Source organism: Endobacterium panacihumi (genome assembly GCF_050847465.1).
Taxonomy (GTDB): domain Bacteria; phylum Pseudomonadota; class Alphaproteobacteria; order Rhizobiales; family Rhizobiaceae; genus Neorhizobium; species Neorhizobium panacihumi.
On sequence record NZ_JBOZRA010000001.1, the window covers coordinates 1,570,501 to 1,626,718 of the forward strand.

The following is a 56,218-nucleotide window of genomic DNA, read 5'->3' on the forward strand; positions in this document are numbered from 1 at the left end:
CCCACCCTGAGAAACCGAAACGCTGCCGTCGTCATCGATCAGCAGATTGAGCGTGATATGCTTGGCCATGCGGGTCTCCCGGATTTTGGATTGCGTCGAACCTGCTGTGTCTGACAAGGCGGTGGCTGTCGCCGGGGCGGATGATTGCCGCGCAGCAACAGCAAGCGGCCGTGCGCCGGAATGGCCGGCAATCGCCGTTGATGCGCCATCGCTCAAAAGATCAGGCAGGGGCTGCCCCGCCGCAAAAAGCACCGGCAGCCTTGCATCGATCGCCCCGACACCTGTCGACAAGATCGGCGCCACCATCGGATGTCTGGAGATTGCTACATCGGCTCTCAGCGTTTCGACGATACGCGAAACCCGGATGCCTTCATTGGCAATCCATTTGATGCGGTCTTCACCGTCTCGCGTCGGATCGTAATCGCGGCCATCGATTGTTTGCCATCGACCGTCTTTCATCTCCGGCACACCGGAATGATGCAGGGCGACAACCAGCCAATCGTTGTTAAGAACGGCGGATCCGGAAGAACCACCCAGCGTATCGGTCGAGTACCAGAGCACATCCTTGTCGCGCTTGAGCAGCTGGTTTTCGCGCACGCAGACCTGCTTGCGCTCCCCGTTCGGATGCTGGATGATCGTCAGCCATTCCCCCTCCATCGCCTTGCCGCCCTCTCCGAGCAGAGGCAGCCAGCCCAACGATGCGAGCGCCGAGCGTCCAGTCCGATCGCGCTCGGAAACCGCAACCAGCGTAAAATCGAGCGCTTTCGATGTATAAAACAGCTGCTCCGGTTTCAGCGCAAAACTCCAGGGCGTCAGATCGATCCCCATGGCTGATCGTTCAAAAAATGCCTCCGCCTGCGCATGCCGGGCCGCATCAGGCCCGCCCAGAACGTGGTTGTTGGTAATCAGGACGCCGTTGCCGACGAGAAAGCCGCTGCCATAACCGACGGTCGCACCATTGGCATTGCGAAGCACGATCCGCATGATCGTCCGTGCGGCCACCGCGCCTCTTGCCAGATAATTCGCATCCTGCAGTTCGTTACCGGCAATGATGCGCTCGAACGCGGTTTGGGCCGCACTGTCCGAACCATAAAGTTCTCCGAGAAATTTTCGCCGCTGGCGTTTTTCGGCAGGGCTGGCGATTTCGGCCGGCGGTGTTTCCCGCAAATGCGCGGCAAGTGTCTGGAGGTTGCCGCCCAGATCATCGGCGCGTTCCTCCGCCTTGGCGACGGCCTGATCGATATGAAGAGACATGGCTGCCATCCGCTCCCCCCTTTGCGCCTATTTCAGGATCGGTTCCCACCATTCCGACACACAGCGATAGTGATCCTCGTTCACGTCACCGCGAATGAAATCTTTAGAAAGCAGGATTGAAGTCTGACCTGGAAATTTTACGTCGTGATGACGACGCGTCGTCTTGCCCCGCGCATACAAAACCACAAACACAACCATAAGTCGATATCGATTTTGCTTCAGACGACTATATGCGCAGCCGGTGCGTGTAGATACCACACGGCCGCAATGCCGTGCGATACACAGGATGTCGAAAAGGCAGCGCTCACAACCGCGCATGCAACGCTCGAAAACCGTCACCGGTTGTCGAGCGTTGTTGCATCACCCCACCTGCACCAGATGGCCTTCCGAGACTTCGCGATATTCGCGCACCGGCGGCTGGTAATCCATGCCACGCACCGGGCTTTTCAGCTCGTCGTTGGAAATGCCGCGACGAATGCCGCGACGGGCCGGATCCGGCACCGGCACCGCCGACATCAGCTTTTTCGTATAGGGATGCTGCGGATTTTCGAACACGGAGGCACGCGGCCCGATCTCGACGATTTCGCCGAGATACATCACCGCCACCCGGTGGCTGACGCGTTCGACCACGGCCATGTCGTGGGAAATGAACAGGAAGGCGATGTCGAGATTCTGTTGCAGGTCGAGCATCAGATTGCAGACCTGCGCCTTGATCGACACGTCGAGCGCCGACACGCTTTCATCCGCCACGATCACTTTCGGATCGAGCGAAAGCGCGCGAGCAATGGCGATACGCTGGCGCTGGCCACCGGAAAATTCGTGCGGATACCGATCCGCCATGTCGGCTGACAGGCCGACCTTTTCCAGTAGATCCGCCGTCTTTTCCTTCGCCTCTTTCGCCGTCCCCAGCCTGTGCTTGATGAAGGGTTCGGAAATGGCAGAACCGACGCTCATGCGCGGGTTGAGCGACGAGAACGGGTCCTGAAAGATCATCTGCACGCTCTTGCGCAACTGGCGCAGTCCGACCTGATCGAGACGCATCACGTCATAACCGTCGAGCGATACCTCGCCCGATGTCGGCTCGATCAAACGCATGATCGAACGACCGGTCGTTGACTTGCCGCAACCGCTCTCCCCCACCAGCGACAGGGTTTCGCCCTTGAACAGATCGAACGAAACATTCTCTACCGCATGCACCGCGCCGGTCTGGCGCGAAAACAGGCCGGAACGCACCGGGAAGCGGGTGATCAGGTTTTTCACCGCCAGAAGCGGCGTCTTGCCCTTGCCGACCGTATCGGAAAGCTCGATCGGCTCGGCCGCCTCGCCAGTCTTCACGTCGACGATCGGGAAACGTGTCGGGCGCTTGCGTCCTTCCATCGAACCCAGTTTCGGCACGGCCGACAGAAGCGCCCGCGTGTAGGGATGCTGGCCGCGGAGAAAAATGTCTTCGGTGGCACCGGCCTCAACCTGATCGCCCCGGAACATCACGATCGTACGGTCGGCGATTTCGGCGACAACGCCCATGTCGTGGGTGATGAAGAGAACGGACATGCCCTCTTCTTCCTGCAGGATCTTGATGAGGTCGAGGATCTGGCCCTGAATGGTGACGTCGAGCGCGGTTGTCGGTTCGTCGGCGATCAGCAGCTTTGGCTTAGAAGCGAGCGCCATGGCGATCATCACACGCTGACGCATGCCGCCGGAAAACTGGTGCGGATATTCATCGAAACGCGACGAGGCATTGGGAATGCGCACCTTTTCCAGCAGGCGCACGGTCTCGGCACGCGCCTCGGTCTGGTTCATGCCCTTGTGGCGAATGAGAACCTCCGAGATCTGCCGACCGATCGTAAAAATCGGGTTGAGCGAGGTCATCGGTTCCTGAAAGATCATCGCGACATCATTGCCGCGCACGCCGCGCATATCCTTTTCCGAAAGCGCCAGAATGTTCTGACCGTTCAGGAAAACCTCGCCCTCGATCCTGCTCGAACCCTGTGCCAGCAGGCGCATGATCGACAGCGAGGTGACGGATTTGCCCGAACCGCTCTCGCCGACGATGGCGACCGTTTCACCGGCATGCACGTCGAAGGAAATGTCGCGCACGACGGTCTTCCAGCCATCGGCCGTCTTGAACGAGGTGGTAAGATTGCGGACGGACAGGACGGGAGCGTTGGTCATAGGGGCTTCCATGGAGTTGCGAAGGAGGCGGATGGCAGGCCCTTGGCCTCGCGCTCCGCTTCCAGCGCCGCAATCTTGCGGTCGATTTCGGTCCGGTCGGTCAGACCGTGAGGGTTTTGGCGTGTCGGCATGGTCTCTGCGACATGCAGGAAACGTTCACTGGCAACGGCGAGCAGCCGGCGCAGTTCGGCCAAAGGATCGGTGTGATCGTCGGCGCGGATGTCGAACCAGGGGTAATCCTGATCGCGATAGAGAACGAGCGCCGCCGACTGTTTGCCACGCTTGTCGCCGCCCGCCTTTTCACCGGCATCCATGGCATCGAGCAGGCGCTCGGCGAGAGGCTTAGCAGCGCCTTCGCGGTAGACCCGCATGGTCTCTTCGATCACCTGCGGCCCGGCCAGCATGTTGCCGGCAACGGACACACCGTCCTCGACAAGATGCCCGGCCCAGTCGATGCATTTTTTACCGGTGAAAGCGGCGCTGCGTCCCGCAGCGTCAATGAGATGCATCTGCCGCTGCTGGTGGCCGTCATCACGCTGCGTCAGGGCGCTAATGATGGCGTCGGGAGCAAGCCCCTCCGCCATCATTTTCAAGCCATCGGTGCCGTAAAGCGGGCTGACGAAAGCCTGTGTGGCGATCGCGCCAATACGGCCACGGATATGCGGGACGGCGGAGCCGACCGAAAAGAACCGGCTCGCCACGGCGATGCCAAAGTGCCCGCTGTCCGGGTCGCGTACCACGATCGACCACGTCATGGTTCAGCGCCCCACCGCATAGGCCTGCATCAGGCGCGGGGTCGCCGCCGCCTTCAACAGACCGTCCGCCTCGCGCTTGGCGGCCGTCAGGCGGCCGACGCTCCAGGCATCCGACACGGTCACATCGTGTCCGCGCTTGCGCAGGTCACCCAATGCGGCCTCGCCGACATTGGCTTCCACCATGATATTGCCCGGCTGGCTGGTGCGCGGATAGAACGACCCCGGGAAATGCGTGGTGTGGAACAGCGGCATGTCGATGGTCGCCTGCAGGTTCTTGCCATGATGCACATAGCGCAGGAAGAACGGCAGCTGCCACTGGTCCTGCTGATCGCCACCGGGCGTGCCGAAGGCAAGCGTCGGGCGGCCCTGATGCAGCGCCAGCGACGGCGTCAGCGTGGTGCGCGGACGACGGCCCGGCGCCAGCGAGGTCGGCAGGCCTTCCTTCAACCAGAACATCTGCGCACGCGAGTTCAGTGCGAAACCGAGACCCGGCACGATCGGCGAGGATTGCAGCCAGCCGCCGGACGGCGTGGTCGAGACCATGTTGCCCCAGCGGTCGATGACGTCGATATGCACGGTATCGCCGCGCTTTTCCGACAGATGCGCCATGGTCGGCTCATAGACCGCACCCTTGCCGCTGAAACTCGACAGCATGGACATGGTGAGGTCGTACTGGTTCTCGAAACCCGGCAGTTTTCCCGGGCGCAGTTCATAGGATGCTTCCGAGCCGATCAGCTTGCGGCGCTCGTCGTTATAAGCATCCGACAGCAGCGTCTGCATCGGCACCTGCGCGAATTCGGGATCGCCGTAATAGACTTCGCGGTCGGCATAAGCGAGCTTCATCGCCTCGACGACGGTATGCACGAATTCCGGACCGGTCGGGTCCATCGATGCCAGATCGATCTTGGACAGCAGCGCCAGCGACTGCAGGAGAACCGGCCCCTGCCCCCAGCTCGGGGTCTTGGCGACGGTCCAGTCGTGGTAATCGTAGGTCTGCGGCGCTTCGATCGTGGCGCTCCAGCCGGCCATGTCGGCGGCGGTCAGCACGCCCTTGTGTTTGATGCCGCTGGCATCCATCACTTCGGCGGTCTTCAGAAAATCCTCGATCGCTTCGGCGACAAAACCGCGATAGAAGGCGTCGCGCGCCGCATCCACCTGTGCCTCGCGGCCGCTGACGGCTTCGGATTCGCGGATGATGCGCTTCCAGGTTTCGGCCAGAACCGGGTTCTTGAAGTTTTCCAGCGGCTCCGGCGCAGCACCGCCCGGTAGCCAGGTTTCATAGGACGTCGGCCATTCCTTCTGGAAGAATTCGGCCAGCCCCTTGATGGTGGCGGAAACGCGCGGCAGCACCGGATGACCGTGCTCGCAATAATAGATGGCCGGTTCCAGAACTTCGCGCACCGACATCGTGCCGTAGTCACGCAGCATCAACATCCAGCCGTCGAAGGCGCCCGGAATGACGGTCGAAAGCAGGCCGTCGCCGGGGATCAGCTTCAGGCCTTCCGATGTGTAATGCTCGATCGTGGCACCAGCCGGAGCCGGACCCTGCGCGCAGATGACTTCGACCTTGTCCTTCTTGGTCGAATAGATGATCGCCGGCATGTCGCCGCCGGGACCGCAGAGATGCGGCTCGACCACCTGCAGTACGAAGCCTGTGGCAACGGCGGCGTCGAAAGCGTTGCCGCCCTTTTCGAGGATGGCCATGCCGACAGCGGAGGCGATCCAGTGGGTGGAGGTGACGACACCGAACGTGCCGAGGATTTCGGGCCTTGTCGTAAAGTCACTCATATCTGCATTCCTTGCAAAAATTTAGCTTTCGCGCGGGTCGAGCGCATCGCGCAGACCGTCGCCGAGAAGATTGAAACCGATGACGACGAGGAAGATCGCCGCACCCGGCCACATCGCCATCCATGGCGCCTGGCTCAGAAAGTTCTTGGCGACATTGAGCATCGAACCCCAGGAGGGTGCCGGTGCCTGCTGGCCAAGACCGAGGAAGGACAGAGACGCTTCGGCGATGATCGCTGTCGCGACCGTCAGCGTCGCCTGCACGATGATCGGCGCAAAGACGTTGGGCAGGATGTAGCGCGTCATGATGTCGACATGGCCGAGACCGACCGAACGGGCGCCTTCGACATAATCTTCCGTCTTCACCGCCAGAACCTGACCACGCGTCAACCGCACGAAGATCGGCATGGCGGAAAGGCCGATGGCGATCATCGCATTGGTCAGGCTCGGGCCGAGGAAGGCGGCAAGCGCGATTGCGGTGATCAGGAACGGCATGGCCAGCAATGCTTCGGTCACGCGCTGGATGACCTGATCGACCCAGCCGCCGAAATAACCCGACAGCAGGCCAAAAGGCACGCCGATGGCAACGGCGATGGCGACCGACACCACACCCGCCATCAGCGAGGCGCGCGCGCCCCAGATCATGCGGGAGAGGATGTCACGGCCGAGATCGTCGGTGCCAAGCCAGTGTGCTGCCGACGGTGCCTTGCGGATCGCCCCCCAGCTGGTGGCAACCGGATCGGGGATCGGCAGGATCGGTGCCAGAATGGCGAGGATGGCGAAAAAGGCGATGATCACCAGTCCAACCAGCGAACCACGATTGGCCTTCATCTTGCGCCATGCGCGGCTTTTCTCGCGGGGTTTCAGGATCGGGGCGGTCTGTTCGATAACGGTCATAGCGTGGCCCTCAGACGCGGGTTGAGCAGCGCGTAAAGCACATCGGCAAGCAGGTTCATCAGGATGAAGCCGATGGCCGTGCACATGACGATGCCCTGCACCACGGCGTAATCACGGGTGAAGACGGCATCGACGGTCATCTTGCCGAAACCGGGAATGGTGAAAATCTGTTCGGTCAGCACGGCACCGGCCAGAAGTTCGCCGAACAGCAGCGCCGAAAGCGTGATGATCGGCAGAAGCGCGTTGCGGAACGTGTGGCTGAGAATGACCTCGCGCGGCGACAGACCTTTTGCGCGGGCGGTGCGGATATAGTCCGAACTCAGCACGCCGAGCATGGCGGAACGCGTGTGGCGCATCAGCTGAGCGGCCAGCGCCGTCGACAGCACGAAGGCCGGCATGATCATGGTTTTGATCGAGCGCACCGGATCGACAAAGATCGATTCGTAACCGGAGGCCGGCAACCAGCCGAGCTGAACAGAGATCAGTAGGATCAGCATGATGCCGAGCCAGAAGTTTGGAACCGACAGGCCCGACAGCGCCACGATATTGGCAATGTAGTCGAGCGCGCGGTTCTTGTAGACGGCGGCGAGAATGCCGGTCGGAATACCGATCAGCAGGGCAAAGATCATCGCCATCGCGGCAAACTGGATCGTCACCGGCAATTTCTGGCCGATCAGTTCCAGCACCGGCTGGTTGGTTCTGAGCGAAATGCCGAAATCGCCTGTCAGCATGGCTCCGAGCCAGCGGAGATACTGCATGATCACGGGGTCGTTGAGGTGATATTTTTCGCGCAGGAAATCCAGCGTCGCCGGATCGCGCTCTTCACCCGCCATGGCGAGAATGGGGTCGCCGGGCAGAAGTTTCTGCAGCGAAAACACAAAGATCGAAATGATCAACAGTGTCGGGATCGCGACCAGCAGCCGCTTGCCGATATAGACAGGCATGTCATCGCCCTCTTGTAACGTGAGAGACCGCGCGGACGTTGGTGCCCGCGCGGCGATCGTATGTCGGGATTACTTCTTGGAGACGCCTAGCAGGCGCATCATGCCATCCGGCGAAGGCGCAAAGCCTTCGACCTTCTTGGAGATCGCGTATGCATAGGGGTTGTGGCCGAGATAGATGATCGGCATGTCGTCGGCGAGAATGACGCTGGCGGCATCATATTTCTGCTTGCGCACGGCGTCGTCCTGCGAGGTGCGGGCTTCGTCGAGCAGCTTGTCGACTTCCGGGTTGCAATATTTCACGTCGTTGATGCCGCCCTTGCAGGTGACGAACTGGTGAATATTGCCATCCGGGTCGATACGGCCGGACCAGTCGGAGCGCGAAAGCTGATAGTTGCCGGCGGTCTGTTCCGACAGCAGCGTCGCGAACTCGGTCGCCTTCAGCGAGACGTTGAAGCCTGCTTCCGCCACCATCGACTGGATGACCTGCATCGCCTGTGTCTGCGTGGTGTTGTTGGCGTGCTGCAGCTCGATGTCGAGGGTTTCGTAACCCGCTTCCTTCATCAGCTGCTTGGCCTTTTCGACGTCACGCGCCTGCACCGGCAGGTCCTTGTTGAACCAGGGGCTGGTGGACGGGAAAGGCTGATTGCCGGCCAGCGACGTGCCTTCGTAGACGATCTGGCCAAGCGCTTCGCGGTCGATGGCCAGCGAGAATGCCTGACGCAGGCGCTTGTCCTTGCCGAGCGGGTTGTCGGCGCGCGCACCGTTGTTGATGTTGACATACATGGCCATGTAGCCGGGACCGATGACGTCGGCATAGGTCAGGTTCGCGTCATCCTTGACGGACTGTGCGTCGGAGGCGGCGATACGCTCGGCGATGTCGAGATCACCCGAACGCAGGTTGGCGAGCTTTACCGTCGTGTCCGGGATCGGCAGGAAGGTGATCTTGTCGACCTTGATCTTGTCCTTGTCCCAGTAGTCCGCGAATTTTTCGAGAACGATACGGTCCTGCTGGATGCGCTCGACGAACTTGAACGGACCGGCGCAGACCGGCTTGGAACCAAAGTTGGCACCGAGTTCCTTGGCGGCCTTCGGCGCGACGATCATGCCGGCGCGGTCGGTCAGCTGGGCAAGCAGCGTCACGTCAGGCGATTTCAGGGTGAATTTTACTTCGAGCGGACCGGAGGCCTCGACCTTGGCAACGGAGGAAAGCTCGCTCTTGCGGCGCGATTCCGGCAGCGTCATGTTGCGTTCGATAGTGGCGACAACGGCAGCGGCATCAAGGGTTTCGCCATCGTGGAACTTCACGCCGTCGCGGATCTTCATCGTCAGAACCTTGCCCTCTTCGGACCAGGCCCATTCGGTCGCCAGCTGCGGCACGATCTTCATGTTCTGATCGATATCGACCAGCTTGTCGCACATCGAGGTATAAACGATGCGGCCGACGAAGGTACGCGACTGCGCCGGATCGAGAACGTCGGCATCGTCGTTGAGACCGATGCGCAGTTCGGACGCCATGGCCGGTGCGGCCAGAAAAGCGCTGGCCAGCAGCGCCGAAGTCAGGGTGGCAAATTTCTTCATATTCGTTCCTCTGGTCTGATTTGACACTGTTTTTGGCATTGTTCTTGTTGGCCGCCCGAAAAGGCGCGGCAGGTATTTTTGAAAAACTCAGGATGCAGCGCTGAGCTGATCTCCTTCGTCATCGAGAGCTTCAAGTGCCGCGATCTCCGCATCCGTCATGCCCGCCGCATCCATCGAGGTCGCGCGGATCAGACGCTCCTGGTGCATCAGCAGATGCTGGCGCATCGCCTCGCTCGCCTTGCGCGGATCACGCGCCGCGATCGCATCGACAATGGCGTGGTGCTGCAGATAGGAGGCGCGCGCATTCTTGCCGACACGGCGGGCGCGTTCACGGATCGACTGCCAGGCTTCATCCTGGCGGATGCGGTTGACGACATCGAAGATCGACAGAAACAGCTGGTTGCCGGCACTCTGGGCGATCTGCCGGTGCAGCGCGCCATCCCACAGCTCCTTGGCATCCGCATCCGTGCTCTGACCGATTTTTTCCGCCAGCGCCCGCATACGCTCGACCTCGTCCGGCTTGGCGCGCATCGCCGCCAGCTGTGCCAGTTGCGGCTCGATGCGCAGCCGCACTTCCATGATCTCCAGCATGTCCGTTCCGGCCACCAGAGCCTCGACATGATTGCTCCAGCCATCCGGCTTTTCGCCGACAAAGGTCCCCGCCCCCTGACGACGCCAGATCAGGCCCTCGGATTCCAGCACTTCCAGCGCTCGGCGAACCGAACGCCGACCGACGCCCAGCGTTTCCGACAGCGCACGCTCGGTCGGCAGCTTGCCATCCGCCAGCTCACCACCGGCGATCAGCGCCCGCAGGCGCCCAAGGGCATAGGCCGAATTGTCGTGGGATGCTTCGCTCACTGCCGGACCAATGTCTGAACCAATCTTGAATTGGTCCCAGACAAATGCATTTCGCACAGCGCGTCAAGCTAGTTTTTGATCATTTTTTCGCATTGCACAAATGGTGTGCAGGTGCGTAAAAAATCTCGCAAACCGCAATTAATCCGTTAGAAAATTACGGTAGTAATTGCGACAATTGGTCGCCATATTGCGCATTCGACCGAGCACACAAAGCCGGAGCTTTTTATGAATCATTATGATCTGATCGTCGTCGGCAGTGGCCCCGCAGGCCGCCGCGCAGCCATTCAGGCTGCCAAGCTGGACAAAAAAGTCCTTGTCATCGAACAGGGCAAACGCGTTGGCGGCGTTTCCGTCCACACCGGCACCATCCCATCGAAAACATTGCGCGAAACCGCCCTCAATCTGTCCGGCTGGCGTGAGCGCGGCTTTTACGGCCTCTCCTACCGCGTCAAGCAGGAGATCAGCGCCGAGGACCTGCGCCGCCGCCTGCTGATCACGCTCGACCATGAAGTCGAAGTGTTGGAGCACCAGTTTTCCCGCAACCGTGTCCAGCTCATGCGCGGCAAGGCAACCTTCGTCTCCAAGGACACGCTGGCGATCGAGAAGGAAGACGGCGAAATCCTGCACGTACAAGGCAACAGCATTCTGCTCGCCGTCGGCACCAAACCGTTCCGCCCGGATTACATCCCCTTCGACAACAAGACCGTACTCGACAGCGACGAACTGCTGGACATCGCACAGCTGCCACGCTCCATGGTCGTGATCGGTGCCGGCGTCATCGGCATCGAATATGCCACGATCTTTTCCGCGCTGGATACAGCCGTCACCGTCATCGATCCGAAATCGACCATGCTCGATTTCATCGACAAGGAAATCGTTGAGGACTTCACCTACCAGCTGCGTGACCGCAACATGAAGCTGCTGCTCGGCCAGAAGGCGGAAAAGGTCGAACGACTGCCCGATGGCAAGGTCAGCGTCACCGTCGACACCGGTCGCCGGATCATCGCCGACATGGTTCTGTTTGCCGCCGGCCGCATGGGCGCAACCGACAGCCTCAACCTCAAGGCCGCCGGCCTTGAAGCCGACAGCCGTGGCCGCCTCAAGGTCAACCCGGAAACCTTTGAAACCTCCGTGCCCGGCATCTTTGCCGCCGGTGATGTCGTCGGCTTCCCGAGCCTCGCCTCCACCTCCATGGAACAGGGCCGCATCGCCGCCCGCGTCGCCGTCGGCGCCATGACCAAGGAACCGCAGAAATATTTCCCCTACGGTATCTATGCCGTGCCGGAAATTTCCACCTGCGGCCTGACCGAAGAGGAAATGAAGGAACGCGGCATTCCTTACGAATGCGGCATTGCCCGTTTCCGCGAAACCTCGCGCGGCCACATCATGGGCCTCGACAACGGCATGCTGAAGCTGATCTTTTCGCTGAAGACCCGCCGCCTGCTCGGCGTCCACATCATCGGTGAAACGGCCACCGAACTGGTTCACATCGGCCAGGCAGTGCTCAACCTCAAAGGCACGGTCGAGTACTTTGTCGAGAACACGTTCAACTATCCGACGCTCGCCGAAGCCTACAAGATCGCCGGCCTCGACGCCTGGAACCGCATGGGTCCGGCGGTTCCGAAGGACGACACGGTTGCCGGCCAGTCAGCTGAAAAGGTGACAGCGGCCGAAACCACCGAGCCGGCAAAGAAAAAAGCCGCCGCCAAGTGAGGCGTCCGCTCGGCAAGGAACGGCCGCGTTTTGGCCAGCGCCATCCGGTGCTGGCCTATTTCGCCACGATCACCGCCATCGCCGTCTTCGCCCTGTTTCCGCTGATCTCGGCAATCACCAGCATCTGGATTGCCGATGCGGCCGGCTGCCGGGTCGATGAAGCCGGCAGCTATCCCTGCATGCTGTTCGGCACCGATATCGGCGAGCTCCTGGCCTTCCTGTTCATCCTGGGCTGGCTGGGCATGGCGACCGTGCCGCTCGGCTTTCTGGGTTTTCTCGCCTGGACCGGCTTCGTCATCGTCCGCATCATCCGCAAGCGGCGACGGCAGGCCCAGCAGCAAGTGCAGCAGTAAACGCCAAACGAAAAAGCCGCCTTCGAAACGAAGCGGCTTTTTTTTTGCATAGAGCAGATACAAAAATGGCCCCTTGCGGGGCCATTTTCGCAAATTTGTCGTCGCGATTAACGCGAGTAGAATTCGACGACGAGCGACGGTTCCATGATGACCGGGTACGGTACATCTGAAAGCGACGGTACGCGGGCGAAGGTGGCAACCATCTTGTTGTGGTCGACTTCGACGTAGTCCGGAACGTCGCGCTCAGCGAGCGAAACGGCTTCGAGAACCGTTACGAGCTGCTTCGACTTCTGGCGAACTTCGATAACGTCGCCGGCCTTGCAACGGTAGGAACCGATGTTGACGCGAACGCCGTTGACCGTGACGTGGCCGTGGTTGACGAACTGACGGGCAGCAAAGACCGTCGGAACGAACTTGGCGCGGTATACGATCGCGTCCAGACGCGATTCCAGCAGACCGATCAGGTTTTCACCGGTGTCGCCCTTGCGGCGGTTGGCTTCTTCGTAGATCGCGCGGAACTGCTTCTCGCGGATGTCGCCGTAGTAGCCCTTCAGCTTCTGCTTGGCGCGCAGCTGCACACCGAAGTCCGAGAGCTTGCCCTTGCGGCGCTGGCCGTGCTGGCCCGGGCCGTATTCGCGGCGGTTAACCGGGGACTTCGGACGGCCCCAGATGTTTTCGCCCATACGGCGGTCAATTTTGTACTTGGACGATTCGCGCTTGCTCATCGCATTTCCTTTCGGATGGTTGCACCGGTTTGTTGCCAGACCGGATGAAGGAAACACGCCCTCCTCTGAACCTCGTTTTGGAAGTTCTGACAGGCTTCTCACGAAAGCGATCGGAGAGTGCCACGGGACATGTCAATAAAACACCGGGCATTTCGGCCCGGCGTTGGCGCGGTGATTACGGACATGTCATCAAAATGTCAACAGGCCGGCATTGAAAACCCGTGTGTCGCCGACCATTCTTAACGCGGGATCCGGGCCCCTCTGGCGTATACCGGACAATACGTGATGTCGGATCCCCTTTAAAGCCAACCTCGTCCGGATAAGGTTGACTGATGGATCTCCTCTACATGGATTTTCTCGGCACGCCCACATGGATGTGGGCGATCTTCATTTCGCTCGTTCTGAGCCTTCTCGCTCTCGATCTCGGTGTTCTCCATAAGGAGAGCAAGGAAATCGGCGTGAAGGAAAGCATGCTGATGTCGGCGTTCTACATCGCCATCGGCATCGCCTTCGGCGGCTGGATCTGGTTCCAGCAGGGCCAGCAGCCCGCCGTCGAATACCTCACCGGTTTCGTCGTCGAAAAAAGCCTCGCGATGGACAACATCTTCATCATCGCGATGATCTTCTCTTACTTCGCCATTCCCCGCCTCTACCAGCACCGGGTTCTGCTCTGGGGCATCTTGGGCGTCATCGTGCTGCGCGGCATCATGATCGCCGGCGGCTCGATGATCGTCGAGAACTTCAGCTGGGTTCTTTATCTCTTTGCCGCATTCCTGGTTTTCACCGGTATCAAGATGCTGGTGTCGTCGGATCATGACGAAAGCGATATCGGCAACAATGCCATGCTGAAATTCCTGCGCCGCCGCCTGCCGGTGACGAAGGAACTGCATGGCGAGCGCTTCTTCGTCAAACAGGAAGACGACAAGACCGGCAGGCTGAAGACGTTTGTGACGCCGCTCTTCCTGGCGCTGATCATGGTGGAACTGGCCGACCTCGTTTTCGCGGTCGATTCCATCCCGGCGATCTTTGCCATCACCACCGATCCGTTCCTGGTCTACACCTCAAACATCTTTGCGATCCTCGGCCTGCGTGCGCTCTATTTCGCGCTGGCCGCCCTGATGCACCGTTTCGCTTATCTGAAATATTCGCTGGCGGCTGTGCTGATCTTCGTCGGCTCCAAGATTTTCGTGGCCGACCTGCTCGGCATTTCAAAAATCCCGCCGTCGATCTCGCTCGGCGTCACCGTATCAATCCTTGCGGCCGGCATTATCGGCTCGCTCTGGGCAACCAGAAACGAAAAGCAGGAAGCATAAGGGCAGCCGCATTCGCCCCTGCATGAACCAGCACGCCCCGGCTTCTCCTGCCGGGGCGTTTTTTTGATAAGAAAAGCCCCGCGCCAAAACACTTACCCTTTGTTAAGTGCATAAGAAGGTGCTGATTGAACGCCTCAGGCGGCCTCCCATTTTGATATGAGGAGGAAATCAACATGCCCAAACATAAAACAACCGAAAGCTGGACGGCACCGCTCCATATCGAAGATCCCGACACCGGTGAGGAAGCCACGGTCGGCAATGCCGAACAGGCAAAGGATATGCTCGACCATGCATGGCCCGCCTATCACGGCAGCCAGTTCGAACGGGCGGAACATGCCTGCGAGGAAGCCCTGAACGGCCACGCCCCACCGGAGGAAGCACGCCGCGCCTTCATTGCCGCAGCCGTCGAGGCGCATCTGCACCTGCATTCGTAACAGGAAACGGCCTTATTCAGCCGCGATCTTGGCGTCGTCGCCATCCGGCGCTTCGGCGCTGCCGGGCGCCGTCTCGGCCTGCAGGTCCGGGAAGGCGACGATACGCTTGCCGGTAAAATCGGCATGCACGACGATCAGCCCCTGCTCCTCGAAATAACCGAGAAGACGACGGGCACGACGCGCCGAATGGGTGCCATAAGCGCGGGCAATACGCGCGTCGGACGGGCAAGCTTCGCCACCGAGCGCCGCCTTTGCCATCATCAGGAATACGCCCTGAAGATCGTCGGACACCCCGTTAGACAAGGACAATACGGTCGCCCACGCATCGCTTGCCGCCATCGTCGCATCGACGCCCGAGCGCGCAATCGCCGTGCGGCGACGGAAATCGCTGAGCGAGATCGGCGCCCCCGGCAGACGGCGCATGCGCGCACGCACCAGAAAGTCCTGATAAAGCACGGCATCGGTGCGATAGGCCGATTGCGGATCGTCGAGAATTTCCGACATCACCGCCATCAGGCGCTCTTCCCGCTCCTCTTCCGACAGTTCCGGCACGGGCACACGCGGCTCGGACGGCGCCGGCTGCATGATTGCCGGTGTCGAGCGCGAAAGTTCGGCCAGAATATCTGTGGTCGGACGCGGTGTCGGCGTCGGACGGCGCACGGCCGTCAGCGGGCGCGCAAATTCTTCCGGGTCCGGCGTAAAGATCAGGTCTTCGACATCCTGCGGCGCATCCGGCAGCGGCATCAGTTTCGGGCTGGACGAACGCGCCGATGTTTCCACCGCGCCGATGACGATCGGCAGCGGACGACGCGACAAAGCCGGGCCGAGGGCCACAAAGTTGCCGCGCTTCAGGTCACGGAACATTTCCGCCTGACGACGATCCATGCCGAGCAGATCGGCAGCGCGCGCCATGTCGATATCGAGAAAGGTACGGCCCATCAAAAAGTTCGAGGCTTCGGCCGCGACGTTCTTGGCCAATTTCGCCAGACGCTGCGTGGCAATCACGCCGGCCAGACCACGCTTACGGCCACGGCACATCAGGTTGGTCATCGCGCCGAGCGACATTTTTCGCGCATCTTCGGAGACATCGCCGCCGACCGAGGGCGCAAACATCTGTGCCTCATCGACCACGACAAGCACCGGATACCAGAAATCGCGATCCGCATCGAACAGGCCGTTCAGGAAGGCGGCGGCGGCGCGCATCTGCTCTTCGAGATCAAGCCCTTCGAGCGTCAGAACGCAGGAGACGCGGTTCCTGCGGATGCGGTTGGCAATGCCGGCAAGCTCGGCTTCCGTGCGCTCGCCATCCACGACGACATGGCCGAACTTGTCGGAAAGCGTAACGAAATCGCCTTCGGGATCGATGACGACCTGCTGCACCCAGGGTGCTGACTGTTCCAGCAGACGGCGCAGAAGATGCGACTTTCCGGAACCGGAATTGCCCTGCACGAGAAGACGTGTCGCCAGCAGCTCTTCGATATCGAGCTTGGCGGCGTCCCCTCCTGCCAGATTCCCCATATCGATGCCGACCTGCAATGCACTGCCCTCGTCTGAAATGCTAATCAGTTGATATCATTGAAGCCGCACCCATTCGGCGCTCTTTGGCGCGCATGCGACTCCCGCCCTATAACAGAGATCGGGATTCGTTTCGCGGTGCAAGAGACGAAATGCACAGTCTTTGCTTTTGATGGATATCAGGCCGCCGCCCGCTTGAAGCCAAGCGACAGAAGCCCCGCCCCGATCATCAGCGAACCACCGGTGCGATTGACGATTGTCTGGACCCTTGGCTTGCGGATCGTATCGCGTGCCATGGATGCCAAAAGACCATAAAGCGCGGCATTGATCGTTGCCAGGATGAGGAACGTCACTTCGAAGACGGTCATCTGGAAGAACAGCGGCTTTGTCAGGTCAAGAAACTGCGGCAGGAAGGCAACGAAAAACACGATGCTTTTCGGATTGAGCGCGGTGACGGCATAGGTATGGAGAAACACGCGCAGCGGCCGGACGGCTGGAGCATCGGCCTCACTCTCCTCGGCCACCTGTCCTGCCACTGGCGCCCGCCATAACTTGATGCCGAGATAGATCAGATAGGCGGCACCAACCCATTTTAAGACTGTAAACAGCAAGGCGGAGGTGGCGAGAAGCGCGCCAAGCCCCAGCATGGAAGCCGTCATCGCGGTAAAATCGCCAAGTGCCACGCCCGCCACCGTCGCACTTGCCACCTTGCGACCATGGCTGAGCGAATAGGAAATGACCAGCAGGATCGTCGGGCCGGGAATGGCCAGAAGAACGGCGGATGCGGCCACAAAGGCCAGCCAATGTTCGAGCGACATGGAAATCTCCTCCCCTGATCAGCTGAGCAAGCCATGGAATTTTCGGGCTGGCAAGCCACCTCGAAGATCAAGCGGCTTCGTCGTCCAATCGCCGTATCGTCGGCTGTTCCCGGTCCATTGCCTGCGCCAGATCGTAGTTGGCCTGCATGGCCAGCCACGCACGCGCCGTACTGGCCCCAGCCCTTTCCAGACGCACCGCCAGATCGGGACTGACTGCAGCCCGGCCATTCAGCACCCGCGACAGCGCAACACGCGACATTCCGAGCCGCTCAGCCGCCTCCGTCACCGAAAGTCGAAGCGGGCCAAGGACATCTTCACGCAGGAGTTCGCCGGGATGTGGGGGCAATTTCATCATGTGGCGCTCCTTCAATGGTAGTCCTGATAGTCAACGAGTTCGACATCCGTGCCGATAAAACGAAATGTCACACGCCAATTGCCATTCACCCAGACCGACCAATAGCCCTGAAGATTTCCTTTAAGCGAATGCAGTCCGAAACCGGGCAAATTCAATTCGGCAGGAATTGTTGCGACATCCAGCAAGCCGAGGATACGCGCGAGCTTTCTGGCATGGGCAACCTGAATGCCTCTGGTCGTGCCAGATTTATAAAAGGCCTCCAAACCCTCATGCCGAAAGCTCACGATCATGCGCAACCGTATCGCATAAAGATACACACGGCAATATTATCGGCGCCACTGGTAGAGCATATCCGGTTCGCGCTCGTCATTGTCGGCACCATCTGTTTCCCGCCGCGCGAGAAAGCCATGTGCCTCATAGAAACGCCGCGCCCCGACATTGCGCTGAAACGTCCAAAGGCTCAGCACGCAATGCGCGGATTTTGCTTGATCCAGCAGGCGCGCACCGATCCCCTGTCCTTGTGCGTGCGGAAGGACGTAAAGCTGCTCGATCCAGTTCTCACGAAAGGCGATGACGCCGATAAGGTCGTCCTGCCGCGCGACGCCCCAGATGACGCAGTTCGCAAACAGATAGCCCGACCAGAAAGCCAGGTCTTCTTCGGGACTGTGACGGCCTGCAAGCCAGGGAAGCCGCGCGTCGAATGCGTTGCGAAACACACTCGACGCGTCAGCCATATCCTTCGACGCCAGTTGACGACAGGTCAGCTCGCCGCTCACGGGCCGGCCCTCCATTGCAGAAACCGGGCCTGAAGGGCGCGATCGACCTCAGGCACGATCTCGGGGGCACCGATATCCCGACGCATGTGGTTGTTCAGATCATCGATTTTGTTTGCACCCCACGGCGCCTTCCGCCGCAGCGATGCACCAATCAACCCCTTCACGATGGCCCAGGGACCGTGGCGTTGCCACAAAGCTTCCAGCTGGACGTCGAGAACATCATCAACCCTTAATTGTAATTCACGCATAGCTTTTCCGTCCCGGCGCTGCCAAGCGACCAGGTCCTTTCGAAGTCGGCGACGCGCGCGGAAATGCGGACGGCGAAAGGCGCCGAACGGATGAGCCGGTTACGTCAGATTATTGAGAAATAGATGCCGGAAGGCGGATTTCGGGCGTTATCAGCCCTTGAATGCCACGCGAAGCATATGACGCGGGCCATTGCCGCGCATGGTTCGGGTGGATCCGCCATGAAGGCGATCGTGTGCAAAATGAGCAGTCATGTAGCGCCTCCTTCTTATTGAGTTGCGGATGCCGGGACCATGGCACGAGCTTTTTGCTCGCGCAAGTCCCTTCAATCGAAAATTGCATTCAACGAAAAATATGTTGCTCCATCGCAACACCAGCCCATCCGACAGCGTCATCAATTGGTACGAAGGCCAAAACCCTGCATCAGACGCCGCGTGGCAAAATCCGGATTGCCGGAGGTGAAAACGGCAAAGTCAAAATCTTCCGGATGCTCTGCCCCATCCACCAGCGGCACTTTTCGACGCGCCTGCCGGGCAATCGCCTCGGCCGGATCGAGCCAGTCCACCGGCCATGGCGCCAGTCGCCGAAACAGATTGGCCATGAAGGGATAATGCGTGCAGGCGAGAACGACGATATCGGTCTTCTTGCCGTCCATCTCCACGAAACACGGCGCGATTTCGGCGCGGATTTCTTCGTCGGACAGCATATCGCCGCGAATATAGGCTTCGGCCATACGGGCAAGGTTTTGCGAGCCGACCAGCCGCACATGGCATTGCGTGGCAAAGGACTGGATGAGATCGCGCGTATAGGCGCGCTTGACCGTTCCCGGCGTCGCCAGCACCGACACGAGACCTGAGCGCGTCCGCTCCGCCGCCGGTTTGATCGCCGGCACGGTGCCGACAAACGTCATGTCGGGGAATTTTTCACGCAGCGCCGCGCCCGCCAGCGTAAACGCCGTGTTGCAGGCGATGATGCAAACCTCGGGGCGATAATCGGCCAACAGCCTTTCGAACAGCGAGAGAATGCGCGCGGTCAGCGCCTCCTCCTCCCAGCCGCCATAGGGAAAACCGGCATCGTCGGCGACATAGATGAAGCCGCGTTCCGGCATCAGCACACGCGCCTCGCGCAGCACGGTCAGCCCGCCAATGCCCGAATCGAACACCAGCACCGGCCGCGAAACATTATTCGCCGTCATTCCCCTCGATCTCCGTCCCGTCGACCTTTTCCGCCTTCTGCTGCCGCGGCACGACCTTTTTCGGCCACTGCCGCGGAAACCGGTCCAGCGAGTTGATCACGCCACGAAACACGCTGATCTCCTGCTCGGTAAAGGCACGGCGTGTCAGCACCGCACGCAGATTGTCGATCATTCTCGGCTTTTTCGCGGGCGGATGAAAATAATTGCGGGCGTCCAGCGCCTCTTCCAGATGTTCGAACATGCCAAAAACCTGTTCCTTCGTGGACGGGTTTTGATCAAGCGCATCAAACAGCGTTTCTGCATGATCCTCCATGCCGCACTTCATCCACTCATAGGACATCAGCAGCACGGCCTGGGCGATATTGAGCGAGGCAAAGGCGGGATTGACCGGAAAGGTGACGATCTCGTCGGCCAGCGCCACTTCCTCATTGGTCAGGCCCCAGCGTTCGCGACCGAACAGGATTCCGGTCTTTTCACCACCCTTGAATTTCTGCTGCAGCGTCTGGCAGGCGACCACCGGCGAACGCACCGGCTTGAAACCATAGCGTTCGCGCGCCGTCGTGGCGTAAACGAAATTGAGATCGACGATCGCCTCTTCCAGCGTCTCGTAAACCTTGGTGCCGTCGATGACGTGATCGGCCTTGGAGGCAGCGGAACGCGCCTTTTCGTTCGGCCAGCCATCGCGTGGATTGACGAGACGCAGTTCGGCCAGCCCGAAATTGGCCATGGCGCGCGCCACCATGCCGATGTTTTCGCCAAGCTGCGGTTCGACGAGAATGATGGCGGGGCCTTCGGCGATCAGGACGCGTTCGCTATTGGTGCCAGACATGGATGCTTCCGGTTCTTCTTATAAAATGGTCAGCCGGCAATAGCGCGCATGCGCATGCGCTTCAAGCATTGCGTCTTAATGGACGGACAGGCGGATGACTTACCCTGTCACTGGCCCTTGGCCAGTTCCTGCATTTCCGCATAGACGCTGTCGCTCTCGTCATCCTCGTAACGATGGATATCGTCGATGACCGGATGACCGTCCTCGGTGATCACGTCGAAATGCACTTTCTCGACGGAATTCTTGATCTCGTCGTCATCCATGCAGGTCCAGAACTTGAAGCTGACGCCGACGTCGGTGGCGCCGTCCTTGCCCGGCGCCTCTTCCACCTTCAGATCCTGCAGCGGACAACCATCCTGCGAATTGGTGATGACGTCATACCCGAAGGGATCGCCCGGCTGGCCGTTTTCCGTGTCATAGGCCGGATGTTTTGCCGCCTCGTGATAGGCCGCCTGAAACCGCTTGCTGAACAGTTTCGAAAGCGGCTCGGCATCGAAGATGAACTTCCAGTCGCTCTCCGCGCTTTTCCAGTTTTCGGAGGTGATTCGCATCACTTCCTTCACCGGATCGGTTGCCTCCGCGGCGTGGGAAACAGAGGCTGCGACAGAGAAAAGCAGCGCGAACGAAAGGGTGCGCATCAAAATCAGTCCTTGAGGTGAAAGCGTCGTGCCGACCTTAATCGCCAACCATATTTTGGCAATGACAATCATTGAAGAGATCATCGCCCAAACTCTTTGCGTCACGTCAATGCGATGATATAGCGCATGCGCAAAGACCGTTTTTCCATCCGGGTGTGGCTGTTTTTCAACGGCCGTTCCCTCCAATCTCTCGAATGAGGCAGATACATGAAAAAGATCAAGGTCGCCAATCCCGTTGCAGATCTCGACGGCGATGAAATGACGCGCATCATCTGGCAGTTTATCAAGGATAAGCTGATCCACCCGTATCTGGACCTTGAAATCGACTATTACGACCTCTCGGTCGAAAACCGCGACGCCACCAACGACCAGGTGACCGTCGATGCCGCCAACGCCATCAAGAAGCACGGCGTCGGCATCAAGTGCGCCACCATCACGCCGGACGAAGCCCGCGTCGAAGAATTCAAGCTGAAGAAGATGTGGAAGAGCCCGAACGGCACGATCCGCAACATCCTCGGCGGCGTCATCTTCCGCGAGCCGATCATCATGCAGAACGTACCGCGTCTGGTTCCGGGCTGGACCCAGCCGATCATCGTCGGCCGTCATGCCTTCGGCGACCAGTACCGCGCCACCGACTTCAAGTTCCCGGGCAAGGGCAAGCTGTCGATCAAGTTCGTCGGCGACGATGGCCAGACGATCGAACACGACGTCTACGACGCGCCGTCCGCGGGCGTTGCCATGGCCATGTATAACCTCGACGAGTCGATCATCGATTTCGCGCGCGCCTCGTTCAACTACGCCCTGCAGCGCGGCGTTCCCTGCTACCTGTCGACCAAGAACACCATCCTCAAGGCCTATGACGGCCGCTTCAAGGATCTGTTCCAGGACGTGTTCGACAAGGAATTCAAGGCTCAGTACGAAGAGAAGAAGATCTGGTACGAACACCGTCTGATCGACGACATGGTTGCCTCGGCCCTGAAATGGTCCGGCGGTTACGTCTGGGCCTGCAAGAACTATGATGGCGACGTTCAGTCCGATATCGTTGCCCAGGGCTTTGGTTCGCTTGGCCTGATGACCTCGGTCCTGATGACGCCGGATGGCAAGACCGTCGAAGCGGAAGCGGCCCACGGCACCGTGACCCGTCACTATCGCCAGCACCAGAAGGGTCAGGAAACCTCGACCAACTCGATCGCCTCGATCTTCGCCTGGACCCGTGGTCTCGCCCACCGCGCCAAGCTGGACGACAATGCCGAACTGGCCAAGTTCGCAGCGACCCTCGAAAAGGTCTGCATCGACACGGTCGAAGCCGGCTTCATGACCAAGGACCTGGCGCTGCTCATCGGCCCGGATCAGCCGTGGCTCTCCACCACCGCCTTCCTCGACAAGATCGACGAAAATCTTCAGAAGGCCATGGCGTAAGTCCTGGATTTCGGTCTAGATTTGAACGGCGGGGTTTTTACCCCGCCGTTTTCTTTTGCGCCGGAGGGAGCCCATGTCCAGCAAACCGATCGAGATCCGTCCTCTGGTGCAGTCTGACCGCGCGGGCTGGGAACCGCTGTTCGAAGCTTATCTGCGCTTCTACGAGTCGGAGCTCCCCAAGGAGCAATACGACATCACCTGGGAGCGCTTTCATGACGAGGCCGAGCCGATGCACGTTCTCGGCGCGTTTGATGACGGCAAGCTGGTCGGCATCGTACATGCCATCTTCCACCGCTCCACATGGCTGCCAGATACGACCTGCTACCTTCAGGATCTTTATGTCGATGGCAGTCAGCGTGGCCGCGGCGTCGGCGAGGCGCTGATCGAAAAGGTGGCGCTGCTCGCGCGCGACAAGAATGCCGGTCGTCTCTACTGGCTGACGCAGGAAGACAACGCCACCGCGCGTCGGCTCTATGACCGCGTGGCGGTGGCCCCCGGCTTCATCCAGTATCGCAAGCCGCTGTGATATCGTGCGCCGCGCCTGTGGGCGACACATGCGCGCCATACTCCCGTAAGACATTCTCTTGAAAAGCGTGTTCGGAGGAAAAGCGAATGGCCGATAAAATCCTGTTCTATACCCATCCGATGTCGCGCGGCCGTATCGTGCGCTGGATGCTGGAAGAAGTCGGCGCGCCCTATCAGGCCGAAATCATGCAGTTCGGCACCACGATGAAGGATCCCGAATACAAGGCCGTCAATCCGATGGGCAAGGTACCGGCCATCGTCCATGGCAAGGCCGTGGTGACCGAATGCGCGGCCATCTGCGCCTATCTCGCCGACGCCTTTCCGGAAGCCAATCTGGCGCCACCGATGAAGGAACGCGGCGATTATTACCGCTGGATGTTTTTTGCCGCCGGCCCGCTGGAAGCGGCCGTCACCAACAGGACACTCGGCGTGGAAGTTGCCAAAGACCGCGAGCGCATGGTCGGTTACGGCAATTATGCCGAGGTGATGTCGACGCTCGAACGTGCCGTCGGCGGCCATGACTTTATCGGCGGATATCGTTTTTCGGCGGCGGATGTTTACGTCGGTTCGCAGATCGCCTGGGGCCTGCAATTCGGCACGATCGAAAAACGGCAGGCCTTTGTCGATTATGTCGCCCGCCTGTCGGAACGCCCGGCCTACAAGCGCGCAACCGAAATCGACGACGCGCTGGTGCGTGAGATCAAGGCGGCAGGCTGATTTCTCCCCGGACTGAACCGGCACGGAACGAGCGTTATCGCCGAAGTCTGTGCCCCCTTTTTCGCTGCGTGAGGCCGCTGGCTCTGCCGTGATTGCGGGCTCCTTGTCATTCCGCTCCCCTCCGTCATCTGGGCCTCTTCTTCTGTCATCTGGCACCCCACCTTCGTCATTCCGGCCTTGTGCCGGAATCCAGCAGCGCCGCGTCCGCGGCGCGATAGACTCGCAACGGTCACATCGAAGAAAAAGTTCTCTCACCGCGCCGACGCGCGGTGGCTAGATTCCTGTGTCGAGCACAGGAATGACGCAGAGGAGAGAGGAGGCCACCTCCGCCATTACACAACAAAAACGGCACTCAATGTCGCAAACAGAATATTTTCTCCTCGAGCTGACACCCTCCGGTCCAACAAAATCAAGATCTTGTATCTAATTTCATCCCCGCATTTCGGGGTCGTGCGATACTTCACGCGTTCTGTTTCGGCTACACCGGTCCGCATTGCCGGCGAGATAGAGCCGGTGATCGCATGGGACACCCTGATGCAGGTGATCCATGCGGGGCTGCACAGAAAATGGTCTTCCTCTCGTCTGAAAGATGGCGGGGCGTGCGTGTGTCGCACACAAACCGGCTCGATCTAATAACCAAGAACAGCGAGCCGCCGCAGAAGGACCGGAGTTGCGCGGAAAAACCACCGAACGGGGCACGTCGTGCGCCATTATAAAATTAAATTAGGAGGCACAGGACGTGCCCCGGCCGCATAACCCGCAAACGACAGCGGGTGTTTTTTGAAAACCGAAGATCGCCAAGGAACGAGTCTGCCTTATGACAGACAAAGCCCGTTCGCCCTACTGGATCGACGGCTTTTTCAAAAAGCTGTTGCGATCGGCCGAGTTGATACGCAGCCAGGCTTCACGGCCATCACGCAGCACCCGCATCGGTATCTGTGCGCCGGCCGGGCCGCTGCTCCAGACCTTGCGGTAGAAATCGGCCAGCCCATCGACCTCGCCGTCGCGGATTTCGGAAATCACGTCGCCGCGTTTCAAACCGGCCTGCGCCGCCGGACTGCCTTCAGCGACACTCATGACCACCACCTCGCCATCGCTTTCGGCGGAAAATGCGCCGAGCCATGGTCGCGGCTCGCGTTCAACCACCCCTCTGTTCAGGAGGTCGTGGAGGATCGGTCGCAGGATATCGATCGGCACGACCATGTTGATGTCGGTGATTTCGTTGCGTTGGCTCATCTGCAGCCGCAACGACCCGATCCCCAGCAAGGTGCCTTCCGCGTCAAACAGGCCCGCCCCACCCCACGAAGGATGTGCGGGAGAGATGAAGATAGCCTCGTCCAGCAGATATTCCCAATAACCGGCAAATTCCTGTTTTGCGACGATCGCTGCCTGCACATAATCGCCGGTTCCGTCGACGATCACCACCGGCTCGCCAACCTGTGCCTTGGCGGAATCGCCCAGCGGCGCCACCGGCAGATCAAGCGGCCCCAGCGCCTGCACGAGGCCAAACCCGCTCTCCTGATCATAGGCCATCGGATGCGCCGGCACGACGCGGCCATCCTGCAGCGTCAGCCACACGTCTTCCGCCTCGGTGATCAGGTAACCGATGGTCAGAACCAGACCGTTTTCCCGGATGACGATGCCACTTCCTTCACGTCGTGTTCCGAGCGACCCGGCCGTGAAGGCATCTTCGGGAATGGTGGCGCGAACGGCCACGACGGACCGCATTATTCTCTCGATATCCATGGTCGAACCCCGAGCATTGGGCAGACGCATGGTCAGCGCCCGCCGGATCATTGTCGTCAAAGGTAAGAAGTCATGATGCGCGACGCAAGAGGATGTGCAAAGGCGCACAACCACGACGTCTGCGATTGTTAAGCATTCCCTCACGGATTTATTGCCGAAATTCACGGGGATGTTACTAATATTCCGTCCAACTTTGGGCTTGGGAGACTTTCCGTGAATAAAAAACTCGCTTTCGCCGCAGCCATTGCTGCTGGCATTGTAGCGTCTGTCGGCTCGGCAAGAGCAGATGATCTTATCTTCACCCTGAAGAACGCCACGAATTCAACACTTGAGCGTTTCTACACTTCGCCGAGCGGTGTCGACGACTGGGAGGATGACGTCTTCGGTCAGGACGTGCTGGAGCCGGGGCAGAGCGTAAAAATCACCATCGCCGATGGTCGCCGCGTCTGCAAATACGACATGCGTTTCGAGTTTACCGAGGATTCCAACCTCGATACGACCGAAGATACGCAGGACCTTTGCCAGATGGGATCCTATACGATCCACGAGTGACAGGCTCGCCTGTGTTGCGCCCATGAGGCCATCCGGTTTCATGGGCCTATACCAATATCTGGGCATTTCCGACCGCAGCCGCGGCCGCTATATCTTTGCCATCACAGGCAAAGATGAGTCCCCGATATGACCGATACCGTGCTTAACCGCTTTCTCCGCTATGTCGTCATCGACACCCAGTCCGACGCCTCCTCCCCCACCCAGCCCTCCACCGCCAAGCAACTGACTCTCGGCAAGCTGCTGGTGGAAGAGCTGCAGGCGATCGGCATCAGCGACGCGCATCTCGACGAGCACGGTTACGTCTACGCGACCATTGCTTCCACATCGGCCAAGAACAATGTGCCGGTCATCTGCTTCTGCTCGCATATGGATACGGCTCCCGATTTTTCCGGCACCGGCGTCAAGCCGCAGGTGATCGAAAACTATCAGGGCGGCGACATCGTTCTACCGGGCGACACCAGCCGCATCATCAGGTTCGCGGACAATCCCGAACTGAAGAACAATATCGGCAACACAATCATCACCTCCGACGGCACGACGCTGCTCGGCGCCGATGACAAGGCGGGTCTGGCGGAAATCGTCACCGCCGCCGAAATCCTGATGAAGAACCCGGATATCAAACACGGCGCCATCCGCCTCCTGTTCACGCCGGACGAGGAAATTGCGCGAGGCGTCGAAAAGGTCGATCTTCAGAAGCTGGGCGCGGACTTCGGCTATACGGTCGACGGCGAAACACCCGGCCATATCGAAGACGAGACCTTTTCCGCCGATGGCGTCGATATCGAGATCAAGGGCGTGGCCATCCATCCCGGCTTTGCCTTCGGCAAGATGGAAAACGCCATCCGTATCGCCGGCGACATCATCGCCAAACTGCCGCGCGACATGGCGCCCGAGAGCACCAGGGGCAAGCAGGGTTTTATTCACCCGACCGGCGTGTCCGGCGCGATGGAAAGCGCCTCTATCCACTTCATCATCCGCGATTTCGTCGATGCCGGCCTGATCGAAAAGGAAAAGCTGCTGGAAGGTATCGTCAAGGAAGTCATGAAAACCTATCCGGGCTCCACCTACACATTCAAGGTCACCGAGCAGTACCGCAACATGAAGAACGTGCTTTCCGAACACCCGCAGATCATGGATTACGCGCTGGAAGCGGTCGAACGCGCCGGCATGAAAGCCGTGCGCGGCAGCATTCGCGGTGGCACCGACGGTTCGCGCCTCACCGCCATGGGCCTGCCCTGCCCCAACATCTTTGCCGGCGGCCATGCCTTCCACTCACCGCTGGAATGGGTCAGCCATCAGGATATGGACAAGGCCGTTGCGACGCTGGTGGAACTGGCAAAAATCTGGGAAGAGCGCGCCTGAGAACGCTGGAACAGAAACGCAAAAGGCGGCCCCGAAAGCCGCCTTTTTGATTCTCCTCAAAGCTCGATCAGACGTGCAGGCCCGGCGCCTCGTAACCGGTGCGCTCCACATATTCGGTATAGCCGCCACCATACTGGTGAATGCCCTCCGGCGTCAGCTCCAGAACACGGTTGGACAGTTCCGACAGGAAATGACGGTCGTGGCTGACGAACAGCATCGTCCCTTCATATTCCGACAGCGCCTTGATCAGCATTTCCTTGGTGTCGAGATCAAGGTGGTTGGTCGGTTCGTCGAGAACCAGAAAATTCGGCGGATCGAACAGCATCGCCGCCATCACCAGACGCGCCTTTTCACCACCGGAAAGAACCCGGCACTTCTTCTCGATATCATCACCGGAAAAACCGAAGCAGCCTGCCAGCGCCCGCAGCGAGCCCTGCCCTGCGCGCGGAAACTCGCTTTCCAGCCATTCGAACACGGTCTGCTCGCCATCCAGAACATCCATGGCGTGCTGCGCAAAATACCCCATCTTGACGCTGGCGCCGAGCGCCACCGTGCCCTGATCGGCATCCGTTGTACCGGCAATCAGCTTCAGCAGCGTCGATTTTCCGGCACCATTGATGCCCATGATGCACCAGCGCTCCTTGCGCCGGATCATGAAATCGAGACCCTCATAGATCGTGCGGCTGCCATAAGCCTTGTGCACACCCTTGAGGTTGACCACGTCCTCGCCCGAACGCGGTGCCGGCTGGAACTCGAAAGCCACCGTCTGACGGCGTTTCGGTGGTTCGACGCGCTCGATCTTGTCTAGCTTTTTCACACGGCTCTGCACCTGCGATGCGTGGCTGGCGCGCGCCTTGAACCGTTCGATAAACTTGATTTCCTTGGCCAGCATCGCCTGCTGCCGCTCGAACTGCGACTGCTGGTGTTTTTCGTTGAGGGCACGTTGCTCCTCGTAGAAACCGTAATCGCCGGAATAGGAATTGAGCGAACCCGCATCGATCTCGATGATCTTGCCGACGATACGGTTCATGAACTCGCGGTCATGCGAGGTCATCAGCAATGCGCCGTCATAGCCTTTGAGAAAGGCCTCGAGCCAGATCAGGCTTTCGATGTCCAAATGGTTACTCGGTTCGTCGAGCAGCATCACGTCGGGGCGCATGAGCAGGATGCGAGCCAGAGCCACGCGCATCTTCCATCCACCGGAAAGCTTGCCGACATCGCCGTCCATCATTTCCTGGCTAAAACTCAGGCCATCGAGAACTTCGCGGGCACGGCCTTCGAGGCCATAACCGTCCAGTTCCTCATACCGCGCCTGCACATCGCCATAACGCTCGATGATCTGATCCATCTCGTCCATGCGATCGGGATCGACCATGGCGGCTTCCAGCTCACGCAGCTCTGCCGCAACGATGCTGACGGGACCGGCCCCCTCCATGACTTCCGCCACGGCGCTGCGGCCGGACATTTCGCCGACATCCTGATTGAAATACCCGATGGTTACGCCTTTATCGACGGAGACCTGCCCCTCATCCGGCTCTTCGCTGCCGGTGATCATGCGAAACAGCGTCGTCTTGCCGGCGCCATTCGGGCCAACCAGACCGATCTTTTCGCCTCTGTTGAGGGCTGCGGTCGCCTCGATGAAGAGAATGCGGTGGCTGTTCGACTTGCTGATGTTTTCGATGCGGATCATGGCTGCCGGTTCGGAAAAGGGAAATCGGCTGCCTTATGTCATGCGGGGCGGAGAAAGTCGCGGGGTTTTATGCCGCCGACAACGTCATTCGGCCGCATGGCGATCGGGCCGCGTCTTTCGTTCGCTGTAGCGGGAATAAAGCGCAGCGCCCCAGCCGATTGCAGCGATAATCAAGGGAAGTACATACCAGAAAAAGAACGAGGCTGACGTCATGACCTTAGCCCTCCCAGAGCAAACCTGCCCGCCATATGAAGCAGTATGGCAGCCGATAGCCACACTATTGTAGCACCGATTGCTGACCAGGACATCTGCCAACCAGCAGACGAGGCAAACTGACTTAGAACACCGACGACCAGACATGCAGTGGACGCTCGGTCAGCGGCGGCAGCCAGATATTTTATTCGTTCGTTGTGAATGAGATCCATCACCACGCCTCAGCAAAAAACGACAATCAGCCAGATTAATTGCAAGCATATGTAGGCGATGCAACCCACCACCAAAACACGAAAAAGGCCGGGCTGTTTCCAACCCGGCCTTCGTGATGTCTATCCGGAAAAGGATTATTCGGCGCTGTCTTCAGCGGCCTTCTTCTTCGGAGCAGCCTTCTTCTTCGGAGCGGCTTCTTCGCCTTCGGCGGCGTCGTCAGCCTTGGCAGCGGCCTTCTTCTTGGAAGCAGCCTTCTTTGCCGGCTTTTCAGCGCCTTCTTCCTCGTCGTCGGCCATCAGCTCTTCCTTGCTGACGGTCTTGTCGGTGACGTCAACTTCGGACAGCAGCTTGTCGATGACCTTCTCTTCGAAGATCGGAGCGCGCAGCGAAGCGGAAGCGCCAGGCGTGTTGCGGAAGAAATCGAGGATTTCCTTCTGCTGGCCCGGGAACTGCTGCAGCTGTGCGTAAAGCGCGCGCTGCATTTCTTCTTCGGTTACTTCGACGCCGGCCTTTTCGCCGATTTCGGAGAGGACGAGGCCGAGACGAACGCGACGTTCAGCCAGCTTGGTGTATTCGGCGCGGGCTTCTTCCTCGGTCGTGTCTTCGTCGGCAAACGTCTTGCCGGACTGAGCGAGGTCGGTGTTGATCTGGCGCCAGATGTTTTCGAACTCGGCATCGACGAGGCCCTGCGGCGCGTCGAACTTGTAGAGTTCGTCGAGCTGGTCGAGGATCTGACGCTTGACCTTCTGGCGCGTGACGTTGCCGTACTGGCCTTCGATCTGGCTGCGAACAATTTCCTTCAGCTTGTCAGCCGATTCGAGGCCGAGCTTGGTCGCGAGGTCGTCGTTGATTTCCAGGTCGGCAGCGGCAGCGACGTCCTTGACGGTGATGTCGAAAGTGGCTTCCTTGCCGGCCAGGTTGGCAGCCGGGTATTCGGTCGGGAAGGTGACCGTGATGACCTTTTCATCGCCAGCCTTGACGCCGACCAGCTGGTCTTCGAAGCCCGGGATGAAACGGTTGGAACCGATGACCAGTTCGGCATCTTCGGCAGCGCCGCCGTCGAAAGCTTCGCCATCGACCTTGCCGAGGTAGTTCATGGTGACGCGGTCGCCTTCGGCGGCCTTGCCCTTCTTGGTTTCGTAGGAACGGGCGCTTTCGGCGATCTTGAGAATCTGCTCGTTGACTTCGTCTTCCGAAACCTCGACGACTTCGCGCGTGACCTTGATGCCGTTTGTCGGCTTCAGTTCGATCGGCGGAATGACTTCGTAAGCGATGTTGAATTCGAAATCGGCCTCAGCGTTCAGGATCTTGTCGGCTTCGGCTTCGTCTTCGGTCATCGAGATCGAAGGCTGGGTCGCGGACTTTTCGCCACGATCCGACAGGATCTGGTTCGGGCGGTCGCGGACGATCTCGTTGACGAGCTCAGCCATGATCGACTTGCCATACATCTTCTTCAGATGGCCGACCGGCACCTTGCCCGGACGGAAGCCGTTGATGCGGACCTTATCCTTGGCGTCGGCGAGGCGCACGTTCATCTGCGCTTCCATGTCCTTGGCCGGAATGACGACCTTGAGTTCGCGCTTCAGGCCCTCGGAGAGGGTTTCGGTAACCTGCATTGTCTAACCTTCATATCAAACGGCGATACTGCCATCGCCGTGGTTTCGATCGCACGGTCCCGGAAACACTGCCGGCCGTGGCTTCAGATACAATCTCGGACGCAACCGGGGAGCAACAGCAGTTCTACGGCCAAACAAGGCTCCGACTGCCAACTCCGCGGCTCTGGTGCGGGTAGAGAGACTTGAACTCCCACGCCTTGCGGCACCAGAACCTAAATCTGGCGTGTCTACCAATTTCACCATACCCGCGCACCGAACCGCGACGAAAATCCTCAGATGAGGCCTTCCGGAGCGCGCGTCTCTATATCACCCGTTTTTAGACACGCAAAGGAAAAATGACAGGTTTTGCACGGCTGAACGGCGCCGGTAAACGGGATTACATAGCACCGAACGCAAGCCGATGCATCCCGGGGCCGGGCCGTAGGGCAGCACATCAGCTTCAAGCCATCCCGACAGCTTTGCAGGTTTTTGCGGTATTTACCAAAAAGCCATGCGCAAACGACATGTCTTGCTTTCCGAGTTTGCACTGCACATCCCGCATCAATCGTTTATAACACAGCCATGCAAGCGACACATGGCGCTTGCATGGCTGGCAGCCGGATGGAAACATCAAATTGCCCTCGGGCATTAGCCTGCGAACAGAATTCGGGGTTGCGCATCTCCTCCTCCCAAGCGCCGCCTCGATAGACTAGCGATCCTCCTCCTCCCGGTCGCTGGTCGTTTCCTCCGACGCCCACCGGATCTCCTCCCCCGGTGGGCGTTTCTCGTTCCGCAAAACTGTCGATTGCCGCATTCGCCATCAGATGGCGATGCATTTGCCGCTATTTTGTACAATCTCCTAACGTCATTTAACCAGGCCTGCACAAAGCGCATAGGTACCCTTCGGGAATAGCGCTGTTCAGCGAACTAAATCGATTTATATTCCAACTCATGAAATTGACGTCGGTCAAGAAAAGTACCGGCAAGGCACAAAAAAGGAACTGGCCATGAACATCACCCGCTCGCTCACCAACTGGCGCAAGTACCGTCAGACCGTTACCGAACTTGGCCGCATGTCGGACCGCGAACTGCACGACCTCGGCATCGGCCGTGGCGACATCCGTCGCGTTGCCCGCACCGCCGTCGGCAACTGATTTCCGCTACCCGCAAGGGCGTTGACGGACACAAAAAAGCGCCCCTCGCCGGGCGCTTTTTTTGTGCTTTATTCTCGCCGCAATTTTGCCCCGCACTGCGCGACAAAGCAGCAAAGCATATTTTTTATTCATCATCCTGCACATTTGCATGGCAGTCGCCAATTTTTTGCACTGCGTATTCTTGTTTCTCGGTTGTATAAGACCCTCATCCGCCGGTGCACGACGCATACGGCACTTAAAACTCTTGAGGAAAACCATGAACCCGATCCGCATCGCCAAGAACTGGATCAGCTACCGCCGCACCATGAACGAGCTCGGCAACCTGTCGAACCAGGCCCTCACCGATATCGGCCTGACGCGCTACGACATCCGTAACGTTGCTGCCCGTTCCTACCGTTAAGTTTGTCCTCGCGGCATGAGGCCGCGTTCATGGGATTTCGAATGACCGACATCCCCTCGACGGCGCTCACGTGGCGCCGTTCGCATGTCCGGGACATGCTTTTCTTGTCCACCGGCCACCATCGGCAAATGCTTTCCAGTTGGATGGCGCAGGCGCGCATGATAATGAGCGCGCCATGACAAACACGCTCCCCTCTCCCATTCACGTTATCGGCGGCGGCCTTGCCGGTTCCGAAGCCGCCTGGCAGATCGCCCAGGCCGGCGTTCCCGTTATCCTGCACGAGATGCGCGGCACACGCGGCACCGATGCCCACAAGACCGACGGCCTTGCCGAACTGGTCTGCTCCAATTCCTTCCGCTCCGATGATGCGACCGCCAATGCGGTTGGCGTCATCCATGCGGAAATGCGGCTTGCCGGTTCGCTGATCATGGCCTGCGCCGACAAGAACCAGGTTCCGGCCGGCGGCGCGCTTGCCGTCGACCGCGACGGCTTTTCCGATGCCGTCACCGCCGCCATTCACGAACACCCGCTGATCACGGTCGTCCGCGAGGAAGTCACCGGCCTGCCGCCAGAGGACTGGGATCTTGCCGTCATCGCCACCGGCCCGCTGACATCGCCGGATCTTGCCGGCGCCATCCAGTCGGAAACCGGCAAGGATGCGCTTGCCTTTTTCGATGCCATCGCGCCGATCATCCACCGCGATTCCATCAACATGGATGTCTGCTGGTACCAGTCGCGATACGACAAGGTCGGTCCCGGCGGCACCGGCAAGGATTACATCAACTGCCCGCTCGACAAGGAGCAGTATGACGCCTTTATCGATGCGCTGATTGCCGGCGATACGGTCGGTTTCAAGGAATGGGAAGGCACACCCTATTTCGACGGCTGCCTGCCGATCGAAGTCATGGCCGAGCGTGGTCGCGAGACCCTGCGCCACGGCCCGATGAAGCCGATGGGCCTCACCAATGCGCATAACCCGACCGTCAAGGCCTATGCGGTCGTGCAGCTGCGCCAGGACAATGCGCTCGGCACGCTCTACAATATGGTCGGTTTCCAGACGAAGCTGAAATACGGCGCGCAGGCGGAAATCATTCGCCTGATCCCGGGTCTTGAAAACGCGGAATTTGCCCGCCTTGGCGGCCTGCACCGCAATACCTATATCCAGTCGCCGATCCTCCTCGACAATTCGCTGACGCTGAAAAGCCGTAAGGGCCTGCGTTTTGCGGGTCAGATCACCGGTTGCGAAGGTTATGTCGAAAGCGCTGCCGTCGGCCTGCTTGCCGGCCGTTTTTCCGCCGCCGAGCGCAAGGGCGAAACACCATCGCTGCCGCCGGCGACCACGGCGCTTGGCTCGCTGCTCAACCACATTACCGGCGGCCACATCATGTCCGACGATGAGCCGGGAAAGCGGTCCTTCCAGCCGATGAATATCAATTTCGGGCTTTTCCCGGAATTGGAGCCGGGTTCGATCGTCAAGCCGGAAGGCGTGAAGCGTTTTCGCGGCAAGGACAAGACGATCATGAAGCGCCAGCTGGTCTCCGCCCGTGCGCTGAAAGACTGCAAGAAATGGCTCGGTTAAACTCCAGGCCGCGGAATAAATCGATCACGAACAGAAAAGAGCCCGCTGACGCGGGCTTTTCCTTGCATATCGATCAGTCAAACCACATCAGGCCGTTGGCTGCTCGCCAGCCTTAGCATTTTCCGCAACAGCCTTGTCTTCTGCACTGACATAATTGCCAAGCAGCCACAGGCCCACTTCGGCGGCAATCTCATGGCTTGGAAAGCTGAATTCACCATTCTGCGTCGGAGCATCGAGAAACTCGATGACAAAACCCTTGCCATCCACCGTGCTCGTTGCGCGCGCCCGTCCGGGCTCGATGACATGGCAGGAATAGTGACGACCGTAATTGCGCATCACACCCGCCTTGCCGTCATGCAGGCGAATGAAGACGGCATTGCCGTCCACCGTCTCGTGAAGGGCGCGGATCGCTTCCGTCGGAAAGGCGCGGCCGAATTCCAGAATGGCGAGCCCTGGATCATGGCGTTCGCCATCTTCACGATCCTTGGCCATGCGCGTGACGTAATAGGCCAGCGCAATAACCGCCACACCGATGATCAACCAACTGACGAGGCTCATCTTTCCTCCCGAAAACAGCCCGCAACCTCGCGAGCTTTTCGGCACTAGCGCATCAGGCTTGTGCGAGCTTGGTCCTGCGAAGATAATCCGGAAAGTTTAGCAGAAATGTTGCCGGCCGACAAAAGTCAGCGACGATCAGGCTGGTCAGATGCTTCTGCGCATCATTGCCGTTACCATGCGCAATTGTCGACGCCATTGCAGTGGCAGCAGCGGTTGCTGCAAAACACCTGCACCCAGCTTCTGCGCTTTCTTCAAAACGGCATCCGCCGTTGTTGCCGGCAGGAATGCGGGCATGACCGCTGCCGGGATTTTGCCGCCTGCCCGCGCCTTTTTCAGATGATCGAGGCCGAGGCCCGCAAAAGCTTCTATGGCGGCGGAAATCCGAGCCTTGTCATTGCCGGCCAGAAATTTTTCGCGGTCGAGCCCGACGGCGGAAAGGATATCGAGCGGAATATACAGCTGGCCACGCGCCGAATGGCTCGGCATCAGAAGCAACGCGCCCGATATGGCATGCGCCACCCCCGCATGACCGGCAACCGTCGCGGACGCTGCGGCTTCTGCAGGGGAAAGAACAAGCCCGGCAAGCTGGATCAGCGCCGAAGCGGTTTCGCCGGCGTAGCCTTCCAACGCATTGCGATCCGGAAACGGGTCGTCATAGAGGTCGAAAATGCGGGAATCGAGCATGTCGATAAATGTCTGGCGCGGCAGGCGGTATTTTTCGACCGCTGCGAACAGCGCAGCCGAAACCGGGTTTGCCTCCGCCTCTTCGTTCGGACCTTCCTCGAACTGGCCACGCCACCATTGCAGACGGATCTCACCAGCCAGCGGCTGACGAATGACATCGCGGATTTTTGCGATCTCGGCATTAAAGGCATAAAGCGCCGCCAACGCATCGCGCTTGTCTTCCGGGGAAAGCAGGCAGGCGAGATAACGATCGCGGTCGGTACCGCGCAAGGTCGTAAGGCAGATGTCTGAAATGGCTTCGCCCGATGCGCTCACGGAGCCTTGTCCCTTATGCGTTTCAGTCGACCGCGATCAGGGCAGCCGCCACCGGTCGCGATTCCATCAGCATGATATTGTAGGTGCGAACCGCAGCACCGGTATTCATCGGGTCCGAGGCAATACCGTGTTCATTGAACACCGCTTTCAGGGCTTTCGGTATAGGTCGCAAATCCTTGCCGGTGCCGAGGATCAGGAATTCGATTTCGCCGGCATCGGCCAGCACCTTCTCGAACGCCGCGGGGTCAAGCGGGTCACCTTCGGCAAAATCCCAGCCATAAATGCCGGAAGGAAGGCAGAGGATCGACCCGCGATGCGACATGTCGGCGAAGCGGAAACCGCCATTGCCATAAACGTCGATCTCGGCGCGGCCCGGAAAATGTGCGTCGCGAATCTGTAGAGGTTTCATCGGAAAGGATGTCCTTGCTGGATATCGCGACGCGCCGGATTGAATGTCTTACTTCGCGGCTTCTGTCTTGACCGGCTCGCCCTTGACGCGGACTTCGGCGACGTAGGAGCGCAGAACGCGAACGCGGACGTTTTCGGCGATTTCGACTTCGACTTCGTTGTCGTCGATGACCTTGGTCACCTTGCCGGCAATGCCGCCGCCGAGGACGACCTGGTCACCACGGCGGATCGCATTCAGGGTTTCCTGACGCTTCTTCATCTGGGCGCGCTGCGGGCGGATCAGGAAAAAGTACCAGACGACCATGAGCGGTGCGAAAAGGAAAAGCATTTCAAGGCCGGAGCCGAATGCGCCGCCGGCTGCGGGGGCTGCACCACTGGCTTGGGCAAATGCCTCGGAAATAAACATCGATAACTCCCAGATTGACGCGATACGCGTAGAAAGCCGTAAAGGCCGCCGAAATATAGTAACCACCGCCCCGAATGCAACAGAGACACCGGGTCGCGGGGCCTTTCGGCGTACCGTTTCAAAGCCTCCTACCCTTTCGAGGCATCAAAGGCCATGCTACCGCCGGTCGAATACACAAAAAACCACCGCCCGGAGGCCGAAATGACCGATCCGAACACTGCCCTGTTGCTGGCCGAAGTGCGTCGCCTTGCCAATGCGCTGGAGCGGCTGGCAGGCCCACCACCGGCCGTAAATGACTGGAATGCCGCGGATTGTTTCGTCTGGGTGCCGGCGAACCAGTATCTGCAGCCGGTTCCACGACCCAATCGCGTGGCACTGACGCTGATCCGCGGCGTCGATCATGTGCGCGATATCCTGCATGAAAACACCCTGCGTTTTGCCGAAGGTTACCCGGCGAACAATGTGCTTCTCTGGGGCGCGCGCGGCATGGGAAAATCGTCTCTGGTGAAGGCCGTTCACGAAGATGTGCGCAAGGCAAGCGCCGTTGCGCTCAAGCTGATCGAGGTGCATCGCGAGGATATCGCCACACTGCCGACACTTCTGGACGTACTGAAGGCGTCCGAACAGCGCGTCATCCTGTTCTGCGACGACCTCTCCTTCGACCATGACGACACCGCCTACAAGTCGCTGAAGGCGGCGCTCGACGGCGGCATCGAAGGCCGTCCGGACAATGTGCTGTTCTACGCCACCTCCAACCGCCGCCATCTCCTGCCGCGCACCATGATGGAGAACGAGCAGTCGACGGCCATCAACCCATCCGAAGCGGTCGAGGAAAAGGTGTCGCTCTCGGACCGTTTTGGTCTCTGGCTCGGTTTCCACAAGTGCAGCCAGGACGACTACCTGACGATGATCGACGGTTATGCCGACCATTTCGATCTCGGGCTCGATCGCGAGACACTGCATCATCAGGCTCTGGAATGGGCAACCACGCGCGGTGGTCGCTCCGGCCGTGTCGCCTGGCAATACATCCAGGACCTCGCTGGCCGCCTGCGCAAACCGCTCACCGGGAAATAAATCCCAGACGCAAAAAAGCCCGGCATAACCGGGCTTTTTCGTACATCCTTGAAACGCACTACATTACTCAAGGAAAGTGACAGGGTTGACCGGGGTCGCATCCTTGCGAACCTCGAAATGGACCTGCGGACGCTTGGCATCGCCGCTCATGCCGGAAGCGGCGAGCGTCTGGCCGCGCTGGACCTTCTGGCCACGGCTGACATTGATGCTGCCGGCATGGCCGTAAACGGTGACCTTGCCATCGTCGTGGCGCACCAGAACCGTGTTGCCCAGCTGCTTCAGACCGTTGCCGGCATAGATGACGACGCCGTTTTCAGCGGCCTTGATCGGCGTGCCTTCCGGAACCGAGATATCGATACCGTCATTGCGGCTGCCGTTCACATTGGCGCCGTAACCGGCGACGACCGCGCCGTTGACCGGCCAGCGATACTTGCTGATGCCTGTGGATGCAGGCGAGATCGATGCAACGTCCGATTTCTTCTCGACATCCGAAACACTGGCCGAAGCGGCCGGCGCCTGTTCGGCGGGCTTTGCAGCCTGCTGCGGAGCAACCGATGCGGTCTCGGCCTTGGCCGGAGCGGCAGGCTTGGCCACAGCCGGCTGGGCCGGGATGGATGCAGTCTTCAGCGTGTCGGAACCTGCGCCCGGCAGCGTCAGCGTCTGGCCGATGCGGATGTTTTCGGTCGAAAGGCCGTTAGCCGCCTTCAACTGGTCGATCGGCGTGCCGGTGGCGCGCGAGATCTTGGCAAGCGAGTCACCCGGTTTGACCGTGTAGGTGCCACCGACAGGCTTGCCACCACTCGGGGGCGTCAGCTTGCCGATTTCGCCCTGTGCCTTGTCGCGAGCGGCCTGAGCGCCCGGAAGCACGGCAACCTTCTGCTCGGACTGCTGCTGCGGCAGCGGCGTCTGGCCTTCGCGGGCCAGATCCGTGCCGTCGGCTGCCGCCTTCGCAGCATTGCGCGGCGTGCCATAGGTCGGGATGACGGCGATCTGGCCGGCCTGAACCTTGCCGCCGTTCGCCTTCAGAATTTCCTTTTCCGGAACGCCGTAACGCTTGGAGAGCGAGGCAGCGCTTTCGCCGGGACGGACCGTCACCTTCGGGGCATTGGCCGTCGTCCAGCCGGATGTCGACTTCGTAGTGTTGGTCACGACATTGTCGGCAGACGGTGCGCTAGGCGAACGCGGCGCAAGGCCGGCATTCTGCTGGTTGGCCGGCATGGGCTGCGCCATTGCCTGCTGACGATTTGCCGGCTCGGAACCTGCCGAAGGCGCGGCCAGCTCAGAACGCTGGATGCTACTCGGTGCAGAAGCGGCACGCGCCGGCGACATGCCGCCACCGTAACCACCATTGTTCTGATACCCGCCGTTACCCTGGTAACCGGCATTGTTCTGGTAGCCACCGTTATTCTGGTAACCGCCATTGCCGTACTGATTGTTGTTGGCCATCGGCGCGGACATGCCGCCACCGTTCAAATCGCCCTGCGGGATTGGAGCCTGACCATAGGCACCACCACCCTGCCGCTGCGGGATGGAGGCAGTCGACATATTGTCCGTTTTGGAAAACAGATTATCGAAGCGCGTGGCATCAGAGCTGCAGCCTGTTGCGGCGCTTGCCAGCAAGGCCAAAGCAGCAAACCGCAAGCTCGATTTTCCGACTTTGTATGAACTCTGAAAACGCATAACCCGACCTACTCGTGACGCAACCAAGTGAGATTGATTAAAGCGCGTTAGTCTTACCGTCGGGTTAAAGCTGGCGAAAACTCAGTTTATTTTTGTCAAATTGATAACCATGTCGGATGTGTTGCAACAAAGACTCACCCGCCATGAGGGAGAGATCACAGTTGCGCGGCGACGTGCGGCACGAGCGGCAGATAAGGAACCGTAAAAAGATCCTCCCGCTCAAAACGGCTACCTGTCTTGGTCAGACGCACCATCATGCAGGTTTCGTCTTCCATCAGAAGAGGCGCCAGCATCGATCCGCCATGCGTCAATTGATCCGCATAAAACCTTGGCATTGTCGGGAAAGCGGCTGTGACCAGAATACGATCGAAAGTGCCCTCGCCGGGCATACCGTTGCCGCCATCCGCCTGACGGATGACGACACCGCGAATGCCAAGTGCATCGATCCGCCCTTGTGCCTGCGTAACCAAGGTCTTGTAACGTTCGACGGAAAGAACGCGTTCGGCCATACGGCCCATGACGGCCGTCATGAAACCGCTGCCAGTACCGATCTCCAACACGCGCTGGCCGGGCTTGACCTGCAGCCGCGCCAGAATGCGCACGGCAAGGTCTGCCCCTTCCATGAAGGCGCCGCAATCGATCGGAACGGTACGGCTGGAATAGGCGGCATCGGAATATTGTGCCGGCACGAATTGCGAGCGCGGCGTCTGCTCCACCGCCGTCAGGAGATCGAGATCGGAAATACCCTCAGCCCTGAGACGCAGAACGAGCGCCGCAAACCCTTCCTTCTCGACCATTCCCGGCTTCAAGCGGCTACTCCGTTACCAAACGCAGGGCTTCAGCCCAGAACCTTCGTCAACTGATCCTGCACCGAATAATCGGTGAGGTCCAGCTTCAGCGGCGTCACCGAAATACGGTTTTCGCGCACGGCGTTGAGGTCCGTGCCCTCGCCCGGACGACCGGCGCGCGACGCAAAATAGAGCCAGTAATAGGGAAAACCGCGGCCATCCTTGCGCTCGTCAACAGCGAGATCGAAATCGGTCTTGCCCTGCGCAGTCACCTCGATGCCAGCGACTTCATCCGGCGCACAGGCCGGAAAATTGACGTTGAGCAGCGTGCCGGCCGGCAGTTCGGCTTCAAGCAGCTTGCGGATCACGCCGACAGCATGGGCTTCGGTTGTTTCCCACGGAACGACCTTGGCGCCATCCTGCTTCACATAGGCCTGGCTGAGTGCGATCGAACGCACGCCCTGCAGCGTGCCTTCCATCGCACCGGCAACCGTGCCGGAATAGGTAACGTCATCAGCAAGGTTTGCACCGACATTGACGCCGGACAGAACCAGATCCGGCTTGCCGCCCATCACCTGACGCATGCCCATGATGACGCAATCGGTCGGCGTGCCGCGCAGTGCGTAATGCTTGTCGCTGATCTTGCGCAGCCTGAGCGGCTCCGACAGGGTCAGCGAATGGGCAAAACCGCTCTGGTCGGTTTCCGGCGCGACGATCCAGACATCGTCGGAAAGCTGGCGGGCGATCCGTTCGAGAACCGCCAGCCCTTCCGCGTGAATGCCGTCATCATTGGTCAGGAGAATGCGCATTTTTCCAGGCCTTATGCTTTTTCGATTTTCGTAAGGCCGCCCATGTAGGGCAGAAGTGCATCCGGAATTGTGACAGAACCGTCTTCGTTCAGGTAATTTTCCAGAACCGCGATCAGGCAGCGGCCGACAGCCGTACCAGAACCGTTCAGCGTGTGAACAAAACGGGTCGCCTTGTCATCCTTGCCGCGATAACGCGCATTCATGCGACGGCCCTGGAAATCACCGCAGACCGAGCAGGACGAGATTTCACGATAGGTGTTCTGGCCCGGCAGCCAGACCTCAAGGTCATACGTCTTCCGTGCGCCAAACCCCATGTCGCCGGTGCACAGCGTCATAGTGCGGAAATGCAGACCGAGACGCTTCAGCACCTCCTCGGCGCAAGCGGTCATCCGCTCATGCTCTTCCAGCGAGCTTTCCTGATCGGTGATCGAAACGAGTTCGCATTTCCAGAACTGATGCTGGCGCAACATGCCGCGCGTATCGCGACCGGCCGATCCGGCTTCCGAACGGAAGGACGGCGTCAGCGCGGTGAAGCGCAGCGGCAGCTTTTCCTGATCGAGGATTTCGTTCGACACGAGATTGGTCAGCGTCACTTCAGCGGTCGGGATAAGCCAACGGCCATCGGTGGTCTTGAACAGGTCCTCGGAAAATTTCGGCAGCTGGCCGGTACCGTACATGGCTTCGTCACGCACCATCAGCGGCGACGAGACTTCCGTATAGCCGTGCTCACCGGTGTGCAGATCGATCATGAACTGGCCGAGCGCACGTTCAAGACGCGCCATCTGGCTGGTCAGAACGGTAAAACGCGAGCCTGAAAGTTTTGCCGCACGGTCGAAATCCATGTAGCCGAGGGCTTCACCGATTTCGAAATGTTCCTTGGCCGGATGGTTCCAGCGCGGCTTTTCGCCAACCACGCGCGCAACGATATTGTCGTTCTCATCCTTGCCGACCGGCACGTCGTCATGCGGAATGTTCGGAATGCGCGACAGCATGTCATCGAGAGCGGCGCTGACTTCGCGCTCTTCCTGCTCGGCGGCGGGCATGGCGTCCTTGAGGGTGGCGACTTCGGCCTTCAGTTTTTCCGCGAGTTCCATGCTCTTCTGCGCCATGGCGGCGCCGATTTCCTTGGAAGCGGCATTACGACGGGACTGCATGTCCTGCAGGCGCATGATCACCGCGCGGCGCTTTTCATCCAACGCCACGAGGGTTGCGGACTGCGGCTCGGCGCCACGCTTGGCAAGGGCTGCGTCGAGCGCCTGCGGGTTCTCACGGATCCACTTGATATCGAGCATCGTCGTTCCACGTCATCGGTCTGGGTATCGGTATGGGCCGCGCCAGCCGGCTCGGCCGTGAGTTTTGCTCCGGCCTGAGCTTAACAGTGTTCCGGAACGAATTAGGCCTTGTCCGCCTGGGAAACGGAGGAGCTATCGCCGGATTCAGCCAATTCCTGATCCCTGCGCTTACGCTCCACGAGTCGTGCGGCATAGATGGAAATCTCGTAGAGAAGGATCGTCGGCAGCGCAAGACCGATCTGGGACATGGGGTCCGGCGGCGTCAGCACGGCGGCAACAATGAACGCGATGACGATCGCGAACTTGCGCTTCTCCCGCAGCCAGTCGCTGGTCAGAAGACCAACGCGGGCCAAAAGAGTCGTGACCACCGGCAACTGGAACACCAGACCGAAGGACATGACCAGCGTCATGATCAGGCTGAGATATTCCGACACTTTTGGCAGAAGCGAGATCGCCACACCGCCATCGGTCGGCGCCTGCTGCATGGCCAGGAAGAACCACATGACCATCGGCGTGAAGAAGAAATAGACGAGCGCCGCGCCCATCAGAAACAGGATCGGCGAGGCGATCAGGAACGGCAGGAAAGCCGCCTTTTCGTTCTTATAGAGACCGGGCGCCACGAATTTGTAGAGCTGCGAAGCAATGATCGGAAAGGCGATCACCAGCGCGCCGAACATGGCCACCTTCACCTGCGTGAAGAAGAATTCCTGCGGGGCCGTATAGATCAGTTCGGACTTTGAAACGTCGAGACCGGCCCAGATAACCGCCCAGCGATAGGGCTGAACGAGGATATTGAACAGGCCCTTGGCAAAAAAGAAGCAGACGAGAAAAGCCACAAAAAACGCTGCCAGCGACCAGATAAGCCGCGAACGCAGTTCCAGCAGATGCTCCATCAGCGGCTGTGGCTTGTCGTCGATATCGCCGGTCATGCTTCATCCTTCAGCGCGGTCGCCTTCTTGGGCGTGCGCGGTGTCTTTACGGTAGCGGCAGGCTTTTGAGCCGGAGCAACCTTCTTGGCATTCGACTTGGCCGCAGGGGCTTTCGAAGTGGTCGTCTTGGCGGTTGCGGCCTTGGGGGCAGCCGCTTTGCGAGCAGCCGGCTTGACCGGCGCTTCGGCGGTCACCGGCGTTTCAGCCTCGACCTTCTTGCGGGAAGCGCGCGGTTTGCGAACGGGAACTTCCGGCGCCGAGGTCAATGTGTCCGGCACCGCCGTATTCGCGGCCGGCTTTGCAGATGCCGAAGCAACAGGCGCCGCAGCGGCTGCTGAAGGTATCGCCGGCTGAACGGGAGTTGTCGCCGTCTGCGGGGTCGTCGGCTCCACCGCATCAGAGGCTTCATCCGCCCCCTCACCCGTCAACAACGGATCGTCGGCCGATGTTATGCTGTCGGCAGGCTTGGGAACCGCCGTCGCCTTCTGCAGGTCATCACGGATCTCCTGGCCCATCTGGCGCAGAGGATTGATCGCATCACGCAGCGCATTTGCGGGATTCAGGCTCTTGGCGTCAGAGATCGTCTTCCGCACATCGTCCATATCCGCTTCACGCAGCGCTTCATCGAACTGGGTGCGGAAATCGCCGGCCATCTTGCGCAGATTGCTCGTCATTTTTCCGAACGCCCGCAACATAGGGGGCAAATCCTTCGGCCCGACCACAACGATCAGAACGATCGCTATGACCAAAAGCTCGGTCCAGCCGATATCCAACATTCACGCGGCTCCCGCCGAATCGCGTCTACGAAGAGACGCGTTCTATTATCTGGTCTTTGTCTCTTCGGCCTTATGGTCGACGGTGCGGGCATCAACGGTCTTGTCGTTGTCTGCAGGAGCGTCGTCGTCAGCCATGCCCTTCTTGAAGCTCTTGATGCCCTTGGCAACGTCGCCCATCAGGTCCGGAATCTTGCCGCGACCAAAGAAGATCAGCACGATGACCAGAACGATCAGCCAATGCCATACACTAAAAGCACCCATCACTTGACTCCATAGATTGCGCATCTGTCGCGCATTAGGCCCGATGTAAGCTTATTGCCGCGATTTTTCAAACACCAAATCGCGGGATACACGGCGGATCGGGCTTCTATATGAGCAAGTCGATAACGACTGCGTCATCACACAGTCAGTGTTGCGCCGGGAGCACTATTCGTCGCCACCGCTCGGCACCAGCAGGCCGAGCTCCTCGAGGTCCAGCTGGGTGATGGGATCCTCATCCTCGGTCAGGTCGTCGCCCAGCGAAGGGACCGGAATATTGAAGTTCGGTGGAATGCGTCCAGATAGGAGCCCTGCCCCCTTCAATTCCTCGAGACCCGGCAAATCGCGCAGCTCCTCAAGACCAAAATGATCGAGGAAGCTGATCGTGGTACCAAGCGTCACCGGGCGCCCCGGCGAGCGGCGGCGGCCACGGAAACGCACCCAGCCCGCCTCCATCAACACATCCAGCGTGCCCTTGGAGGTCTGCACGCCGCGGATTTCCTCAATCTCGGCACGGGTTACCGGTTGGTGATAGGCAATGATGGCCAGCACCTCCAACGCGGCGCGGGAAAGCTTTTTCACTTCCGTTTCGTCGCGACGAATCATGAAGGAGAGGTCGGCCGCCGTGCGAAAAGCCCAACGATCCTCGACGCGCAGAAGATTGACTCCCCGCCCCGCGTAAAACTCCGCAAGCTGACGCATGGCAGAGGCGACATCCGTGCCGCGCGGCAGGCGATCCGCCAGATAGGCCTCGGAGACCGGTTCTGCCGATGCAAACACCAGCGCCTCGATCGTGCGCTGAATATCCAGATCGGACATGGTGAAACGCGCGACCTCGCCGTCTGCGGCCTCGTCGTCCTCTTCCGGTATCGAAAATTCGTCGCCCACCGCCTGCACTCTAGCTCTCCTGTTCGACCGGATTGACCGGTGCCGGCTTCTTCTGTCCCTGCCGCATGTAGATGGGCTGAAACGCGCCGTCCTGACGAATTTCCAGCTTGCCCTCGCGGACCAGTTCCAGTGAGGCGGCAAAAGCACTGGCCGTGGCCGTTACCCGCTCTTCCGCCGGCATATACTGCAAAAGATAATCCTGAAGCGCGGTCCAGTCGCCGATTTCCCCGATCATGTCGGTCAGCATTTGCCGCGCCTCGACCAGCGACCATACCTTTCGCCGCTCGATCGTCACCTGCGTCACGGCCTGCCGCTGGCGCAAATTGGCATAGGCAGACAACAGATCGTAGAGGCTGGCATCGAAGGCCGACTGGCTACGCTGCGGAATATGTTCCGGCGCGCCGCGCACAAAGATATCGCGACCGATGCGGTTGCGATTGACCAGCATGGTTGCCTGTTCGCGCATCGCCTCCAGCCTTTTCAGGCGAAAGGCGAGAATCGCTGCCATCTCCTCACCGCTTGGGCCGTCATCGCCACGGACCTGCTGCGGGATCAGCAGCTTGGATTTGAGAAACGCCAGCCACGCCGCCATCACCAGATAATCGGCAGCCAGTTCGATGCGCACCTTTCGCGCGCTGTCGATGAACAGAAGATATTGCTCGGCCAGCGCCAGCACGGAAATGCGCTGAAGGTCGACCTTCTGAGTGCGGGCGAGATGCAGGAGCAGGTCAAGCGGCCCTTCGAAACCGCTGACATCGATCACCAATGCCGGATCCGTGACAGCGCGGTCATCCGCATCCTGCCAGAGCTTTTCCATCGGCGTGGCGCTTTTCGATATATCCGTCGCCATGCGCCTCTCCTCTGCTCCAGCCGTTATGACGCCGGCAGCAATGACCAGAATTCCGCCCGGATCGCCGCTTCATCGGCATCATCGGGCTGATTGAAACCGGCCTCGACCGCCTTGGCACGCCGCAAGGCTTCACCAGCCAGCGGCGGCACTTCGGCCACGACCTGTTTCATTTCCTCCATCACGCCATTGCAATGCAAGACAATATCGCAGCCCCCCGCGACAATGTTGGCGGCCCGTTCGCCCAGTGTGCCCTTCAGGGCATTCATCGAGCTGTCGTCGGACAGCAGAAGCCCGTCGAAGCCGATCGTGCCGCGGATGACCTCGTTGATCACCTTGCGGGAGGTCGTCGCCGGCCGCTCCGGATCGAGCGCCGTGAAAACGATATGTGCGCTCATCGCCATCAACTCGTCCTTCATGGCCATGAAGGGGCGAAAATCATGTGCTTCGAGATCGTCACGCGAAACGGTCACCACGGGCAGTTCGTGATGCGAATCGGCCATGCCGCGACCGTGGCCGGGAATGTGTTTCATCACCGGCAACATGCCGCCGGCCTTCAGGCCTTGTGCCGCCGCCTTGCCCATCTCGGCCACCGTGACCGGATCAAAACCATAGGCACGGTCGCCGATCACGTTGCTCGCACCCTCCACCGGAACGTCGAGTACTGGCAGGCAATCAACATTGATACCGAGCTTCATGAGGTCGAAAGCATGGAGACGGGACATCAGCCAGGCAGCCAGAAGGCCCTTTTCCCTGTCTAGGCGGTAGATGTCACCGAGAACCTGCGCCGACGGATATTTTTCGATCATCGGCGGACGAATCCGCTGCACGCGTCCGCCTTCCTGGTCGATCGAGACCGGCGCATCGGGACGCCCGACCGCATCGCGCATTGCGGCCACCAGATCCCTGATCTGCTGCGGCTCCTGAAGATTGCGGGCAAACAGGATGAAGCCCCATGGCCGCTCGGCCTTGTAAAGGGCAATCTCGTCATCGGTCAGGGTGGTCCCGGCACAGCCGAGAATCATTGCTTTTGATTCGCTCATGGTCCCGATCATAGAACCTGCGCATGGAATTGCGATAGCCGCCCACCGGGTCCGTAACGCTGCGACGAGCCCCAACGCGAAACGGGGCCTTTCGGCCCCGTTCCTTGATCCTTCGTAGTCCCTTGCCGGTTTACCGCGCCACGAGGCAGCTTCCGCCTGCGGAGCGATAACGCTCGCAAAGCTGGATGGCTTCATCCTTGGAGCCGGCCGGAATGCGGACGCGGTAGAACGTTCCCTTGCCGGCAATTTCGGCCGCCTTGATGTCGACACCGCGACCACCAATGACCGTGCCGAACTTGTTCGACAGGTTCTGGTAGGATTTTTGCGCATCAGCCTGCGACGGCAGCGAGGCGACCTGGATGAAATAACCACCCGGCCCAACGGACGCCGTCTGCTGTGGAGCTACAGCCGCCTGCTGGACATTGCCGCGATCGGAAACCGACGCAACGACATTGACCGGCTGGTCCGCCGGACGCGATGCCGGAACCGGCCGTGCCGGAGCAGCCGCAGCCGGGGCGCTGGCAGTGGTGATCTGCGCCGGAGCGGCAGGCGCCGCCGGAGCACTCATCGGGCTTGGCTGAGCCGGCGGCACGTGCGCCGTCTTAGGCGCAGCAGTCGGTTCGGCAAGCGCCGGTTGAGCCGGCAGCTTTTCCGGAACAGCAGACTGTATCGGTGCTGCGGCCTGCTGCACGGGGGCGACCGGAGCCGTCACTTCCTGCTCGACCAGCGTTCCATCCGGACGCACGACCATGGTGCGCACCTTGCGCGGCATGACGCTGACCGGCTGTTCGCCCTGCGGCGCGCCATTGGCCTGCTGCGGCAAAAGACGCGGATCCTGGGTGTCTAGGTTTTCGGTCATCGCCTCTTCCTCACCCTGCAAAGGCAGGTTGTCGGAAGTCAGCGTGCGCTGAACGACGTCCATCGGCTCTTCATTGCTGGAGATCAGCGTTTCCTGACGCGGCGCGTCATTGGCACCACCGGCAACACGTTCGTAAACCGCCTTGTCCTGGTTCGGAACGGTCTTGCCGCCTGGATTTTCAGGCGCAACCTTGACCGGCTCCTTGTCGGCCGCAATGACGAGAGGCTTGCCGCTCTCCGCCTTGCCCGGCAGACCGCTGGCGTAATAGGCATAGGCCGAAAGCCCACCCATCAACAGCAGACCAACGATGGCGGCCGGTGCGCCCCAGCGCAGCGGACGACGCGCGACCGGCGCAGCATAACCGTCGTCCCCATCATCCGCTATACGGTCGGACGCCGGCAGCGGGTTCGAGAGGCTGCGGCGGAAATCCTCTTCCAGCGCGCGCTCGAAATCATCGAGATCGGCATCGTAGGACGACTTGGCCGGAGCAGCGGCAACCGGCTGCGGTGCCGCAACGGGCGCCGTGGTCGGTGTCGCGCGGGACATCGGCTGGCGTGCCTGTGCAGCATTCTGGGCAGCGGCAGCGGCAGCACTGCCGCGTGCCAGGGACGGTGTCGCTACAGGCGCCGCCTGCAACAGGTTGGCCAGTTCGGCGTCAAGATCGATATCGAAATCCGGATCGTGCTTGGGAGCAGCAACAGGCTCCTCGACCGGCAGTTCCGGAACATCGACCTCGGTCATGCTTTCAACATGCTCATCGCCATCGGCAATCAGCGTGGGGTCGAACTGTTCGCTGTCGAATTCCGGCGCGGCGGCATCAACCACCGATGTCGGGGCGACGATCGGCGCAGCAGCCACGGGCGAAGCATAGGCTGCCACAGCAGCATAGGTCGAGGGCTGCGTTGCGGCTGGCGGAGCAGCCTGATAGACGGGCTCCGGCCGACGCTCGGCATAGACAGGCCCAGCCTGTGCAGCGACAGGCTGGGCAACAGCTACCGGCGCAGGCTTTTCGTCCGCAATCGAGATTTCCGAGAAATCCAGGTCGAGATCGTCGAGCGCAAGCTCAAAATCATCATCGATCAGATCGGCATCAGTGGCCGCCTGTTTCAAGGCAACGGGCGCGGCGGACTGTTCGGCTGCTGCAGCAGCAGGCTTCTGCGAGGAAAAATGATCGACATCGTAGATCATTTCCTCCATCGGCGAAAACGGCGCTGCAGGCTTGTTTTCGGTTTCGAAAACGGGCGTCTGACGAACGGTTTCGACGCGAGCAGGCTCGATCCGAACCGGTTCGACCGGCGCGTCGGCGACGATCGGCTTCGGCATTTCGAAAGCCGTGAGTTTCACCGGAGCTTCGGCGACAGGCGCGGCCACCGGCTTGCTTTCTGCCGGTTCAAAACCTTCGCCGGTTAACTCGCGCTCGAGGCTGCTCCAGATCGATTCATTGCTTTCAACCGGGATTTCGACAGGCGTCTCCTTCACCTGTTCCAACGGCTGCGCAACCGCGACCGGCAAGGCAACCTGTGCAGGCTCAACCGGCGACGGGCGATAGGCCTCGCGCGGGGTATCGACCCGCTGGAAATTGGCGATCGGCATGCGGAAGCCGGGCTTATAGCCCTTGTCCATGGATCGCGCTGCAGGTTCGGCAGAAATCGGGGCTTCAGCAACAACCGGAGCCGGCTCGACCGGCGCGGGCTCGGGCTGCGGTGCCGGAGCGAGAGACGATTCCAGTTCAGCAACAAGGTCCGCATGCGTAAACTGCGGCCGCTGCTGGATCGGCATGGCCGGCGCACCGGCCGTCAGATCGAACGGCAGATGCTGCAGCGGCGGAGCGCGCTCGGCCTGCGGCTGCACGGATGGCTGAGCGAAAGCCGGTTCGGCACGCTCGGCAACAACTGCCGGACGTGGCGCGTCCATAACGGGCACGTCCACCGGCTGCGCGGCAGAACCGATATCATTGGCGGGATCGAGGCGCGGAGCGTCGTAACGCTCGAACTCGCGCATCAATTCATCTTCGAGATTAAACTCAGGTTCACGGCGCGGTGCCGCAGCCTGCGCCGATGGGCGTGCCGATCTGTCTTCGTAACCGACGATACGGGCGAGTTCCGCCAGCGGATCGTCTTCCGCAAAGATGTCCGGACCATCGTGCCGGCCGAGTGCAAGGTTGTTGTCTGCCATTCCCTCGTCCACTTACCTACGCGTAACAATTGCATATGCCAGCGCAATATGGGGAAATGGTGGCAATTCTACCGCATTTCTACCGGAGCGTCAGTGCCCGCAATGGCGAGACCTGACTTCAACACGGAAGCAACGGCATGCACCAACCCAAGTCTGGCTATACTCGATTCTCTGTTTTTGTCGTTAATAAATCGTAAGTCCACGTTCTGATTGCCCTTGGCCCAGTGTCCGTGGAAGGCGCTGGCGAGGTCATACAGATAGAAAACAACACGATGCGGCTCCTGCGCCTGCGCTGCCGCCTCGATGATGCGAGGGTATTCGGAAAGCTTGGCGACGAGCTGCAACTCGCTCGAATCGGTAATTCCGGCAACCGAATCGGCCAGATCGAGCGAATCAATGTCGAGATCCGGGAACGCCTCGCGCGCCTGACGGAAGACGGACATGCAGCGGGCATGCGCATACTGCACGTAAAAGACCGGGTTGTCCTTCGACTGTTCCGTCACCTTGGCGAAATCGAAATCGAGCGGCTCGGAATTCTTGCGATAGAGCATCATGAAGCGGACGCTGTCGGAGCCGACCTCATCGACGACTTCACGCAAGGTCACGAAGTCGCCGGAGCGCTTCGACATTTTTACCGGCTCACCGTCACGCAGCAGTTTCACGAGCTGGCACAGCAGCACGGTGAGCTTCGATTTGCCTTCCGAGACGGCGCGCGCCACGGCTTCCAGCCGCTTCACATAGCCGCCATGGTCGGCGCCGAGCACATAGATCATCTCTTCGAAGCCGCGATCGAACTTGTCCTTGAAATAGGCAACATCGGCGGCGAAATAGGTATAGCTGCCGTCGGATTTGATCAGCGGACGGTCGATGTCATCACCGACTTCGGTCGAGCGGAACAGCGTCTGTTCGCGATCTTCCCAGTCTTCCGTGACTTCGCCCTTCGGCGGCGGCAGAGCACCGCGATAGACATGGCCCTTGAACGTCAGGTCATTGATGGCCGTGCGGATCTTCTGGGCGCCGTCGGCATGCAGAGTGCGCTCGGAGAAGAAGATTTCGTGATGCACGTTGAGAGCCGCCAGATCCTCGCGGATCATCGCCATCATCGCGTCGATTGCCTTGTCCTTGACGATCGGCAACCAGTCTTCCTGCGGCATGTTGTGCAGGCGCGTGCCATATTCCTTGGCAAGCTCCTGGCCAACCGGCACGAGATAATCGCCCGGATACAGACCCTCCGGGATCGCGCCGATGGTTTCGCCGAGAGCTTCGCGATAACGCAGGAAGACCGATTTCGCCAGAACGTCGATCTGGCCACCGGCGTCGTTGATGTAATATTCCTTGGTGACGTCGTAACCGGCAAAACCCATCAGGTTGGCCAGCGCGTCGCCGACGACCGCGCCACGGCAATGGCCGACATGCATCGGGCCGGTCGGGTTGGCCGAAACAAATTCGACGTTCACTTTCTTGTTGGCGCCGATCGTTGACCGACCGTAACCGGTCCCCTGCAAGATCATCACGCCGAGCACACGCTGCCAGTAGCCTGTCGACAGGCGGATGTTGATGAAGCCGGGCCCCGCCACCGACACTTCGCTGACATCGGCATCCGAACGCATCGCTTCGGCGATCAGTTCGGCCAACGCGCGCGGATTGGTGCCAAGCGGCTTAGCCAGCACCATGGCGGCATTGGTGGCGACATCGCCATGCGTCTGGTCGCGCGGCGGCTCGATGGTAATACGGCCGAAATCGAGCTCGGCGCGCTTTTCCTTCACGATATCCAGCGTTTCCAGAACGGCTTTGATCCGCAGGTCGAAATCGGCAAAAAGGTTCATCGTCTACAATCCGCGCGGCAGGCCAATTCGCCCCCGCGATAAAGGTTCATGTGGCGGGGTGCCTAACGCAATTCGGGGGTTCGGTCAAACAGGCGCTGGTGGGCTTTCACGGCATAGGTGTCGGTCATGCCGGCCAGATAATCGCCGACATGGCGTGCCCTTGCCGCCTCGCTGAGATCGGGCATGTGGCTGACCCAGTAATGGCTCTGCATCTCCTGCGGCGCCGCCATATAGGCGCGAAAAAGGTCACAGACGATGTCGGCCGCACCAGCACGGATACGCATGATATCCGGGTGACGGTAGATGCGGCTGAACAGCAGTTTCTTGATCTGCCGGTCGGTCTCCGCCATCTCTGTGGAAAAGGTCGCCATGGCAAGATCAGCACCACGAATATCCGTCGCACTCTGCGGCTTCAGCCTGGCCAGCCGCTCCTGCGCCACACCGATCACGTCCTCGACCATATGGGTGATCTGCCGCCGCATGATCTCGTGGGCAAAACGGCTCGGCTCGAGTTTCGGATAGCGGTCACGCACCTCGCGCATCATGGCGGCAAGAAACGGCACATCTTCCAGCATGTCGAGCGTCAGGAAACCGGAGCGCAGGCCATCATCGATGTCATGGGTGTTGTAGGCGATGTCATCAGCAATCGCCGCCACCTGCGCCTCAAGACTGGCGAAGCTTGCAATCTCCAGATCATGAAGCTCGCAATAATCGAGGATGGGTTGCGGCACCGGGCCCTTGATGCCCTCGCCCGCCTTGGTCATCATCGGACCATTGTGCTTGACGAGACCCTCAAGGCTCTCCCACGTCAGGTTCAGCCCGTCAAAATCGGCATAACGGCGTTCCAACTTGGTGACGATGCGCAGCGACTGGGCATTGTGATCGAAGCCGCCATAGGGTTTCAGCATTTCGTCGAGCGCATCCTCGCCGGTATGACCGAAGGGCGTGTGGCCAAAGTCGTGAACAAGCGCCACGCCTTCCGCCAGATCCTCATCCACCTTCAGGGCACGCGCCAGCGCACGGGCGATCTGCGCCACCTCGATCGTGTGGGTCAGACGTGTGCGGTAATGGTCGCCATCAACGCCGATAAAGACCTGCGTCTTGTGCTTAAGGCGGCGAAACGCCGTCGTGTGGACGATGCGGTCGCGGTCACGCTGGAATTCCGAGCGCGTCAGGCTGCCCGTTTCGGGAAACAGCCGGCCACGGGATGTCCACGGGTCAGCGGCAAAAATTGCCCTCTCACCGCTTCCAAAACCCAGACTGCGTGTATCGATCGTCATTCAAAAGCCTTCCAGCACGGCACGAATCCGCAAACGCTTCAACGAAGCATTGACGCGCCATTTAACCCTTCATACCTATAGTGCAACAAGGCTGTAATGCCGATGACGATAATCTCGCCGGACCTTTACTCCGGAAGGAGCCAGAAATGACCACCACTGATGTCACCCTCTCCGACGCTGCCGCCAAGCGTATCGCCCAGATCGTCGGCGCCGATGCCGGCAAGCAGGCCCTGCGCGTTTCCGTGGAAGGTGGCGGCTGTTCCGGCTTTTCCTACAAGTTCGATCTCGTCGAAGATCAGCAGGACGACGACATCGTGATCGCCAAGGGCGATGCCAAGGTCCTCGTCGACAGTCTGTCGCTTGTCTACATGGCGGGTTCCGAAATCGATTTTGTCGACAACCTGCTCGGCCAGTCCTTTCAGATCAAGAATCCGAATGCCGTCGCAAGCTGTGGATGCGGCACGAGTTTTGCCATCTGACGTCTACTCGCCCTCTTTTTCCTTCCAATGCGCGAGCCTTGCGATAAAAAGGCCCAAACGGAAGGACGATCTGGCCAATGAAAATCGCGACCTGGAACATCAACGGCGTCAAGGCACGTTTCGACAACCTGCGCGCATGGCTGACCGAATCGTCCCCTGACATCGCCTGCCTTCAGGAAATCAAATCCGTCGACGACGGTTTTCCGCGTCTGGAAATCGAGGCGCTCGGTTATCATGTCGAAACCCACGGCCAGAAAGGTTTCAACGGCGTTGCCATCCTGTCGAAAACCAAGCCGGACGAGGTGATGCGCGGCCTGCCGGGCGATGACAGCGATGAACAGTCGCGTTACATTGAGGCCGTCTTTTCGGTTCCGGGTGGCGCCATCCGCGTGGCATCCATCTATCTGCCGAACGGCAATCCGTCTGACGATCCAGTCAAATATCCATACAAGCTCGCCTGGATGGAACGGTTGCGCTTGCATGCCGCCAACCTGCTCCTGCTGGAAGAACCGCTGGTTCTGGCTGGCGACTACAACGTCATTCCGGAACCGCACGACTGTTTCGATCCGGCTGTCTGGGCGACCGACGCCCTGTTCCTGCCACAGACCCGCGCCGCCTTCCGCCGGCTGGAGGCACTCGGCCTCACCGACGCCGTTCGCGCGACGACCGATGCGACCAAACTTTATACGTTCTGGGACTATCAGGCCGGCGCCTGGCAGAAGAACAACGGCATCCGCATCGACCACCTGCTTTTGTCGCCGGAAGCCAGTGACCGTCTGAAATCGACGTCGATCGAAAAGAGCACGCGGGCCTGGGAAAAGCCGTCCGACCACGTGCCGGTGTCTGCCGAATTCGATTTCGCCTAAAACGCAGAAGGCCGGGCAACTCACCCGGCCTGCGAACTTCATCGAGAAGAATAGTCGCTCGATCGGGAGGGGTTCAGTCGCCGCTCCGCTCAAGGCTCTGCGCCAATGCAACCGCGTTGCGGCGATCGTTCTCGGTGGACAAAGAGAAGGCGTCTTCCTGCAACTGCTGCATCCACGGGCAGTCTTTTTTGCTGCAACGGTCCAGCGCTGCGGTCATGAAGGCAAGCCCGCGCAACGTCTGCCCCTCATCGAAGAGAACGTTTCCGAACACGGCCATAGCACCGGCATGACCGCTCTTGCGGGCCTGGTTCAACCATTTCTTGGCCTGTTGCACGTCGGCACGACCGCCCTCGCCAGCCAGCATCATCCGAGCGAGCCGGAACTGCGCCTCGGCGACACCGAAGGCGGAAGCCGCCTGGAAGTACAGCTGCCGCGCCTGAAAAAGGTCGGCCTTCACGGGCGTGCCCGGAATGCCTTCGCGGTAATAACCGGCCAGTGATAGCAGTGCATTGATGAAGAAGCCGGTATCTTCAGAACCGGGTTCCACGCCCTGGCTGGCGATATCGCTATAGATCTTGAAGGCTTCGAAATCATTCTGCACAACGCCGTCGCCGTAGGCATACATGTTGGCAAGCGCCCAGCGCGAACCGGTATGCCCCTTTTCAGCGGCGTAACGGTAGGCCTCGACGGCATCTTTCTTTTGGCCGTTCTTGTAGGCCTTGAAGCCGAACTTGAAGAGGTCGAACGGACCCGATTCCTTGTTGACGCCGGCATTGATATCGAAGGCGAATGCCGGGGCAAGCGGGGCTGCGGCGAGTGCAAGACCGAACAGAACGGCCGGGAGCGAGAATATATCAGACTTCAGCATGGGTCAGACTTCTTTCGCCTCGCGGATGTCCGGGCGCGGCGAAACGCTGCGCTTTTCCGCTGAAGCGGCGGCTGCACCCAAAGCGGGTCCACAGTCCCATGCCATGCTCATGCCGATACTCCAATACACACTCTGGCCCCTATGCTCAGGACGGATACGGTCTGCATCGACCGGCGTCTCCGAAGGGCGCTGCACCATCGTTCGATCGGCTAAACAATAATCATGGTTTTCGGCAAGACTGCGACCTTGAGCCGCATTAGCAAGCATGAAAACGCCACCGAGGGTCGCAGAACCCTGCACACCTTGATTCAATGGCATTTCTTTCGAATAACCGCCCATGTTTCCCCGACTACGATCCCCGCCCCCGAGGTCCGCAAATTCCGTTGCAACTATCGCTGCGCTTCCTTTGTGGCGGGAAATGGACAAATTCCACCACAAAAATGCTGGCGACCATCGTCGCAGACAGATGTTGCCAAATCGTCACATTTACAGTGACTGTCGTGATTATCTGTCACCAAATATCCGCATCAAAAAGGCCCGGCAAAACACCGGGCCTTCTATTCTATTTCAGATCGATAGGAACGAAACTTAGAACTTCACCTTAACGGAGGTGGACACAGCTGCCACGAGATCATTATCGAAGTCGTAGTGAACATCGTTGCCAACCGTCTGACCATCGATATTAACAGTGCCAGACGAGCCGCTGGTGAGAATGCCAAGTACACCGGCAAGGCGGAACTCGACATTTTTGTTTGGCGCGTAAGACACGCCGGTGCCGACCGTCCATGTGTC

At 59.8% G+C, this 56,218-nt stretch carries 57 protein-coding genes and 1 tRNA gene (2 of these 58 running past the window's edge); 15 read left to right on the forward strand and 43 right to left on the reverse strand.

What is annotated here, in order from left to right:
• The 8 genes from ACRQ1B_RS07810 to ACRQ1B_RS07845 all read right to left on the reverse strand — a co-directional run.
• Positions 1-984, reverse strand: the beginning of a protein-coding gene (locus ACRQ1B_RS07810; RefSeq protein ID WP_432293058.1) for a DNA/RNA non-specific endonuclease. Its footprint begins 1,068 nt before the window's first position; 984 of the gene's 2,052 nt are visible here — the first part of the coding sequence; it begins with the start codon at positions 982-984; the stop codon falls past the left edge of the window.
• A 630-nt stretch (positions 985-1,614) separates the two neighbouring features.
• Complete coding sequence (locus ACRQ1B_RS07815; protein ID WP_432293059.1) at positions 1,615-3,426, reverse strand: ABC transporter ATP-binding protein; 1,812 nt, start codon at positions 3,424-3,426, stop codon at positions 1,615-1,617.
• A complete protein-coding gene (locus ACRQ1B_RS07820) occupies positions 3,423-4,181 on the reverse strand; it encodes a DUF1028 domain-containing protein (protein ID WP_432293060.1) in 759 nt (252 codons plus the stop codon). Before ACRQ1B_RS07820 ends, ACRQ1B_RS07815 begins: the two co-directional genes overlap by 4 nt.
• Positions 4,182-4,184: 3 nt before the next feature.
• A complete protein-coding gene (locus ACRQ1B_RS07825; RefSeq protein ID WP_432293061.1) occupies positions 4,185-5,969 on the reverse strand; it encodes a gamma-glutamyltransferase family protein in 1,785 nt (594 codons plus the stop codon).
• Between the two features lie 21 nt (positions 5,970-5,990).
• Positions 5,991-6,863: an ABC transporter permease gene (locus ACRQ1B_RS07830; protein ID WP_432293062.1), complete on the reverse strand. Its 873-nt coding sequence runs from the start codon at positions 6,861-6,863 to the stop codon at positions 5,991-5,993.
• On the reverse strand, positions 6,860-7,807 hold the full coding sequence (locus ACRQ1B_RS07835; protein WP_432293063.1) for an ABC transporter permease: 948 nt from the start codon (positions 7,805-7,807) through the stop codon (positions 6,860-6,862). The genes ACRQ1B_RS07830 and ACRQ1B_RS07835 overlap by 4 nt, the downstream gene beginning before the upstream one ends.
• Before the next feature lie 69 nt (positions 7,808-7,876).
• Entirely contained in the window at positions 7,877-9,385 is a 1,509-nt protein-coding gene (locus ACRQ1B_RS07840) for an ABC transporter substrate-binding protein (RefSeq protein ID WP_432293064.1), read from the reverse strand.
• A gap of 87 nt (positions 9,386-9,472) precedes the next feature.
• Positions 9,473-10,243 carry a FadR/GntR family transcriptional regulator gene (locus tag ACRQ1B_RS07845; RefSeq protein WP_432293065.1) on the reverse strand — a complete coding sequence of 257 codons (771 nt, stop codon included), beginning with the start codon at positions 10,241-10,243 and terminating at the stop codon, positions 9,473-9,475.
• A 225-nt stretch (positions 10,244-10,468) separates the two neighbouring features.
• On the opposite strand from ACRQ1B_RS07845, the gene sthA reads away from it, so the two are divergent.
• Positions 10,469-11,956 carry a Si-specific NAD(P)(+) transhydrogenase gene (sthA, locus tag ACRQ1B_RS07850; protein WP_432293066.1) on the forward strand — a complete coding sequence of 496 codons (1,488 nt, stop codon included), beginning with the start codon at positions 10,469-10,471 and terminating at the stop codon, positions 11,954-11,956.
• Positions 11,953-12,309 (forward strand): hypothetical protein, encoded by a 357-nt coding sequence (locus ACRQ1B_RS07855; protein ID WP_432293067.1) that lies wholly within the window; start codon positions 11,953-11,955, stop codon positions 12,307-12,309. The genes sthA and ACRQ1B_RS07855 overlap by 4 nt, the downstream gene beginning before the upstream one ends.
• A gap of 107 nt (positions 12,310-12,416) precedes the next feature.
• Here the strand turns inward: ACRQ1B_RS07855 and rpsD are convergent, their stop codons facing one another.
• Positions 12,417-13,034 (reverse strand): 30S ribosomal protein S4, encoded by a 618-nt coding sequence (rpsD, locus tag ACRQ1B_RS07860; protein WP_153359050.1) that lies wholly within the window; start codon positions 13,032-13,034, stop codon positions 12,417-12,419.
• A gap of 332 nt (positions 13,035-13,366) precedes the next feature.
• Between rpsD and ACRQ1B_RS07865 the strand changes: the two genes are divergently transcribed.
• Together ACRQ1B_RS07865 and ACRQ1B_RS07870 are read left to right on the forward strand one after the other, a co-directional pair.
• Positions 13,367-14,347: a TerC family protein gene (locus tag ACRQ1B_RS07865; protein WP_432293068.1), complete on the forward strand. Its 981-nt coding sequence runs from the start codon at positions 13,367-13,369 to the stop codon at positions 14,345-14,347.
• Positions 14,348-14,520: 173 nt separating this feature from the next.
• A complete protein-coding gene (locus ACRQ1B_RS07870) occupies positions 14,521-14,781 on the forward strand; it encodes a DUF982 domain-containing protein (RefSeq protein WP_432293069.1) in 261 nt (86 codons plus the stop codon).
• 12 nt (positions 14,782-14,793) lie between these two features.
• On the opposite strand, the gene ACRQ1B_RS07875 is transcribed toward ACRQ1B_RS07870, so the two are convergent.
• From ACRQ1B_RS07875 to ACRQ1B_RS07915, 9 genes are all read right to left on the reverse strand, one after another.
• Complete coding sequence (locus ACRQ1B_RS07875) at positions 14,794-16,317, reverse strand: helicase HerA domain-containing protein (RefSeq protein ID WP_432293070.1); 1,524 nt, start codon at positions 16,315-16,317, stop codon at positions 14,794-14,796.
• Between the two features lie 158 nt (positions 16,318-16,475).
• Positions 16,476-17,114, reverse strand: a complete 639-nt coding sequence (locus ACRQ1B_RS07880) for a LysE family translocator (RefSeq protein ID WP_432293071.1) — start codon at positions 17,112-17,114, stop codon at positions 16,476-16,478.
• Positions 17,115-17,181: 67 nt separating this feature from the next.
• A complete protein-coding gene (locus ACRQ1B_RS07885) occupies positions 17,182-17,469 on the reverse strand; it encodes a HigA family addiction module antitoxin (protein ID WP_432293072.1) in 288 nt (95 codons plus the stop codon).
• An 11-nt stretch (positions 17,470-17,480) separates the two neighbouring features.
• Positions 17,481-17,759: a type II toxin-antitoxin system RelE/ParE family toxin gene (locus tag ACRQ1B_RS07890; RefSeq protein ID WP_432293073.1), complete on the reverse strand. Its 279-nt coding sequence runs from the start codon at positions 17,757-17,759 to the stop codon at positions 17,481-17,483.
• 36 nt (positions 17,760-17,795) lie between these two features.
• The gene (locus ACRQ1B_RS07895; RefSeq protein ID WP_432293074.1) at positions 17,796-18,245 is read right to left on the reverse strand and encodes a GNAT family N-acetyltransferase; all 450 of its coding nucleotides are present in this window, start codon (positions 18,243-18,245) and stop codon (positions 17,796-17,798) included.
• A complete protein-coding gene (locus tag ACRQ1B_RS07900) occupies positions 18,242-18,493 on the reverse strand; it encodes a hypothetical protein (RefSeq protein ID WP_432293075.1) in 252 nt (83 codons plus the stop codon). Before ACRQ1B_RS07900 ends, ACRQ1B_RS07895 begins: the two co-directional genes overlap by 4 nt.
• 392 nt (positions 18,494-18,885) lie before the next feature.
• The gene (murI, locus tag ACRQ1B_RS07905; RefSeq protein WP_432293076.1) at positions 18,886-19,686 is read right to left on the reverse strand and encodes a glutamate racemase; all 801 of its coding nucleotides are present in this window, start codon (positions 19,684-19,686) and stop codon (positions 18,886-18,888) included.
• Positions 19,673-20,515, reverse strand: a complete 843-nt coding sequence (locus ACRQ1B_RS07910; RefSeq protein ID WP_432293077.1) for an RNA methyltransferase — start codon at positions 20,513-20,515, stop codon at positions 19,673-19,675. The genes murI and ACRQ1B_RS07910 overlap by 14 nt, the downstream gene beginning before the upstream one ends.
• Positions 20,516-20,622: 107 nt before the next feature.
• Positions 20,623-21,153, reverse strand: coding sequence for a hypothetical protein (locus ACRQ1B_RS07915; protein ID WP_432293078.1), 531 nt, complete (start codon positions 21,151-21,153; stop codon positions 20,623-20,625).
• 207 nt (positions 21,154-21,360) lie between these two features.
• Here ACRQ1B_RS07915 and ACRQ1B_RS07920 point away from each other — a divergent pair, with 207 nt between their 5' ends.
• The 3 genes from ACRQ1B_RS07920 (at position 21,361) to ACRQ1B_RS07930 (ending at position 23,814) form a co-directional block, all read left to right on the forward strand.
• On the forward strand, positions 21,361-22,572 hold the full coding sequence (locus ACRQ1B_RS07920; protein ID WP_432293079.1) for an NADP-dependent isocitrate dehydrogenase: 1,212 nt from the start codon (positions 21,361-21,363) through the stop codon (positions 22,570-22,572).
• A 73-nt stretch (positions 22,573-22,645) separates the two neighbouring features.
• Positions 22,646-23,098, forward strand: coding sequence for a GNAT family N-acetyltransferase (locus ACRQ1B_RS07925; RefSeq protein ID WP_432293080.1), 453 nt, complete (start codon positions 22,646-22,648; stop codon positions 23,096-23,098).
• Positions 23,099-23,184: 86 nt separating this feature from the next.
• The gene (locus ACRQ1B_RS07930; protein WP_432293081.1) at positions 23,185-23,814 is read left to right on the forward strand and encodes a glutathione S-transferase family protein; all 630 of its coding nucleotides are present in this window, start codon (positions 23,185-23,187) and stop codon (positions 23,812-23,814) included.
• 840 nt (positions 23,815-24,654) lie between these two features.
• On the opposite strand, the gene ACRQ1B_RS07935 is transcribed toward ACRQ1B_RS07930, so the two are convergent.
• Positions 24,655-25,560 (reverse strand): S1C family serine protease, encoded by a 906-nt coding sequence (locus ACRQ1B_RS07935; RefSeq protein WP_432293082.1) that lies wholly within the window; start codon positions 25,558-25,560, stop codon positions 24,655-24,657.
• Positions 25,561-25,773: 213 nt separating this feature from the next.
• On the opposite strand from ACRQ1B_RS07935, the gene ACRQ1B_RS07940 reads away from it, so the two are divergent.
• Positions 25,774-26,112, forward strand: coding sequence for a hypothetical protein (locus tag ACRQ1B_RS07940; protein ID WP_432293083.1), 339 nt, complete (start codon positions 25,774-25,776; stop codon positions 26,110-26,112).
• Between the two features lie 126 nt (positions 26,113-26,238).
• Positions 26,239-27,474, forward strand: a complete 1,236-nt coding sequence (pepT, locus tag ACRQ1B_RS07945) for a peptidase T (RefSeq protein WP_432293084.1) — start codon at positions 26,239-26,241, stop codon at positions 27,472-27,474.
• 67 nt (positions 27,475-27,541) lie between these two features.
• Here pepT and ACRQ1B_RS07950 read toward each other — a convergent pair whose 3' ends face one another.
• The 4 genes from ACRQ1B_RS07950 to ACRQ1B_RS07965 form a co-directional block, all read right to left on the reverse strand.
• Positions 27,542-29,164, reverse strand: coding sequence for an ABC-F family ATP-binding cassette domain-containing protein (locus ACRQ1B_RS07950; protein ID WP_432293085.1), 1,623 nt, complete (start codon positions 29,162-29,164; stop codon positions 27,542-27,544).
• Positions 29,165-29,248: 84 nt separating this feature from the next.
• A complete protein-coding gene (locus ACRQ1B_RS07955) occupies positions 29,249-29,377 on the reverse strand; it encodes a hypothetical protein (RefSeq protein ID WP_432293086.1) in 129 nt (42 codons plus the stop codon).
• A gap of 347 nt (positions 29,378-29,724) precedes the next feature.
• A complete protein-coding gene (gene tig / locus ACRQ1B_RS07960) occupies positions 29,725-31,206 on the reverse strand; it encodes a trigger factor (RefSeq protein ID WP_432293087.1) in 1,482 nt (493 codons plus the stop codon).
• A 164-nt stretch (positions 31,207-31,370) separates the two neighbouring features.
• Positions 31,371-31,455, reverse strand: a tRNA-Leu gene (locus tag ACRQ1B_RS07965).
• A gap of 737 nt (positions 31,456-32,192) precedes the next feature.
• On the opposite strand from ACRQ1B_RS07965, the gene ACRQ1B_RS07970 reads away from it, so the two are divergent.
• The 3 genes from ACRQ1B_RS07970 to trmFO all read left to right on the forward strand — a co-directional run bounded on the left by ACRQ1B_RS07970 (position 32,193) and on the right by trmFO (position 34,318).
• On the forward strand, positions 32,193-32,339 hold the full coding sequence (locus ACRQ1B_RS07970) for a DUF1127 domain-containing protein (protein ID WP_112731279.1): 147 nt from the start codon (positions 32,193-32,195) through the stop codon (positions 32,337-32,339).
• A 256-nt stretch (positions 32,340-32,595) separates the two neighbouring features.
• Entirely contained in the window at positions 32,596-32,739 is a 144-nt protein-coding gene (locus ACRQ1B_RS07975) for a DUF1127 domain-containing protein (protein ID WP_132273419.1), read from the forward strand.
• A gap of 175 nt (positions 32,740-32,914) precedes the next feature.
• Positions 32,915-34,318: a methylenetetrahydrofolate--tRNA-(uracil(54)-C(5))-methyltransferase (FADH(2)-oxidizing) TrmFO gene (trmFO, locus tag ACRQ1B_RS07980; RefSeq protein ID WP_432293088.1), complete on the forward strand. Its 1,404-nt coding sequence runs from the start codon at positions 32,915-32,917 to the stop codon at positions 34,316-34,318.
• 87 nt (positions 34,319-34,405) lie between these two features.
• On the opposite strand, the gene ACRQ1B_RS07985 is transcribed toward trmFO, so the two are convergent.
• The 4 genes from ACRQ1B_RS07985 to yajC form a co-directional block, all read right to left on the reverse strand.
• Positions 34,406-34,876 carry a hypothetical protein gene (locus tag ACRQ1B_RS07985; protein ID WP_432293089.1) on the reverse strand — a complete coding sequence of 157 codons (471 nt, stop codon included), beginning with the start codon at positions 34,874-34,876 and terminating at the stop codon, positions 34,406-34,408.
• 144 nt (positions 34,877-35,020) lie between these two features.
• A complete protein-coding gene (locus ACRQ1B_RS07990; RefSeq protein WP_432293090.1) occupies positions 35,021-35,875 on the reverse strand; it encodes a phytoene/squalene synthase family protein in 855 nt (284 codons plus the stop codon).
• Between the two features lie 22 nt (positions 35,876-35,897).
• Positions 35,898-36,284 (reverse strand): Mth938-like domain-containing protein, encoded by a 387-nt coding sequence (locus ACRQ1B_RS07995; RefSeq protein ID WP_432293091.1) that lies wholly within the window; start codon positions 36,282-36,284, stop codon positions 35,898-35,900.
• A gap of 48 nt (positions 36,285-36,332) precedes the next feature.
• Positions 36,333-36,689: a preprotein translocase subunit YajC gene (yajC, locus tag ACRQ1B_RS08000; RefSeq protein WP_432293092.1), complete on the reverse strand. Its 357-nt coding sequence runs from the start codon at positions 36,687-36,689 to the stop codon at positions 36,333-36,335.
• A gap of 201 nt (positions 36,690-36,890) precedes the next feature.
• On the opposite strand from yajC, the gene ACRQ1B_RS08005 reads away from it, so the two are divergent.
• Entirely contained in the window at positions 36,891-37,763 is an 873-nt protein-coding gene (locus ACRQ1B_RS08005) for an ATP-binding protein (RefSeq protein ID WP_432293093.1), read from the forward strand.
• 63 nt (positions 37,764-37,826) lie between these two features.
• On the opposite strand, the gene ACRQ1B_RS08010 is transcribed toward ACRQ1B_RS08005, so the two are convergent.
• The 13 genes from ACRQ1B_RS08010 to ACRQ1B_RS08070 all read right to left on the reverse strand — a co-directional run bounded on the left by ACRQ1B_RS08010 (position 37,827) and on the right by ACRQ1B_RS08070 (position 53,213).
• Entirely contained in the window at positions 37,827-39,443 is a 1,617-nt protein-coding gene (locus tag ACRQ1B_RS08010; RefSeq protein WP_432293094.1) for a peptidoglycan DD-metalloendopeptidase family protein, read from the reverse strand.
• Between the two features lie 155 nt (positions 39,444-39,598).
• Positions 39,599-40,240 (reverse strand): protein-L-isoaspartate(D-aspartate) O-methyltransferase, encoded by a 642-nt coding sequence (locus ACRQ1B_RS08015; RefSeq protein WP_432293838.1) that lies wholly within the window; start codon positions 40,238-40,240, stop codon positions 39,599-39,601.
• Positions 40,241-40,281: 41 nt separating this feature from the next.
• Positions 40,282-41,040: a 5'/3'-nucleotidase SurE gene (gene surE / locus ACRQ1B_RS08020; protein ID WP_432293095.1), complete on the reverse strand. Its 759-nt coding sequence runs from the start codon at positions 41,038-41,040 to the stop codon at positions 40,282-40,284.
• An 11-nt stretch (positions 41,041-41,051) separates the two neighbouring features.
• Positions 41,052-42,332 carry a serine--tRNA ligase gene (gene serS, locus ACRQ1B_RS08025; protein ID WP_432293096.1) on the reverse strand — a complete coding sequence of 427 codons (1,281 nt, stop codon included), beginning with the start codon at positions 42,330-42,332 and terminating at the stop codon, positions 41,052-41,054.
• A gap of 101 nt (positions 42,333-42,433) precedes the next feature.
• Positions 42,434-43,261 (reverse strand): twin-arginine translocase subunit TatC, encoded by an 828-nt coding sequence (gene tatC, locus ACRQ1B_RS08030; protein WP_432293097.1) that lies wholly within the window; start codon positions 43,259-43,261, stop codon positions 42,434-42,436.
• Positions 43,258-44,037, reverse strand: a complete 780-nt coding sequence (gene tatB / locus ACRQ1B_RS08035) for a Sec-independent protein translocase protein TatB (protein WP_432293098.1) — start codon at positions 44,035-44,037, stop codon at positions 43,258-43,260. The genes tatC and tatB overlap by 4 nt, the downstream gene beginning before the upstream one ends.
• Before the next feature lie 45 nt (positions 44,038-44,082).
• A complete protein-coding gene (locus ACRQ1B_RS08040; RefSeq protein WP_432293099.1) occupies positions 44,083-44,298 on the reverse strand; it encodes a twin-arginine translocase TatA/TatE family subunit in 216 nt (71 codons plus the stop codon).
• 165 nt (positions 44,299-44,463) lie between these two features.
• Positions 44,464-45,114, reverse strand: coding sequence for an SMC-Scp complex subunit ScpB (scpB, locus tag ACRQ1B_RS08045; RefSeq protein WP_432293839.1), 651 nt, complete (start codon positions 45,112-45,114; stop codon positions 44,464-44,466).
• 79 nt (positions 45,115-45,193) lie between these two features.
• Complete coding sequence (locus tag ACRQ1B_RS08050) at positions 45,194-46,033, reverse strand: segregation and condensation protein A (protein ID WP_432293100.1); 840 nt, start codon at positions 46,031-46,033, stop codon at positions 45,194-45,196.
• 23 nt (positions 46,034-46,056) lie between these two features.
• On the reverse strand, positions 46,057-47,073 hold the full coding sequence (gene nagZ / locus ACRQ1B_RS08055) for a beta-N-acetylhexosaminidase (protein ID WP_432293101.1): 1,017 nt from the start codon (positions 47,071-47,073) through the stop codon (positions 46,057-46,059).
• Positions 47,074-47,203: 130 nt separating this feature from the next.
• On the reverse strand, positions 47,204-50,107 hold the full coding sequence (locus tag ACRQ1B_RS08060) for an SPOR domain-containing protein (RefSeq protein ID WP_432293102.1): 2,904 nt from the start codon (positions 50,105-50,107) through the stop codon (positions 47,204-47,206).
• Between the two features lie 68 nt (positions 50,108-50,175).
• On the reverse strand, positions 50,176-51,933 hold the full coding sequence (gene argS, locus ACRQ1B_RS08065; RefSeq protein ID WP_432293103.1) for an arginine--tRNA ligase: 1,758 nt from the start codon (positions 51,931-51,933) through the stop codon (positions 50,176-50,178).
• A 62-nt stretch (positions 51,934-51,995) separates the two neighbouring features.
• Positions 51,996-53,213 (reverse strand): deoxyguanosinetriphosphate triphosphohydrolase, encoded by a 1,218-nt coding sequence (locus tag ACRQ1B_RS08070; RefSeq protein ID WP_432293104.1) that lies wholly within the window; start codon positions 53,211-53,213, stop codon positions 51,996-51,998.
• A 146-nt stretch (positions 53,214-53,359) separates the two neighbouring features.
• On the opposite strand from ACRQ1B_RS08070, the gene erpA reads away from it, so the two are divergent.
• A complete protein-coding gene (erpA, locus tag ACRQ1B_RS08075; RefSeq protein WP_432293105.1) occupies positions 53,360-53,692 on the forward strand; it encodes an iron-sulfur cluster insertion protein ErpA in 333 nt (110 codons plus the stop codon).
• Between the two features lie 77 nt (positions 53,693-53,769).
• The gene (gene xth / locus ACRQ1B_RS08080) at positions 53,770-54,558 is read left to right on the forward strand and encodes an exodeoxyribonuclease III (protein ID WP_432293106.1); all 789 of its coding nucleotides are present in this window, start codon (positions 53,770-53,772) and stop codon (positions 54,556-54,558) included.
• 73 nt (positions 54,559-54,631) lie between these two features.
• Here xth and exoR read toward each other — a convergent pair whose 3' ends face one another.
• The 3 genes from exoR to ACRQ1B_RS08095 form a co-directional block, all read right to left on the reverse strand.
• Entirely contained in the window at positions 54,632-55,426 is a 795-nt protein-coding gene (gene exoR, locus ACRQ1B_RS08085) for an exopolysaccharide production regulator ExoR (protein ID WP_432293107.1), read from the reverse strand.
• Between the two features lie 3 nt (positions 55,427-55,429).
• Positions 55,430-55,765, reverse strand: coding sequence for a hypothetical protein (locus ACRQ1B_RS08090; protein ID WP_432293108.1), 336 nt, complete (start codon positions 55,763-55,765; stop codon positions 55,430-55,432).
• Positions 55,766-56,014: 249 nt separating this feature from the next.
• Positions 56,015-56,218: the end of an OmpP1/FadL family transporter gene (locus ACRQ1B_RS08095; RefSeq protein WP_432293109.1), read on the reverse strand. The gene runs 1,110 nt beyond the window's last position; the window shows 204 of its 1,314 coding nt (coding positions 1,111-1,314); its start codon lies beyond the right edge, outside the window; its stop codon occupies positions 56,015-56,017.

Excerpts from the sequence above, each read along its gene's own strand:
- ACRQ1B_RS07815 (WP_432293059.1), bottom strand. The coding sequence starts at position 3,426 with ATGACCAACGCTCCCGTCCTGTCCGTCCGCAATCTTACCACCTCGTTC.
- ACRQ1B_RS07820 (WP_432293060.1), bottom strand. The coding sequence starts at position 4,181 with ATGACGTGGTCGATCGTGGTACGCGACCCGGACAGCGGGCACTTTGGC.
- ACRQ1B_RS07825 (WP_432293061.1), bottom strand. The coding sequence starts at position 5,969 with ATGAGTGACTTTACGACAAGGCCCGAAATCCTCGGCACGTTCGGTGTC.
- ACRQ1B_RS07830 (WP_432293062.1), bottom strand. The coding sequence starts at position 6,863 with ATGACCGTTATCGAACAGACCGCCCCGATCCTGAAACCCCGCGAGAAA.
- ACRQ1B_RS07835 (WP_432293063.1), bottom strand. The coding sequence starts at position 7,807 with ATGCCTGTCTATATCGGCAAGCGGCTGCTGGTCGCGATCCCGACACTG.
- ACRQ1B_RS07840 (WP_432293064.1), bottom strand. The coding sequence starts at position 9,385 with ATGAAGAAATTTGCCACCCTGACTTCGGCGCTGCTGGCCAGCGCTTTT.
- sthA (WP_432293066.1), top strand. The coding sequence starts at position 10,469 with ATGAATCATTATGATCTGATCGTCGTCGGCAGTGGCCCCGCAGGCCGC.
- rpsD (WP_153359050.1), bottom strand. The coding sequence starts at position 13,034 with ATGAGCAAGCGCGAATCGTCCAAGTACAAAATTGACCGCCGTATGGGC.
- ACRQ1B_RS07865 (WP_432293068.1), top strand. The coding sequence starts at position 13,367 with ATGGATCTCCTCTACATGGATTTTCTCGGCACGCCCACATGGATGTGG.
- ACRQ1B_RS07870 (WP_432293069.1), top strand. The coding sequence starts at position 14,521 with ATGCCCAAACATAAAACAACCGAAAGCTGGACGGCACCGCTCCATATC.
- ACRQ1B_RS07880 (WP_432293071.1), bottom strand. The coding sequence starts at position 17,114 with ATGTCGCTCGAACATTGGCTGGCCTTTGTGGCCGCATCCGCCGTTCTT.
- ACRQ1B_RS07885 (WP_432293072.1), bottom strand. The coding sequence starts at position 17,469 with ATGATGAAATTGCCCCCACATCCCGGCGAACTCCTGCGTGAAGATGTC.
- ACRQ1B_RS07890 (WP_432293073.1), bottom strand. The coding sequence starts at position 17,759 with ATGATCGTGAGCTTTCGGCATGAGGGTTTGGAGGCCTTTTATAAATCT.
- ACRQ1B_RS07900 (WP_432293075.1), bottom strand. The coding sequence starts at position 18,493 with ATGCGTGAATTACAATTAAGGGTTGATGATGTTCTCGACGTCCAGCTG.
- murI (WP_432293076.1), bottom strand. The coding sequence starts at position 19,686 with ATGACGGCGAATAATGTTTCGCGGCCGGTGCTGGTGTTCGATTCGGGC.
- ACRQ1B_RS07910 (WP_432293077.1), bottom strand. The coding sequence starts at position 20,515 with ATGTCTGGCACCAATAGCGAACGCGTCCTGATCGCCGAAGGCCCCGCC.
- ACRQ1B_RS07915 (WP_432293078.1), bottom strand. The coding sequence starts at position 21,153 with ATGCGCACCCTTTCGTTCGCGCTGCTTTTCTCTGTCGCAGCCTCTGTT.
- ACRQ1B_RS07920 (WP_432293079.1), top strand. The coding sequence starts at position 21,361 with ATGAAAAAGATCAAGGTCGCCAATCCCGTTGCAGATCTCGACGGCGAT.
- ACRQ1B_RS07925 (WP_432293080.1), top strand. The coding sequence starts at position 22,646 with ATGTCCAGCAAACCGATCGAGATCCGTCCTCTGGTGCAGTCTGACCGC.
- ACRQ1B_RS07930 (WP_432293081.1), top strand. The coding sequence starts at position 23,185 with ATGGCCGATAAAATCCTGTTCTATACCCATCCGATGTCGCGCGGCCGT.
- ACRQ1B_RS07935 (WP_432293082.1), bottom strand. The coding sequence starts at position 25,560 with ATGGATATCGAGAGAATAATGCGGTCCGTCGTGGCCGTTCGCGCCACC.
- pepT (WP_432293084.1), top strand. The coding sequence starts at position 26,239 with ATGACCGATACCGTGCTTAACCGCTTTCTCCGCTATGTCGTCATCGAC.
- ACRQ1B_RS07950 (WP_432293085.1), bottom strand. The coding sequence starts at position 29,164 with ATGATCCGCATCGAAAACATCAGCAAGTCGAACAGCCACCGCATTCTC.
- ACRQ1B_RS07955 (WP_432293086.1), bottom strand. The coding sequence starts at position 29,377 with ATGACGTCAGCCTCGTTCTTTTTCTGGTATGTACTTCCCTTGATTATC.
- tig (WP_432293087.1), bottom strand. The coding sequence starts at position 31,206 with ATGCAGGTTACCGAAACCCTCTCCGAGGGCCTGAAGCGCGAACTCAAG.
- ACRQ1B_RS07970 (WP_112731279.1), top strand. The coding sequence starts at position 32,193 with ATGAACATCACCCGCTCGCTCACCAACTGGCGCAAGTACCGTCAGACC.
- ACRQ1B_RS07975 (WP_132273419.1), top strand. The coding sequence starts at position 32,596 with ATGAACCCGATCCGCATCGCCAAGAACTGGATCAGCTACCGCCGCACC.
- trmFO (WP_432293088.1), top strand. The coding sequence starts at position 32,915 with ATGACAAACACGCTCCCCTCTCCCATTCACGTTATCGGCGGCGGCCTT.
- ACRQ1B_RS07985 (WP_432293089.1), bottom strand. The coding sequence starts at position 34,876 with ATGAGCCTCGTCAGTTGGTTGATCATCGGTGTGGCGGTTATTGCGCTG.
- ACRQ1B_RS07995 (WP_432293091.1), bottom strand. The coding sequence starts at position 36,284 with ATGAAACCTCTACAGATTCGCGACGCACATTTTCCGGGCCGCGCCGAG.
- yajC (WP_432293092.1), bottom strand. The coding sequence starts at position 36,689 with ATGTTTATTTCCGAGGCATTTGCCCAAGCCAGTGGTGCAGCCCCCGCA.
- ACRQ1B_RS08005 (WP_432293093.1), top strand. The coding sequence starts at position 36,891 with ATGACCGATCCGAACACTGCCCTGTTGCTGGCCGAAGTGCGTCGCCTT.
- ACRQ1B_RS08010 (WP_432293094.1), bottom strand. The coding sequence starts at position 39,443 with ATGCGTTTTCAGAGTTCATACAAAGTCGGAAAATCGAGCTTGCGGTTT.
- ACRQ1B_RS08015 (WP_432293838.1), bottom strand. The coding sequence starts at position 40,240 with ATGGTCGAGAAGGAAGGGTTTGCGGCGCTCGTTCTGCGTCTCAGGGCT.
- surE (WP_432293095.1), bottom strand. The coding sequence starts at position 41,040 with ATGCGCATTCTCCTGACCAATGATGACGGCATTCACGCGGAAGGGCTG.
- serS (WP_432293096.1), bottom strand. The coding sequence starts at position 42,332 with ATGCTCGATATCAAGTGGATCCGTGAGAACCCGCAGGCGCTCGACGCA.
- tatC (WP_432293097.1), bottom strand. The coding sequence starts at position 43,261 with ATGACCGGCGATATCGACGACAAGCCACAGCCGCTGATGGAGCATCTG.
- tatB (WP_432293098.1), bottom strand. The coding sequence starts at position 44,037 with ATGTTGGATATCGGCTGGACCGAGCTTTTGGTCATAGCGATCGTTCTG.
- ACRQ1B_RS08040 (WP_432293099.1), bottom strand. The coding sequence starts at position 44,298 with ATGGGTGCTTTTAGTGTATGGCATTGGCTGATCGTTCTGGTCATCGTG.
- scpB (WP_432293839.1), bottom strand. The coding sequence starts at position 45,114 with ATGTCCGATCTGGATATTCAGCGCACGATCGAGGCGCTGGTGTTTGCA.
- ACRQ1B_RS08050 (WP_432293100.1), bottom strand. The coding sequence starts at position 46,033 with ATGGCGACGGATATATCGAAAAGCGCCACGCCGATGGAAAAGCTCTGG.
- nagZ (WP_432293101.1), bottom strand. The coding sequence starts at position 47,073 with ATGAGCGAATCAAAAGCAATGATTCTCGGCTGTGCCGGGACCACCCTG.
- ACRQ1B_RS08060 (WP_432293102.1), bottom strand. The coding sequence starts at position 50,107 with ATGGCAGACAACAACCTTGCACTCGGCCGGCACGATGGTCCGGACATC.
- argS (WP_432293103.1), bottom strand. The coding sequence starts at position 51,933 with ATGAACCTTTTTGCCGATTTCGACCTGCGGATCAAAGCCGTTCTGGAA.
- ACRQ1B_RS08070 (WP_432293104.1), bottom strand. The coding sequence starts at position 53,213 with ATGACGATCGATACACGCAGTCTGGGTTTTGGAAGCGGTGAGAGGGCA.
- erpA (WP_432293105.1), top strand. The coding sequence starts at position 53,360 with ATGACCACCACTGATGTCACCCTCTCCGACGCTGCCGCCAAGCGTATC.
- xth (WP_432293106.1), top strand. The coding sequence starts at position 53,770 with ATGAAAATCGCGACCTGGAACATCAACGGCGTCAAGGCACGTTTCGAC.
- exoR (WP_432293107.1), bottom strand. The coding sequence starts at position 55,426 with ATGCTGAAGTCTGATATATTCTCGCTCCCGGCCGTTCTGTTCGGTCTT.
- ACRQ1B_RS08090 (WP_432293108.1), bottom strand. The coding sequence starts at position 55,765 with ATGGGCGGTTATTCGAAAGAAATGCCATTGAATCAAGGTGTGCAGGGT.